The sequence below is a fragment of the Hymenobacter actinosclerus genome (assembly GCF_900111515.1).
Taxonomy (GTDB): domain Bacteria; phylum Bacteroidota; class Bacteroidia; order Cytophagales; family Hymenobacteraceae; genus Hymenobacter; species Hymenobacter actinosclerus.
Genome location: NZ_FOHS01000001.1, coordinates 1,107,980 through 1,165,650 on the forward strand (window position 1 = coordinate 1,107,980; position 57,671 = coordinate 1,165,650).

At 60.3% G+C, this 57,671-nt stretch carries 46 protein-coding genes and 1 tRNA gene (2 of these 47 running past the window's edge); 33 read left to right on the plus strand and 14 right to left on the minus strand.

Annotated elements, in window-relative coordinates:
• Positions 1-906, plus strand: partial view of a dipeptide epimerase gene (locus BMY67_RS04750; protein ID WP_177189689.1) — the 3' portion only. It extends 108 nt beyond the left edge of the window; 906 of the gene's 1,014 nt are visible here — the last part of the coding sequence; its start codon lies beyond the left edge, outside the window; the stop codon is at positions 904-906.
• 114 nt (positions 907-1,020) lie between these two features.
• On the opposite strand, the gene BMY67_RS04755 is transcribed toward BMY67_RS04750, so the two are convergent.
• Positions 1,021-1,593 carry a DUF6799 domain-containing protein gene (locus tag BMY67_RS04755; RefSeq protein ID WP_092768867.1) on the minus strand — a complete coding sequence of 191 codons (573 nt, stop codon included), beginning with the start codon at positions 1,591-1,593 and terminating at the stop codon, positions 1,021-1,023.
• Positions 1,594-1,762: 169 nt separating this feature from the next.
• Here BMY67_RS04755 and BMY67_RS04760 point away from each other — a divergent pair, with 169 nt between their 5' ends.
• Together BMY67_RS04760 and BMY67_RS04765 are read left to right on the plus strand one after the other, a co-directional pair.
• The gene (locus tag BMY67_RS04760; RefSeq protein ID WP_092768870.1) at positions 1,763-2,212 is read left to right on the plus strand and encodes a MarR family winged helix-turn-helix transcriptional regulator; all 450 of its coding nucleotides are present in this window, start codon (positions 1,763-1,765) and stop codon (positions 2,210-2,212) included.
• Positions 2,213-2,262: 50 nt separating this feature from the next.
• Positions 2,263-2,904 (plus strand): YceI family protein, encoded by a 642-nt coding sequence (locus BMY67_RS04765; protein WP_092768873.1) that lies wholly within the window; start codon positions 2,263-2,265, stop codon positions 2,902-2,904.
• A 91-nt stretch (positions 2,905-2,995) separates the two neighbouring features.
• Here the strand turns inward: BMY67_RS04765 and BMY67_RS04770 are convergent, their stop codons facing one another.
• Complete coding sequence (locus tag BMY67_RS04770) at positions 2,996-3,769, minus strand: hypothetical protein (RefSeq protein WP_092768876.1); 774 nt, start codon at positions 3,767-3,769, stop codon at positions 2,996-2,998.
• A 29-nt stretch (positions 3,770-3,798) separates the two neighbouring features.
• Positions 3,799-4,356, minus strand: a complete 558-nt coding sequence (locus BMY67_RS04775; protein WP_092769617.1) for a hypothetical protein — start codon at positions 4,354-4,356, stop codon at positions 3,799-3,801.
• A gap of 193 nt (positions 4,357-4,549) precedes the next feature.
• On the opposite strand from BMY67_RS04775, the gene BMY67_RS04780 reads away from it, so the two are divergent.
• From BMY67_RS04780 to BMY67_RS04800, 5 genes are all read left to right on the plus strand, one after another.
• The gene (locus BMY67_RS04780) at positions 4,550-4,831 is read left to right on the plus strand and encodes an ATP-dependent Clp protease adaptor ClpS (protein ID WP_092768879.1); all 282 of its coding nucleotides are present in this window, start codon (positions 4,550-4,552) and stop codon (positions 4,829-4,831) included.
• Between the two features lie 95 nt (positions 4,832-4,926).
• Positions 4,927-5,541, plus strand: a complete 615-nt coding sequence (recR, locus tag BMY67_RS04785; protein ID WP_092768882.1) for a recombination mediator RecR — start codon at positions 4,927-4,929, stop codon at positions 5,539-5,541.
• Between the two features lie 173 nt (positions 5,542-5,714).
• Positions 5,715-7,772, plus strand: coding sequence for a glycosyltransferase family 2 protein (locus tag BMY67_RS04790; protein WP_092768885.1), 2,058 nt, complete (start codon positions 5,715-5,717; stop codon positions 7,770-7,772).
• 203 nt (positions 7,773-7,975) lie between these two features.
• Positions 7,976-9,190 carry a pyridoxal phosphate-dependent aminotransferase gene (locus BMY67_RS04795; protein ID WP_092768888.1) on the plus strand — a complete coding sequence of 405 codons (1,215 nt, stop codon included), beginning with the start codon at positions 7,976-7,978 and terminating at the stop codon, positions 9,188-9,190.
• A 139-nt stretch (positions 9,191-9,329) separates the two neighbouring features.
• The gene (locus tag BMY67_RS04800; RefSeq protein ID WP_092768891.1) at positions 9,330-10,343 is read left to right on the plus strand and encodes a bifunctional heptose 7-phosphate kinase/heptose 1-phosphate adenyltransferase; all 1,014 of its coding nucleotides are present in this window, start codon (positions 9,330-9,332) and stop codon (positions 10,341-10,343) included.
• Positions 10,344-11,987: 1,644 nt separating this feature from the next.
• On the opposite strand, the gene hemE is transcribed toward BMY67_RS04800, so the two are convergent.
• Together hemE and BMY67_RS04815 are read right to left on the minus strand one after the other, a co-directional pair.
• Positions 11,988-13,022: a uroporphyrinogen decarboxylase gene (gene hemE / locus BMY67_RS04810; RefSeq protein WP_092769619.1), complete on the minus strand. Its 1,035-nt coding sequence runs from the start codon at positions 13,020-13,022 to the stop codon at positions 11,988-11,990.
• Between the two features lie 105 nt (positions 13,023-13,127).
• Positions 13,128-13,745 (minus strand): MarC family protein, encoded by a 618-nt coding sequence (locus BMY67_RS04815; RefSeq protein ID WP_092768896.1) that lies wholly within the window; start codon positions 13,743-13,745, stop codon positions 13,128-13,130.
• 146 nt (positions 13,746-13,891) lie between these two features.
• Here BMY67_RS04815 and BMY67_RS04820 point away from each other — a divergent pair, with 146 nt between their 5' ends.
• From BMY67_RS04820 to BMY67_RS04880, 13 genes are all read left to right on the plus strand, one after another.
• Positions 13,892-15,046, plus strand: coding sequence for an endonuclease/exonuclease/phosphatase family protein (locus BMY67_RS04820; protein WP_092768899.1), 1,155 nt, complete (start codon positions 13,892-13,894; stop codon positions 15,044-15,046).
• A 45-nt stretch (positions 15,047-15,091) separates the two neighbouring features.
• On the plus strand, positions 15,092-17,020 hold the full coding sequence (locus BMY67_RS04825) for a RecQ family ATP-dependent DNA helicase (RefSeq protein WP_092768902.1): 1,929 nt from the start codon (positions 15,092-15,094) through the stop codon (positions 17,018-17,020).
• A gap of 113 nt (positions 17,021-17,133) precedes the next feature.
• Positions 17,134-17,700, plus strand: a complete 567-nt coding sequence (locus tag BMY67_RS04830; protein WP_245744889.1) for a transposase — start codon at positions 17,134-17,136, stop codon at positions 17,698-17,700.
• An 86-nt stretch (positions 17,701-17,786) separates the two neighbouring features.
• Positions 17,787-18,626 carry a glutamate racemase gene (gene murI / locus BMY67_RS04835; protein ID WP_092768905.1) on the plus strand — a complete coding sequence of 280 codons (840 nt, stop codon included), beginning with the start codon at positions 17,787-17,789 and terminating at the stop codon, positions 18,624-18,626.
• Between the two features lie 136 nt (positions 18,627-18,762).
• Positions 18,763-19,353: a CsgE family curli-type amyloid fiber assembly protein gene (locus BMY67_RS04840; protein WP_092768908.1), complete on the plus strand. Its 591-nt coding sequence runs from the start codon at positions 18,763-18,765 to the stop codon at positions 19,351-19,353.
• A 50-nt stretch (positions 19,354-19,403) separates the two neighbouring features.
• A complete protein-coding gene (locus tag BMY67_RS04845) occupies positions 19,404-19,829 on the plus strand; it encodes a curli production assembly/transport component CsgF (protein WP_092768911.1) in 426 nt (141 codons plus the stop codon).
• 115 nt (positions 19,830-19,944) lie between these two features.
• Positions 19,945-21,363 (plus strand): CsgG/HfaB family protein, encoded by a 1,419-nt coding sequence (locus tag BMY67_RS04850; protein ID WP_092768914.1) that lies wholly within the window; start codon positions 19,945-19,947, stop codon positions 21,361-21,363.
• A 622-nt stretch (positions 21,364-21,985) separates the two neighbouring features.
• Entirely contained in the window at positions 21,986-22,753 is a 768-nt protein-coding gene (locus tag BMY67_RS18820; protein ID WP_143069699.1) for a hypothetical protein, read from the plus strand.
• Between the two features lie 137 nt (positions 22,754-22,890).
• Positions 22,891-23,490: a hypothetical protein gene (locus BMY67_RS04860; protein ID WP_092768920.1), complete on the plus strand. Its 600-nt coding sequence runs from the start codon at positions 22,891-22,893 to the stop codon at positions 23,488-23,490.
• 198 nt (positions 23,491-23,688) lie between these two features.
• Positions 23,689-24,072, plus strand: coding sequence for a curli-like amyloid fiber formation chaperone CsgH (gene csgH, locus BMY67_RS04865; RefSeq protein WP_143069700.1), 384 nt, complete (start codon positions 23,689-23,691; stop codon positions 24,070-24,072).
• Positions 24,073-24,156: 84 nt separating this feature from the next.
• Entirely contained in the window at positions 24,157-25,680 is a 1,524-nt protein-coding gene (locus BMY67_RS04870; protein ID WP_177189690.1) for a carboxypeptidase-like regulatory domain-containing protein, read from the plus strand.
• Between the two features lie 611 nt (positions 25,681-26,291).
• Complete coding sequence (locus BMY67_RS04875; protein WP_092768929.1) at positions 26,292-29,483, plus strand: T9SS type A sorting domain-containing protein; 3,192 nt, start codon at positions 26,292-26,294, stop codon at positions 29,481-29,483.
• Between the two features lie 169 nt (positions 29,484-29,652).
• The gene (locus BMY67_RS04880) at positions 29,653-32,523 is read left to right on the plus strand and encodes a T9SS type A sorting domain-containing protein (protein WP_092768932.1); all 2,871 of its coding nucleotides are present in this window, start codon (positions 29,653-29,655) and stop codon (positions 32,521-32,523) included.
• A 91-nt stretch (positions 32,524-32,614) separates the two neighbouring features.
• On the opposite strand, the gene BMY67_RS04885 is transcribed toward BMY67_RS04880, so the two are convergent.
• The 3 genes from BMY67_RS04885 to BMY67_RS04895 all read right to left on the minus strand — a co-directional run bounded on the left by BMY67_RS04885 (position 32,615) and on the right by BMY67_RS04895 (position 34,757).
• Positions 32,615-32,941 (minus strand): HesB/IscA family protein, encoded by a 327-nt coding sequence (locus BMY67_RS04885; RefSeq protein ID WP_019948353.1) that lies wholly within the window; start codon positions 32,939-32,941, stop codon positions 32,615-32,617.
• Positions 32,942-33,015: 74 nt separating this feature from the next.
• Entirely contained in the window at positions 33,016-33,432 is a 417-nt protein-coding gene (gene iscU / locus BMY67_RS04890; RefSeq protein ID WP_088464844.1) for a Fe-S cluster assembly scaffold IscU, read from the minus strand.
• 110 nt (positions 33,433-33,542) lie between these two features.
• Positions 33,543-34,757, minus strand: a complete 1,215-nt coding sequence (locus tag BMY67_RS04895) for an IscS subfamily cysteine desulfurase (RefSeq protein ID WP_092768935.1) — start codon at positions 34,755-34,757, stop codon at positions 33,543-33,545.
• Between the two features lie 159 nt (positions 34,758-34,916).
• Between BMY67_RS04895 and mce the strand changes: the two genes are divergently transcribed.
• The 4 genes from mce to BMY67_RS04915 all read left to right on the plus strand — a co-directional run bounded on the left by mce (position 34,917) and on the right by BMY67_RS04915 (position 38,096).
• Positions 34,917-35,321: a methylmalonyl-CoA epimerase gene (mce, locus tag BMY67_RS04900; RefSeq protein ID WP_092768938.1), complete on the plus strand. Its 405-nt coding sequence runs from the start codon at positions 34,917-34,919 to the stop codon at positions 35,319-35,321.
• 174 nt (positions 35,322-35,495) lie between these two features.
• Positions 35,496-36,077, plus strand: a complete 582-nt coding sequence (locus BMY67_RS04905; protein WP_092768941.1) for an L-threonylcarbamoyladenylate synthase — start codon at positions 35,496-35,498, stop codon at positions 36,075-36,077.
• A gap of 95 nt (positions 36,078-36,172) precedes the next feature.
• Positions 36,173-36,442 carry a hypothetical protein gene (locus BMY67_RS04910; RefSeq protein WP_092768944.1) on the plus strand — a complete coding sequence of 90 codons (270 nt, stop codon included), beginning with the start codon at positions 36,173-36,175 and terminating at the stop codon, positions 36,440-36,442.
• Between the two features lie 235 nt (positions 36,443-36,677).
• On the plus strand, positions 36,678-38,096 hold the full coding sequence (locus tag BMY67_RS04915) for a CCA tRNA nucleotidyltransferase (RefSeq protein WP_092768947.1): 1,419 nt from the start codon (positions 36,678-36,680) through the stop codon (positions 38,094-38,096).
• Positions 38,097-38,561: 465 nt separating this feature from the next.
• Here BMY67_RS04915 and BMY67_RS04920 read toward each other — a convergent pair whose 3' ends face one another.
• Both BMY67_RS04920 and BMY67_RS04925 read right to left on the minus strand, forming a co-directional pair.
• On the minus strand, positions 38,562-41,204 hold the full coding sequence (locus BMY67_RS04920) for a PspC domain-containing protein (RefSeq protein ID WP_092768950.1): 2,643 nt from the start codon (positions 41,202-41,204) through the stop codon (positions 38,562-38,564).
• A gap of 59 nt (positions 41,205-41,263) precedes the next feature.
• Positions 41,264-41,611: a PadR family transcriptional regulator gene (locus BMY67_RS04925; protein WP_092768953.1), complete on the minus strand. Its 348-nt coding sequence runs from the start codon at positions 41,609-41,611 to the stop codon at positions 41,264-41,266.
• A 276-nt stretch (positions 41,612-41,887) separates the two neighbouring features.
• Here BMY67_RS04925 and BMY67_RS04930 point away from each other — a divergent pair, with 276 nt between their 5' ends.
• Both BMY67_RS04930 and porU2 read left to right on the plus strand, forming a co-directional pair.
• On the plus strand, positions 41,888-42,985 hold the full coding sequence (locus BMY67_RS04930) for a putative type IX sorting system protein PorV2 (RefSeq protein ID WP_092769621.1): 1,098 nt from the start codon (positions 41,888-41,890) through the stop codon (positions 42,983-42,985).
• A gap of 143 nt (positions 42,986-43,128) precedes the next feature.
• A complete protein-coding gene (gene porU2 / locus BMY67_RS04935; RefSeq protein ID WP_092768956.1) occupies positions 43,129-47,649 on the plus strand; it encodes a putative type IX secretion system sortase PorU2 in 4,521 nt (1,506 codons plus the stop codon).
• 145 nt (positions 47,650-47,794) lie between these two features.
• On the opposite strand, the gene BMY67_RS04940 is transcribed toward porU2, so the two are convergent.
• From BMY67_RS04940 to BMY67_RS04950, 3 genes are all read right to left on the minus strand, one after another.
• Entirely contained in the window at positions 47,795-48,280 is a 486-nt protein-coding gene (locus BMY67_RS04940; protein WP_092768959.1) for a dihydrofolate reductase, read from the minus strand.
• 50 nt (positions 48,281-48,330) lie between these two features.
• The gene (fmt, locus tag BMY67_RS04945; protein ID WP_092768962.1) at positions 48,331-49,278 is read right to left on the minus strand and encodes a methionyl-tRNA formyltransferase; all 948 of its coding nucleotides are present in this window, start codon (positions 49,276-49,278) and stop codon (positions 48,331-48,333) included.
• 62 nt (positions 49,279-49,340) lie between these two features.
• Positions 49,341-50,591, minus strand: coding sequence for an exo-beta-N-acetylmuramidase NamZ family protein (locus BMY67_RS04950; protein WP_092768965.1), 1,251 nt, complete (start codon positions 50,589-50,591; stop codon positions 49,341-49,343).
• A gap of 44 nt (positions 50,592-50,635) precedes the next feature.
• Between BMY67_RS04950 and BMY67_RS04955 the strand changes: the two genes are divergently transcribed.
• Complete coding sequence (locus BMY67_RS04955) at positions 50,636-51,850, plus strand: ABC transporter permease (protein ID WP_092768968.1); 1,215 nt, start codon at positions 50,636-50,638, stop codon at positions 51,848-51,850.
• 122 nt (positions 51,851-51,972) lie between these two features.
• On the opposite strand, the gene BMY67_RS04960 is transcribed toward BMY67_RS04955, so the two are convergent.
• Positions 51,973-52,662, minus strand: a complete 690-nt coding sequence (locus BMY67_RS04960) for a peptidoglycan DD-metalloendopeptidase family protein (RefSeq protein ID WP_092768971.1) — start codon at positions 52,660-52,662, stop codon at positions 51,973-51,975.
• A gap of 231 nt (positions 52,663-52,893) precedes the next feature.
• Between BMY67_RS04960 and BMY67_RS04965 the strand changes: the two genes are divergently transcribed.
• The 5 genes from BMY67_RS04965 to BMY67_RS04985 all read left to right on the plus strand — a co-directional run.
• A complete protein-coding gene (locus BMY67_RS04965; protein ID WP_092768974.1) occupies positions 52,894-54,003 on the plus strand; it encodes a ferredoxin--NADP reductase in 1,110 nt (369 codons plus the stop codon).
• A gap of 164 nt (positions 54,004-54,167) precedes the next feature.
• Positions 54,168-55,907, plus strand: coding sequence for a M3 family oligoendopeptidase (locus tag BMY67_RS04970; protein WP_092768977.1), 1,740 nt, complete (start codon positions 54,168-54,170; stop codon positions 55,905-55,907).
• A 178-nt stretch (positions 55,908-56,085) separates the two neighbouring features.
• Positions 56,086-56,161 (plus strand) — tRNA-Lys (locus BMY67_RS04975).
• A gap of 76 nt (positions 56,162-56,237) precedes the next feature.
• Complete coding sequence (locus BMY67_RS04980) at positions 56,238-56,915, plus strand: response regulator transcription factor (RefSeq protein ID WP_092768980.1); 678 nt, start codon at positions 56,238-56,240, stop codon at positions 56,913-56,915.
• A gap of 91 nt (positions 56,916-57,006) precedes the next feature.
• Positions 57,007-57,671, plus strand: the beginning of a protein-coding gene (locus BMY67_RS04985) for a HAMP domain-containing sensor histidine kinase (RefSeq protein WP_092768983.1). Its footprint extends 742 nt past the window's final position; 665 of the gene's 1,407 nt are visible here — the first part of the coding sequence; its start codon is at positions 57,007-57,009; its stop codon lies off the right edge, out of view.

Here is a 57,671-nt window from a genome sequence, read left to right on the forward strand (position 1 = left end):
GGCGGCTTCTCCGGCCGCGGCGAGGCGGCCCCCAACATCCGCTACCACGAAACGCCTGAGGGCCTGCAGGAGCAGTTTGCGCAGCTTCAGGCTGCCGGCCTGGGCGCTTGCGAAACGCTGGCCGAGCTGACTGACTTCCTGACCCGGCACCCGCCCGCCGCCGCGCTGCGCTTCGCCCTCGAATCGGCCTTTGTGCACCGCGAGGCGGCCAGGCTGGGGCAAACGGTGCCCGACTATCTGGGGGTGTCTGCCCGGCCTCATCCAGTCCCCACCGCCGCCACGCTGCCCATTATGGAGCCGGGCGCCGTGGCCGCTTTCGTGCACGAGCAGGATCTGAGCCGCTTTCCGCTGCTGAAAATAAAGGTCAACCGCGAGGGCGGCCTCGACCTGCTGCGCGAAGTAACGCGCCTGCTGCCCGGCCACCCGCTTATCATCGACGGCAACGAGGCCTGGCCCGACGCCGACAGCCTGCGCCAGAGCTGGGAGCAAATCCAGGGCCTGCCCGGCCTGCGCGTGCGCCTGCTCGAACAGCCGCTGCCCGCCGCCTGCGCCGCCGACTACCGCGCCCTCAAAGGCCAGCTCGGCTGCCCGGTTTTTGCCGACGAATCGGTGACCGATGAGGCCGACTTCGCCGATATTTCCCGGCAGTTCGACGGCGTGAACATGAAGCTGATGAAGGCCGGCGGCTACCGCAATGGCCTGCGCATTCTGCGCCAAACCCGCATCCACGGTCTGCAAACCATGCTTGGCTGCATGGTCGAAACCTCGCTCGGCATCTGGTCGGCCCTGCAAATCAGCGCCCTGGCCGACGTGTGCGACCTCGACGGCTTCTGGGTGGTCCGCGACGAGCCGTTCGGTCTGGTGCGCGAACAGAACGGGTTGCTGACGGAAGGGACCAGGAACTGAGAATTTAGGACGTTAAAAGACGGCTGTCATTCTGCGCTTGCGCAGGATGACAGCCGTCTTTTCCGTCAGCGTCAATCAGTTCAATGTCTCAATACCTGATACCCCAACGCCAACCTACTTCAGCCTGGCGTCGATGGCCTGAATCTGGCTGTCCAGCGCCGAGGTGTCGGCGGCTTTGCCGCTGGTGCTGAGCAGGCTGATTTTCTGGTTGAGCAGGCCGATTTTCTGCGCCATAAGGCCGATTTTACCGTTCATCTCGTTCAGGCGCGCCTCCATGGCCGCGGCGTTGCCCGGCGCCGGCCGCGGGTCGGTGTAGTTGCTGAACTCGGTGGCAGTGGGCACCGAACTGTCGCCGCGGGCCTGGGCGGCGCTGGCCGGCGAGCCAAACACGATGTCGCCGTTGGGCCGCACGTAGTCGCCGGCCTTGAGGGTCGTGATTTTGCCGCCCGGCAGCTCCACGATGCCGTTTTTGTAGTTGATTTTGGTGCCGTTGCTCAGCAGCACGTTTTTGGTGAGGGGCATCGGGCGCCGGCCACGGACCTGCACCACTTGGCCGTCTTGCAGCATGAAGCGGTCGGTGGGCTGGGTTTCGACGGGGCCGGCCACTTCAGCGGCGGGCTTGGTCTGGGCGTGCAGGGCCGGGGCGGCGGCCAGGCCCAGCAGCAGGGCGCAGAGTATTTTTTTCATGGGAATAAAGTTAAGGCAGAGAATGCAGGTGCTTACGGTATTCGGCCCGCCGCGTTGGGCCACAGCGGCCTGGTTGTTGCCTGCCCTGACCGGCCGCTGGCGGAACTGTAGTGGATTATTAAATGTATGTACATATATTTGCAGCCAGTTCTGCCTTTTCCCACTGCCCATGAAGATTGAGGACGAAATCAAGCAGGCCGCTTTCCGCGACGACCACCAGAAGGCGCACGTCAACCTGATTTTTACGGCCAACTGGCTGCAGCAGCAGCAGAGCGCCTTTTTCAAGCCGTTTGGCCTCACGCTGCCCCAGTTCAATACTCTGCGCATTCTGCGGGGCCAGCACCCGCGGCCTGCCACCGTTAATCTGCTCATTGAGCGCATGCTCGATAAAACCAGCAACGCCTCGCGCATTGTCGACAAGCTCGAAGCCAAACAGCTGGTAACGCGCTGCGTGTGCCCCAGCAACCGCCGGGCCGTCGATATCCGCATCAGCCCCGACGGCCTGGAGCTGCTCGGCCGCCTCGATGTGGCCATGGCCAACGAGCATCTCGGGGTGCAGAACCTCACGTCTGCCGAAGCCGCCCAACTCAGCAATCTGCTCGACAAAATCCGCGACTAGCGGCACTTTCTCCATTTAACATTACTCTTTTCACCTCCTTGTTTTTTGTTATGAACAAATTCTTCCTGCCGGCCCTGCTGGCTGCCTCGCTGTTGGCTGCTGCCCCCGCTTCGGCCCAGAAAAAAGCCAAAGCCGCCCCGGCTTCCACCGTTGCCGCGGCTGGCTACCAGCTTCAGCCCCAACTCAGCACCTTGGGCTGGGAAGGTAAAAAAGTAACCGGCGCCCACAACGGCACTATGCAGTTCCAGAGCGGCAACATTGCCGTGCGCGGCAACCAGGTAGTGGGCGGCAAGTTCGTGGTCGATATGAATTCGCTGAAAGTAGACGACCTGAAGGACGCCGAATCCAACGGCAAGCTGGTGGGCCACCTGCGCTCCGACGATTTCTTCAGCATCGATAAGAACGCCACCTCCACGTTCACCATCACCAGCATCACGCCGTTGCGCGGCGACGCCAAAGGCAACAACTCCACCGTTACCGGCGACCTCACCATCAAGGGCATCACCCAGCGCATCAGCTTCCCGGCCAAAACCGGCGTGAAGAACGGCGTAGCCTCGGCTACCGGCGTAGCTACCGTCGACCGCACCAAGTTCGACATCAAGTACGGCTCGAAGTCGTTCTTCGAAAGCATCGGCGACAAAGCCATCATGGACGAGTTCATGCTCAGCTTCAACGTAATTGCCAAGAAGTAAGCAACCATTTCGCTGCTAGCGTTTAGCCTGAATACAGGACAGAGGCCCCGCAACAAGTGTTGCGGGGCCTCTTCTTTTGCTAAAGAGCAGCTTATTTCAGGCGACTCTGGCGGTGGAGCATCTGCTGTTGCAGGGCCTCGGCGAGGGCCAAACTGGGCAGCCTGACCGGCGGAGTGCGGAGGTTGCGCAAATCAAAGCGTAGCCAGTAGGGGCCGTCGGCGTGGGTGAACCTGCCGTCGCGGTCAGTGTCGGGCCGCACCTCAACCAGCAGCAGGCTGGTGCGGGGCAGAATGAGACGCGAGCCCAGCTGAGTGCCGTCGGGCGTGAGCTGGCGCAGTTGCTGGCCGCTGCGGTCGGAAATAAACAGCGCGCTGGCGTCGTCCGCGCCCTGCTCCCCGTCGCGGTTCGTGTCGGCTTTGATGAAGGAGTAGAACAGGTAGGGCCAGCGGCTGTCGGGCTTGTGGTCGGTGTCTATTTCCGCTAGCACAAAGCGCCCGTGGGGCAACAGGGGCCGTTGCTGGCCGGTTTCTTTGTCGAAGAAAAGCACATTATAGCAGGTGCCTTCAATGCTGCCGGATTGCTCCCCGTAACCCTCGTAGGAGCCACTGGAAAACATCTTACTCCGGCCCGCCTGCTCCTGCGCCACCACCGAAACGGGCACGTAGTAGAACCCGGTACTGTCGAGGTCGACGGGTGAATTGTAATGAACCCGAAACTTTTGTGCTGCCTGCCGCAGGGCTACGGTATCGGGTGGGGCCCCGGCCGCTACCGGGTTGGCGGCCGCCGGGCGGCCGGGGCCATCGGGCGAGCAGGCGGCCAGAGCTGCCAGGGCGAGCAGGGCGAATAGAGTGTAAGAACGAGGCATAAAGCGGCTATTTCTCCGCAAGAAAACCGTTAATCCGGCAACTCCAATTCCCGGGGCAGCTCGAACTTGAGGCTGCGGCTCTTGCTGCGGGCGTGCAGCTGCTGTAGGAAATCGTCGAGGTCAGCCTTGTATTCAATCCACAGGTCTTCGTGCAGGTTTTTCCGGACCAGCTGCGTGGTGCGGGCTGCCAGCCGGGCCGTGGCCGTGTAAAAGCCCGCGTAAGGACTCTCGAACTGGCCGGTATAGTTCTCGAAGATATGGCGCAGCGCGTACAGGTTCAGGTCGATTTCCAGGCGCTTGTCCTTGGTAATGCGGCGGGCACGGGCCACTTCCTTCACCGTTTTGCTCAGGGCCTTGGTGAGGCTGCGGTTGAGCAGCCGCCCGGTGGCACCCACCGCAAACAGTTCATGAATCTGGTCGGAGGCCTGCTCGTACACCGTGGCCGCATCCACGTCGGGCAGCAGCTCGAAGCAGAGCGTGTCGTAGAGCTCGGCGTCGCGGCGGGCTGCCCGCAGCAGCAGGGTTTCCTTTTCTTTCTCGGAAAGCTGTTTGAGGGCGCGCTTGAAGTCGGCGGACGGAACGGGCATTTTTTTCAATTAAAAATTAAAAGTGAAGAATTATAAGTTGCCGTGCCCAGTGCCGGGGTCGCAAAACCCCTGCGCCGGCTCGTTCAAAACTCTTTTACGAAGCTCGGAAACGAATCGTCGCGCCGCCCTGTTATACCCGGCTGCCAGGGGCGTAGCAGCCAGTTTTCTGGCCGGTTTTTCGTATTTTTGTACCATGAATAGCAACCCGCAAATCGAGTACGACGAGGACGTTCTGCTCCTGGAAGAGACGATTGATGTGCGCGACCTTATTGTGTACAACGATGACCACAACACCTTCGACCACGTGATAAAAACGCTCGTTGATGTGTGCGGCCACCAGCCCGAGCAGGCCGAGCAATGCACGCTGCTCATCCACTATAAGGGCCAGTGCACCGTCAAGCACGGCAGCTACGACGAGCTGGCCGGCATGTGCACCGCCATCCACGACCGCGGCATTTCGGCCGACGTCCTGTAATATCAGTTGCCAGTTTTCAGTTGCCAGTTGTCAGGCCGTTCTACTACTGCCCGAAAACTGACAACTGAAAACTGGCAACTGGCAACTCAACTTAAATGGAGTTTCCTTCCAAGCTAATTGAAAACGCCGTCGGGGAGCTCTCGAAGCTGCCCGGCGTGGGTAAGAAAACCGCCCTGCGGCTGGCTCTGCACCTGCTCAAGGCCGAAACCGACACCACGGCTTCGCTGGCCGAGGCGCTGGCCAAAATGCGCTTCGAGATTCGCTACTGCGACACCTGCCACAATATTTCCGACACGCCCGAGTGCGCCATCTGCGCCAACCACCTGCGCGACCAGAGCACGGTGTGCGTGGTGTCGGACATCCGCGACGTTATTGCCATCGAAAACACGGCCCAGTACCAGGGCATGTACCACGTGCTGGGGGGCGTCATCTCGCCCATTGAAGGCATCGGCCCCGGCGACCTGACCATCGATTCGCTGCTGGAGCGCGTCACGCGCGAGGGCTCCGAAATCCGGGAGGTTATCCTGGCCATCAGCCCCACCATGGAGGGCGATACCACGGCTTTCTACCTCTCGCGCAAGCTGCGCGACCAGCCCGAGCTGCACGTGAGCAGCATTGCCCGCGGCATCCCGATGGGCGGCGAGCTGGAGTACGCCGACGAAATCACCCTCGGCCGCAGCATCGTCGATAGGCAGCGCCAGGCGCTTTAATTCGGTAAGGGAAGGATAAGGGATAAAAGGATGAGGGATGAAGGACTGCTTGTAGAGTCTTTCATCCCTTATCTTTTTATCCTTTATCCCATACTCATCCCTCATCCTTTTATCCCTTATCCAAAATCCCTTCTGCGTAACTTTCGCGGCCCTAACCGCCGACGCTCCGCCCCGTGCCGCCCGAAGAAGTTGCCCTGTCCGTTATTATCGTCAACTACAACGTCTGCTACTTTCTGGAGCAGGCGCTGCTGTCGGTGCGGCGGGCGGGCGAGAAGCTGGGCCGGCCGCTGGAAGTATTCGTGGTCGACAACAACTCGGTCGATGGCTCGGTGGCCATGGTGCGGGCCCGGTTTCCGGAGGTCATCCTGATGGCCAACCACGACAACCCCGGCTTCTCGAAGGCCAACAACCAGGCTATGCGCGTAGCCAAGGGCCAGTACGTGCTGCTGCTCAACCCCGATACGGTGGTGGAGGAAGACACTTTCCGGCTGTGCTGCGAGTTCATGGATGCGCACCCGCGCTGCGGCGGGCTGGGCGTGAAAATGCTCGACGGCCAGGGCAAGTTCCTGCCCGAAAGCAAGCGCGGCCTGCCCACGCCGGCAGTGGCGTTCTACAAGATATTCGGGCTGGCGCGGCTGTTTCCGAAGTCGCGACGCTTCGGGCGCTACCATCTGGGCTTCCTCAGCCCCGACGAAACCCACGAGATTGAGGTGCTCAGCGGCGCCTTTATGCTCATGCGAAGCGCCGCGCTGGCCGAGGTGGGGCTGCTCGATGAGGACTACTTCATGTACGGCGAGGACATCGACCTCTCGTACCGGCTCACGCAGGGCGGCTGGCAGAATTTCTACTACCCCGGCACCCGCATCATCCATTACAAGGGCGAAAGCACCAAGCGCACGAGCGTGAATTACGTGTTCGTGTTCTACCGGGCGATGGTCATTTTCGCCCGCAAGCACTTTGCCCCCGAGCGGGCGGGTACGTTTTCGGTACTCATAAACGCGGCCATCTGGCTGCGGGCGGGCGCGGCGGTGGCCCAGCGGCTGCTGCTGCGCGCCGCCCCGGTGCTGCTCGATGCCGGCCTGATTTACGCGGGCATGTACGTGCTCAAAACCTACTGGGAGCACAACCACAAGTACGTGCGCGAGCCTTATCCCGCGCAGTACATGCTGGTGGCGGTGCCCGCCTACATTGCCGTGTGGCTGGTTTCGGCGTTTTTGAGCGGGGGCTACGACCGGCCGTTTCGGGCCGGGCGGCTGGTGCGCGGCATTGTGGTGGGCACGCTGTTGATTTCGGCCCTGAGCAACTTCCTCGATGCCTGGCGCTTCTCGAAGGCCCTGATTCTGCTGGGCGGCATTTGGGCGGTGGCGGCGCTGCTGCTGCGCCGGGCGGCGGGCAATTTCGTGCGCTACCGCCGCTTTGGCCTCAGCGAGAACCAGCAGCGCAACGTGGGCATCGTGGGCTCGGCCGAGGAAAGCCACCGGGTGCGCCAGCTACTGGAGCAGGCCGCCGTACCGGCCCGCGTTATCGGCTACATCGAGCCAGCCAGTAACGTTGGCGGGGCCGAAGGGGCCGTAGTAGCCGGGGTAGTAGCCGGGCCTGCTGCGGCTGGTGCGGCTGGCAAAACCGCCGCGCCGCCGCCCGACGATTTGCTGGGGGAAGTGCGTCAGCTGGAAGATATTATCCGCATCTACGGGCTCGACGAGCTGGTTTTCTGCGGCCGCGACCTGCCCGCCAGCCAGATTATCGGGCTGATGGCCGGCCTGCCCCAGCACCCGCCGGTGGCCTTCAAAATCCTGCCCCCCGGCAGCCAGTACATTATCGGCAGCTCGGGCAAAGATTCGCCCGGCGACTACTACGCCCTCGACATCACGCTCAACCTGTTCCGCCCCGAGCAGGTGCGCAACAAGCGCCTGCTCGATATTGTGAGCAGCCTGCTGCTGCTGGTGCTGAGTCCGGTATTGGTGTGGTTTGAGGCCGACAGAGCGGGTTTTCTGCGCAACTGCCTGCGGGTGCTGGCCGGCGCGCGCACCTGGGTCGGCCTGCGCCACGCCGCTGCCCCCCAAACCGCCACCCGCGCCATCCTCTCGCCCGCCGACGCCGTACCCGCCACTACGCCACTCGACGAAGCCACCCGCCGCCGCCTGGAGTTGCTCTACGCCAAGGACTATCACCCCGCCACCGACTGGCGCGTTATGGCCCAGTGCTTTAGGCAGCTGGGTCGGGAGGAGTGAGGAATGAGGAGTGAGGAGTGAGAAAGAACGTCATTCAGAGCGGAGCGAAGAATCTCGCGTGCCATGCTAACTCCCAACGTCAGGTTTTACTTTGGCACGCGAGATTCTTCGCTCCGCTCTGAATGACGTTCTTTCTCACTTCTCACGCCTAGCTTCTAATTTCTCCGTTCTACATTTACCATCCCACCCAACCCCACCCGATTATGTCCGTTACTGCCGCCCCGCTTGTTCTTTCCGACCGCATCAACGCCATGCAGGAGTCGCAAACCATTGCCATGGCCAAGAAGGCCCGGGCGCTGGCGGCCGAGGGCATCGATGTCATCAGCCTGAGCTTTGGCGAGCCCGATTTTCAGACGCCCCAGTACATCAAGGACGCCGCCAAGCAGGCCCTGGATGAGGGCTACACGTTTTACACGCCGGTACCCGGCTACCTGGAGCTGCGGCAGGCTATCTGCGACAAGTTCCGGCGCGACAACCAGCTGGAGTACCTGCCCGAAAACATTGTGGTGAGCACCGGCGCCAAGCAGGCGCTGGCCAACGCCGTGCTCAGCCTGATAAACCCCGGCGACGAGGTGCTGGTGTTTTCGCCCTACTGGGTGAGCTACGAGGAGATGGTGCGGCTGGCCGAGGGTGTGAGCATCCCGCTGATGGGCACGCTGGAAAACGACTATAAGGTGACGGCCGCCCAGGTGGAAGCCGCCATCACGCCCCGCACCCGGCTCATCATGTACTCCTCGCCCTGCAACCCCACCGGGGCCGTTTTCAGCCGCGACGAGCTGGCCGCACTGGCCGCCGTAGTGGCCCGCCACCCCCACATCCATGTGGTGGCCGACGAGATTTATGAGTACATCAACTTCGTGGGCGAGCACGTGAGCCTGGCGCAGTTCGACGAGGTGAAAGACCAGGTTATTACCGTCAATGGCTTCTCGAAGGGCTATGCCATGACCGGCTGGCGGGTGGGCTACCTGGCCGCCCGGCGCGAAATTGCCGCCGCCTGCGAGAAAATCCAGAGCCAGATTACCTCCGGTACCTGCTCGATTGCCCAGCGCGCCAGCATTGCGGCCCTGGAAGGTGGCCGCGCCTCGGCCGACGAAATGGTGGCCGCCTACCGCCGCCGCCGCGACCTGGTGCTGGCGTTGGTGCAGGATATTCCCGGCTTCCGCACCAACGTGCCCAGCGGTGCCTTCTACCTGTTTCCCGACGTGAGCGGCCTGTTCGGTCGTACCACCGCCACCGGCGAAACCATTGCCACGGCCGCCGACCTGGCCATGTACCTGCTCAACGACGCCCACGTAGCCGCCGTCGACGGCGCCGCCTTCGGAGCCCCCGACTGCCTGCGCTTCAGCACCGCTGCCGCCGACGATAAGCTCCGCGAGGCCTTCGCGCGCATCAAGACTTCGCTGGCCAAGCTGAAATAGTATTGAGTAGTTGGTATTGAGTAGTGAGACTTTATTGGTTTACTTGAAGATGACAGAGCATCACCTCACTACTCGATACAAGCTACTCAATACTGCCGCAAGGCCTACCTTTGCGGCTTCTTACCCGAATCAACCTTAAATGCCCGTTACCCCGCCGCCCACCTCGCTGCCCGACCTGTTTGCCGCTTTCAACCAGCTCACCGTGCTTATTGTGGGCGATGTGATGCTCGATGCCTACGTGTGGGGCCGTTCGGTGCGCCTCTCGCCCGAGGCGCCGGTGCCGGTCGTGAACGTGAGCCGTACCGAGCAGCGGCTGGGCGGGGCCGCCAACGTGGCCCTGAACGTGCAGGCCCTGGGGGCCACCCCGCTGCTGTGCGCCGTAATCGGTGAGGATGCGGGCGGCGACCAACTGCTGGAGCGGCTGGAAATAAACGGGCTGTCGGCCGAGGGTATCGTACGCTCCGGCGCCCGGCCCACCACGGTAAAGCAGCGCATCCTGGCCCAGGGGCAGCAGTTGCTGCGCATCGATTCGGAAGTGGAAACCGACCTCGACGCTACCGAAAATGCAGCTCTCACGGCCCGCTTTGAGGCGCTGCTGGCCCGGGCCGACGTGGTGATTTTCGAGGATTACGATAAGGGCGTGCTCACCGAAAGCAACATCCGCCATTTCATCAGTCTGGCCCGCGAACGGGGCGTACCCACGGTGGTCGACCCCAAGAAAAAGAACTTCCTAGCTTACGAATACTGCACCCTGTTCAAACCCAACCTAAAGGAACTGCGCGAGGGCCTCAAGCTGGAATTCGGCGACCCTGGCACCGACCGGCCCGGGTTCGAGGCGGCCGTAGCCCGGCTGCGCGAGCTGCTACAGCCCGATACGGTGCTCGTTACGCTGTCGGAGCACGGCGTGTTTGCCCAGCAGGCTGATCAGAAAACCTACCTGCCGGCCCACCTGCGCACCATTTCCGATGTATCGGGTGCCGGTGATACCGTCATCAGCATCGCCGCTTTGTGCGTAGCCCTGGGCCTGCCGGTTCCGGCCACCGCCGCGCTGGCTAACCTAGGCGGTGGCCTCGTCTGCGAGCAGGTTGGCGTTGTGCCGATTGAGAAAAACCTGCTGCTATTGGAAGCCGAGGAAGTCGCGCTTCGCTGGTAGTGTTCTGAGGGGCAGCTAATCAGGGTTTGTAGGCCAGATACTGCGGGTCGTTTCCAGAAAAGCTGCCAGAAATAATGCGCGTCACTTATGGAATAGCCCCAACCCGTACGGAATCGAGGCCGAACCAGGTTGCCAGCCGGGTGTTAATGCCGTAGTCCGGACTTTCCGCCAAACCCAGAGGTGGCAAAACTATCTGGCGGTTGATGAGCACTGGCTGCGGTTGCAGAGTAAGTTCGCTATGCGGTGTACGCCCGGCCTGCTTTAGGGCTGCGAAACGGTTCTGCCATTGGGTGGCAAATGCCGGTGCTTCGTGCCTTAAGTCCAGATAAGCGTGGCCGCTGGCCATAAGTACCACTACTGCCAAGGCCACACCCAGCAGCCCTCGGGCGGCAGTTGGTACGGGGGCGACAGCAGCAGGATCAACTGGCAGACTGGCCCAGCCGGCCATCAGCCACCCCAGCAGCCACCACCAAAGCAGTATGTTCGCGGCCCGCGGGACAAGTGGTACTCGCGCCCAGGTCAAGGCGTAAGGCAGAGTTCCCACGATTAAACCCAACACCAGTACAGCCGCACTTAGCAGCAGCGGTATTCGCAGGCCCGGGGGGCGAGCGGACGCTACTTGGGCCGCTATCGGACGCAATAGCAGAACGAAGGCCGGAACTACAAGGAACGCAGGACTGGTAAGCAGCTGGCGTAACAGGGAAAACAGGCGGACCAGAACTTCCTGAATGGAAGCAGTAGGCCGTAGGGAGCTATCCAAAGTCATGCGGGCGGTGTTACCGGGGGCTAATAAGGCTACTGTGCTAGCTACAACTAATAGGGCACCTAGTCCCACCCACACCCGGGCGCTTTGCCACTGACGGCGCCATAAGCTCACTCCAGCGCCTAAAAGCATTACCACCGACAATAGCACTATAGTAAGCTCGGTAGAACCAGCTATGGCTATGGTGCCGGCCGCGGCCAACAGGCTCCAAACCCACCGCGCACCGCGGCGCGGCGCCCGTTGTAGTCGGTCAATGGCGAGTGGTACGAGTAGCAGCAGCCATGCCGGAACCTGATACACTGCTAGGTCAGTGAAATAGTAAAGCGCCGAAAACGCAGAGGGAGCCAAGCTGCTATAGACCAGTGCCAGACTCGTTGCTAGAAGGCCGGCGTCCCGGCGACGTATTTGGTCCCCAGTTATCAGGCGTACTGCAGCATATAGCACAGCAATGCGCACCAACTGGCCGACAATGGCAGTCAGTTGTACTCCTTCTAGCCAACGATAATTCAGGGGGTTGCCAACCAGTAGGAGCGCATTGGTAAAATAACGGCCCGACCAGTTAGCGAAGAGGTGTTTTTGGGCAATCCAGAATCCGTAGGTTTCAACGTCGGGAGTGAAGGAGAAATCGTCGGAGTAGGGTTGATTGTAACAACTCAGCAGCAGTAGCGGCAGCAAACCCAACGCCACACCAATAGCCAGTAAATGCCACCAGTGCCGTGCTACCCAGCGAGCCAAACGCCAATTCGAGAGCTGCACTCCAGGTATCAGGTAAATGTAAAAAAAGGGTGCCCGAAGTTGCCTGGCTTGCGGGTGGGCCGGGTTCAACCTCTTGTCAACCTGAAAAATAAATCAGTTGGCAGTCAGGCGACCGCTCAGCCAGACTACCCCCGCATCCGCGTGCTATGCTCCTTCACTGTTTCGATGAAGACCTTCACGTTATCGGGGTTGGTGTCGGGGTAGACGCCGTGGCCGAGGTTGGCGATGTGGCGCTGGGGGCCGAACTGGTCGAGCATGGCGCGGGTGGCCGCCTGCACCTGGGCGGGCGTGCCGTAGAGGGCGCAGGGGTCGAGGTTGCCCTGCAGGGTTTTGTCGCCTACCAGCGGGCGCACGGTGCGCGGGTCCTGGTTCCAGTCGAGGCCGATGGTACGGCAGGGCAGGGCGGCGAAGTCCTCAATGGCCCAGAAGGCGCCTTTGGCAAACACCGTTACCGGTACATTGGGCAGGGCCGCGCAGATTTCGGCAATGTAGCGCTGGCTGAACTCCTTATAATGCGCGGGCGGCAGGATGCCGGCCCAGGAGTCGAACACCTGAATCAGGTCGGCGCCGGCCGTTACCTGGGCCTGCAGGTAGGCAATGGTCGTAGCCGTGATTTTGCGCAGCAGCTTGTGGGCCAGCTCCGGCTCCTGGTACAGCATCCGGCGGGCCTTGCTGAAGGTTTTCGAGCCGTGGCCCTCCACCATGTAGGCCAGAATAGTCCAGGGGGCGCCGGCAAAGCCGATGAGCGGCACCCGGCCGTTGAGCGCGCGCTTGGTCACGCGCAGGGCCTCCAGCACGTAGCCAAGATGCTCCTCGGGGTCGGCAATGCGCATGCGGGCCACGTCCTGGACCGTTTTAATGGTTTCGGGGAACAGTGGGCCTTTGGCCTCCACCATCTCATAGGTCAGGCCCATGGCCTCGGGCACTACCAGAATATCGGAGAAGATGATGGCCGCGTCTACGTCGAGCGCATCGACGGGCTGGATGGTGACCTCAGCGGCCAGCTCCGGCGTTTCCACCAGCTCCTTGAAGCCGCTCAGGCGGCCCCGCAGGGCGCGGTACTGGGGCAGAATGCGGCCCGCCTGGCGCATGAGCCACACGGGAGTACGTTCGGTTTCTTCGCCGCGGGCGGCACGCAAAAGCAGGTCGTTTTTGAGCACAGGTTTTTGGAGCTGCAAGCTGCAAGCTACAAGCCGCAAGCTATAAGTCCGACCATTCAGTTGTTAGGGGGTCAGGCTTGTAGCTTGCAGCTTGCAGCTTGCAGCTCAATTAATAAACAGGGCCTTAATGGCCGTCATGATGAAGTTTACGCCGATGGCCAGGGTGATGAAGCCCATGATGCGGGCCAGCGCCGCCAGCCCCGGCCGGCCCAGAAAGCGCGTGAGCCGCAGCGACGACATGAGGATAATGTACACGGCCAGCGCCACCAGCACGAAACCGATAAAAATCAGCCCCATATCGAAATACGTGAGCTTGCTGGTGTAGAGGCTGATGCACACGGCAATAGCGCCGGGGCCCGAGAGCATGGGCATAGCCAGCGGCGTGAAGCTGATATCGTCCTTCTCGCGGCTGGCCTCAATGGTTTCCTCCGATACTTTAGTGCGGTTGCCGCCGGGCGTGAGCAGGTCGAAAGCCGAGCGCATCAGCAAAATACCGCCCGCAATGCGCAGGTGATGGATGTTGATGCCGAAGAAGTTGAGCACGTACTGACCCGCGAAAAACGACACCGACAGCACCGCCAGTACCGACAGGCAGGCTTTCAGGCCGATGTTGGCCCGCTCGGCCGGCGTGTCGCTTTCAGTCAGCGACAGAAAGACCGGCATGGCCCCGAATGGATTGACCACCGAAAACAGCGTAGTGAACGTGGCGAGCAGAATATCCATAGGCGCGGGCAGGGTATGGCCGGCAAAGGTACGAGCCTTTGTGGCACCAACACGGGAGAAATCCTACTTTTAGCAAAAACAACCCCCGCATCGTAGCCGCGTAAAGGCTAGCCTTATCTGCCTCCCCACCCCAAACTTCCTGCTTAGTGTTCAACTCCTACGATTCTGGTTGGCTGCTGCTGGTACAGGGCCTCGTGCTGCTGCTGGCGGCCGCTGCCCTCGTGGCCACCCTGCTGCCGCTGGTCCGCCAGACGATCTGGTGGATTCGCATCTTCGATTTTCCGCGCCTGCAGATTGTGGGCGTACTGCTGGTGGTGCTGGTGGCCGGCTGGCTGCTGGGCTGGCACCAGCCTACGGAGGGCAGCTACTGGCTGCCGGCGCTGCTGGCGAGCCTGGGGCTGGCCGCCACCTACCAGGCCTACCGCATTATGCCCTACACGCACCTGGCCAGCAAGCAGGTGGGCGACAGCACCCCCGCCAGCAGCCGGGGCCACCTGAGCCTGGTGATGATGAATGTGCTGCAGTACAACAAGCAGAGCGACAAAGCCCTGCAGGTACTGCGCGAGGCGGATGCCGACATTATCATGGCCGTGGAAACCGATGAGTGGTGGCATCAGCAGCTGAAGCCGATGGAAGAAACCCATCCGCACACCTGCCACGAGCCGCTCGACAACACCTACGGGCTGCTGTTTTTCTCGCGCCTGCCCCTCGACGGCTGCGAAATCAAGTACCTCATCGACGACGACGTGCCCAGCCTGCATACCCGCGTGCAGCTGCCCGACGGAAAAACCTGGGTGCGCGTGTACGGCCTGCACCCCAAGCCCCCGGCACCCGCCGAGTCGGAAACCAGCACCCGCCGCGACGCTGAAATTCTGCTGGTGGGCCGCGAACTGGAAAAGCGCGACGAGCCCACTATCGTGTTCGGCGACATGAACGACGTGGCCTGGTCGCATACCTCCGAGCTGTTCCGGCGCATCAGTGGCCTGCTCGATCCGCGGGTGGGCCGCGGCCTGCTGCCCACTTTCCATGCCGAGTACCGGCTGCTGCGCTGGCCCCTCGACCACGTCTTCGTCTCGCCCCATTTCAAGGTCGATGATATGGAGCGGTTGCCCTACGTGGGCTCCGACCACTTTCCGATCTACATCAAGCTCAGCTTCGAGCCCCAGGACAAGGCCGAGCAGGAGGAAAACCTCGAAGAGGCGGATGCGGCGGATGAGCAGGAGGCCGTAGAAAAAATTCGGGAGGGCCGGCAGGAAGAACGCGAGGAAGAAGCCAAGGAGGCCGTTCAGGCACAGCGCTAGAAGCAGGGCATTCGCACTGCGACCCGGCGGCCGTACCTTTGCCCCATGCCCGAGCAAGCTGCCACCGACGACATTCTGCACGTGCTGCGCCAAACCTGGGGCCACACCCGGTTCCGGCCGCTGCAGGAAGACATCATCCGGTCGGTGCTGGCGGGCCAGGATACGCTGGCGCTGCTGCCCACCGGCGGCGGCAAAAGCATCTGCTTCCAGGTGCCCGCACTGGCCCGTCCGGGGCTGTGCCTGGTGGTGTCGCCGCTGATTGCGCTGATGAAGGACCAAGTGGAAAACCTGCGCCAGCGCGGCGTGAAGGCCGAAGCCGTGTACGCCGGCATGAGCCACCAGGAAATCGATCAGACCCTCGATAACTGCGTGTACGGGCCGGTGAAGTTCCTGTACGTAAGCCCCGAACGGCTGCTAACCGACCTGTTCCGGGTGCGGGTAGCCAAGATGAAGGTGAGTTTGCTGGCCATTGATGAGGCCCACTGCGTGTCGCAGTGGGGCTACGATTTCCGGCCGCCCTACCTGCGCATTGCCGAGCTGCGCGAGCTGCTGCCGGGCGTGCCCTGCATTGCCCTCACGGCCACCGCCACCGAGCAGGTGCGGGAGGATATTGTGGAAAAACTGGTGTTTGGGGCCAGCCACCGCGTATTTCAGCAGAGCTTCGCCCGGCCCAACCTTTCGTACTCGGTGCTCGAAACCGAGGACAAGTTCCGGCGCATGCTGGAGGTGGTACGCGGGGTAGGAGCCGATAAAACGAGCATTGTATACGCCCGCACCCGTCGCCAGACCGAGGACGCCGCCGCCTACCTGCAGCAGCAGCGCCTGTCGGCCGCCGCCTACCACGCCGGCCTGCCCGCCGACCAGCGCACGAAAGTGCAGCAGGACTGGATGCAGAACAAAACCCGCTGCATCGTGGCCACCAATGCCTTCGGCATGGGCATCGATAAGCCCGATGTGCGGCTGGTGCTGCACCTGGAGGCCCCCGACAACCTCGAAGCCTACTACCAGGAGGCGGGCCGTGCGGGCCGCGACGAGAAGTACGCCTTTGCCGTGCTGCTGCGCGGCCCCGCCGATGCCGATGAGCTGCGCCGCCGCACCCGCCTAAGCTACCCGCCCCTCGATACGGTGCGCCGCGTGTACCAGGCGCTGGCCAACTTTTCGCGCACCGCGGTGGGCGGCGGCGAGTTAGTGGCCTTCGATTTCGACCTGCAGCAGTTTGCCGAAACCTACCGCATCAAGGCCCTCGACGCCCACAACAGCCTGCGCACCCTGGCCCGCGAGGGGTTTGTGCAGCTCAACGAGGCCGTGAACAACCCCGCCCGCGTCCATATTCCCATCGACCACACCGACCTCTACCGCTTCCAAGTGGCCAACGTGCAGCACGACCAGCTCATCAAAAGCCTGTTGCGCCTGCACGGGGGCGAGCTGTTTGCCGGCTTTCAGCGGATTTCGGAGAACAGCCTGGCCCAGTACCTGCGCCTGAGCGTGGTGGAGCTGCGCAAAATGCTGCTGTTTCTGCACCGCTCGGGCATCATCCAGTTTCAGCCCCGCCACGAGTCGCCCCAGGCCCTGTTCACCACCCCCCGCCACGACGCCGACAAGCTCCCGCTGGACCAGAAGCGCCTGACCAGGCAGCGCGACCTGGCCACCCACAAAACCGATTCAGTTATCCGTTATGCCGCCGGGGGGCGCTGCCGCCAGCAGCTACTACTGGAGTACTTCGGCGAGTTGGAGGCGCCTGCCTGCGGCGTCTGCGACTTCTGCCTGGCCCGCAAAAAGGCCCGCCAGGAATCTGTCCCGATGCCCGAGCTGCGCGCCCAATTGCTGGAGCTGGTCAAAGCTACGCCCCAGACGCCCCGCGAGGTGCTTGCCCGCTACGCCCCCGGCCAGGCGTCCGCCGTCACGGCTTTGTTGCGCGACCTAGTGGAATTGGGGGAGTTGCGCTATGCCACGGATGGGCGGCTGAGTGGGTAGGGGCGGGGCCACGTAGTGGTGCCTGGGTGTGGTGCCACGACTTTTTCAGTCGTGGTACCACTATCGTTGCGCCGATTGTATATATTGTCGTAGCCTCATATAACCAGCCATTTATGCACCTGGAGCCCGGCCACTGCTACCACATTTACAACCGAGGCAACAACCGGGAGCTGATTTTCTACAGTAAGGAGAATTACATCTACTTTCTCTACAAAATCAGAAAGCATCTGCTGCCTCAAATGCGAATTTTAGCATGGTGTCTGATGCCCAATCATTTCCATTTGCTTGTGCAAGTGCGTGAAGAGGTCACCGCTGCCAAGTGCGGCAGCGCTTTTCGGGTGCTGCTAAGCTCCTACACCCGCGCTATTCAGAAACAGGAAAACCGAACGGGCTCTTTGTTTCAGCAACAGACTCTTGCCAAAGACATGCGCGACGGAACAGCGGATTATAGCTTGGTGTGCTTCTGCTACATCCATCAGAACCCGGTACGGGCTCAGTTAACAGCAACGCCTGAAAAATGGCCCTGGTCGTCGTATGCTGATTATCTGGGTGTGCGCCAGGGTACGCTTTGCGACCAAGAAATGGCGAGGATGCTGCTGAATTTGCCAGCTGAAGCGGCAGAGCTAGCTCAACTGACGGACGATATAGTACCAGCAGACAAAATCGAACGTTTGTTGTAACGCAGTTGGGCAACGATAGTGGTACCACGACTGAAAAAGTCGTGGCACCACACCCGGTAGTACCCCTGCCTCGTACCTTCGCCCTCATGAACCCCACGACTCCCACCGCTCCCGACCTCAGCACCCGCCCCATCGGCGTATTCGACAGCGGCATTGGCGGCCTGACGGTGGCGCGGGCCGTGGCCCGGGTGCTGCCCCACGAGCGGCTGGTGTACTTCGGCGACACCGCCCACCTGCCCTACGGCGACAAAAGTACGGCTGCTATTCAGGCCTACGCCGTAAAAATCTGCGACTTGCTGCTGCGTCAGCAGTGCAAGGTTATCCTTATTGCCTGCAACTCGGCCTCGGCCGCCGCCTACGAGCTGGTGCGCGAGTACGTGGGCTCCAAGGCCCAAGTGCTAAACGTTATCGACCCCATCGTGGCGCACGTGGGGCAGCAGTACGCTGGCCGCGTGGTGGGCCTGATTGGCACCAAGCAGACGGTCAACAGCAATGTCTATAAGAAGAAGGTCGACGACCTGGATGCCGGGGTAGACCTGCGCAGTCTGGCCACCCCGCTACTAGCTCCTATGATTGAGGAAGGCTTTTTCAACGATACCATTGCCGGCAACGTCATCGAAACCTACCTTTCCAACCCGGCCCTGGAGGGCGTGGAGGCCCTGGTACTGGCCTGCACCCACTACCCACTCATCAAGGACCAGATTGCTGAGTTCTACCAGGGCCGCACCGAAGTGCTTGATGCCTCCGACGTAGTGGCTCAGCACGTGCGGCAGTACCTCGAAAGTCGGCAGCTATTAGCAGCTGCCGCACCTACTCCGCCCCGTCACCATTTCTACGTGTCCGATTTCACCCGCTCATTCGAGGAAAGCACGCGCATCTTCTTCGGTCAGGAAGTGAATCTGGAGCATTATCCGCTCTGGGAATAGGAATTTATAGTGTACATCCAGGCTTGAAACAAAATTAGTTATATTCATATAGTAAATACTTACATTTAGGCACCGAAAGGATTGGCCCTCCCTGGTCTGACCTTTCCGTTTGTTGCTCTTAGGCTTCGGCGGTGCTATGATGAATCTGCTTGCTTTCTGGCGTAAATGTGGCTGGTGGCTATTGCCGGGCCTGTTGCTGCTTGCTCCGGCCGCTTTGGCCCAGGGCGTGCGGCAGCCTCCGGCCCGCGTGAAACAGCAGGGGGGCACGGCTCCGGCGCAGGCTCCCACCAACGAAAACAAGGCCTCGCCCCTCACCCCCAAGCAAGTGGAGGAAGCCCTTCGGCTGCTGCTGCAGGTAACGGCCGACTCGACCAATACCGGAAAAATCCAGCGCGGCCTTGAAATTGATGGCCTCGTCGTCGATCAAACCATCAGCAAGCTGGGACGCGACTTTTATAGCCTGTTTTTCAGCTCTTTCGAGGCCCCGGCGGGTTCGGGCGACTATGTGGTTACCATAACCGAGAAACCTGCCCGGGGCACCAGCATCCTGGTCACGGTGGCTGTCAACAATACCGACTTGCTCGAAATGCCGCTTCAGCCAAACGAAGAATATATCGAAGCGGCTTCCAATGATGCCGTTGCCACGGTAACTCAGTACCTGATCGAAAATAACCGCCTGGGCAACGAACTCGAACAAGGCAACAGCCAGCCTCTGGAAGTTTACTGATTGTCCCTGCCTTTACCTCATACCTGTTTCCGCCCCCAACCCACTTCGCCATGAAATACCTCTACTATCCTGTCTTCGCCCTACTGCTGGCCCTGTGGTCTGCGCCCGCTGCCACCGCCCAGGATTTTGTGTACGAGCCTATCAACCCCAATTTCGGAGGCAACACCTTCAACTACTCGTCGTTGCTGAGCGCGGCTACTGCCCAGGACACTTACAAGGACCCCAACGCTGCCCGCGCCCAAACCGCCGAGGACCCACTCACTTCCTTCGCCACCAACCTCAACCGGCAGATTCTGAGCCAGCTCACCGACCGCTTTATCAGCGACCAGTTCGGCAAGGGTACCGTGAAGGCCGGCACTTACTCGGTTGGCGGGTACCAGATACAGGTAACGCCCGGCGCCAACGGGGTCGTCATCGTCATCGGCGACCCCGCCACCGGCAACCAGACCACCGTCACCATTCCTAACCTGCCCTAACGGCCGGTTGTAGGTCCGGCACGGGCGCTGCCGCCCGTCGGTTTTGGCTGCTTCCTGCACTGTGCAGCACAGCTTTTATCCCTCTTCCCCTCGACAATAGTCGCTGTTTCTTCCTATGAATACTGCTACTGCGCGCTCCTATACCTACCTGTTGTGCTTGCTGGCCGGAGTACTGCTGGCCGCCTGCAGCCCCTACTTTCATCAACCCTTTGGCCCCGAGCGGGCCCGGCTGGGGGCTGAGGTGAATGGCAACGCCGACATGCAGCGGCTGCCCGTGCCTAAGACGCGCACGGTGGTAGCTGTTTATAAATTCCGGGACCAGACCGGCCAGTACAAGCCCCAGATTAATGGCTCGAGCTTCTCGACGGCCATTACCCAGGGCACGACTACCATTCTGTTGCGGGCGCTCGAAGAGTCGGGCTGGTTTGACCCCATCGAGCGCGAAAACCTGGGCAACCTGCTTAACGAGCGTAAAATCATCCGCTCTACCCGCGCCGAGTTCACCGAGCAGACCGGTGTAAAGCAGCCCGTACTGCCGCCGCTGTTGTTTGCGGGCGTGATGCTGGAAGGCGGCATTATTTCCTACGATGCCAATATGCTCACCGGCGGGGCCGGCCTGCGCTACTTCGGTACCGGCGCTTCGGGCCAGTACCGCCAGGACCGCGTAACGGTGTACCTGCGGGCCATCAGCACCAGCAACGGCAGGATTCTGCGCACCGTGTATACCTCCAAAACCATTTTGTCGCAGCAGATTCAGGGCAGCCTGTTCCGGTTCGTTAGTTTCAAGCGCCTTATGGAAGCCGAAACCGGCTTCACTTACAACGAGCCCAGCGAAATGGCGATTAAGGAAGCCATCGAAAAAGCTGTGCAGGCCCTTATATACGAAGGCATTCAGGACGGACTGTGGCTGCCCAAGGATTCGACGGAGGCTACCGGCCCCAAAATGCTGCAGTACGTAAGCGAGCGGGAATACGGGAAGTACTACGACGTGCTGGGCCGACAGGTGCTCAACCGCGAGCGGGGCCTGCTGGCTACAGTTTCGGGCGGGGGCCAGCGGTATGCCGGTGATTTCGCCTCGCCCCGTACCACGGCCATCACCCAGCTGCAAGTCGCCTACCAGCCCGCTGGTGGATTTCTGAACCCTTACGTAGCTATTGGGCAGAGCCGTCTGGCTGCTCGCCGGTACTTCGACCAGAAGTTTTACTTCACCGAAGCCGGCCTGATGATGCGTATACTACCGACTGACCGCTTTACGCCCTACCTACAACTGGGCGCAGGTGTTACGACCAGTGGCAACAGCTTATCTACTGTGGGCGCATCCGGGCGGTTCACGCCGCATGTATCAGCCGGTGCTGGCCTCGAGTACCGGTTCAGTGTCCACTGGAGCATGCTGGGCGGAGTGGATAGCCGCCTGTTTCTGCGCGATGACATTGATGGCGCTGACGTTGGGCGCTACAACGACAACACCATTGGAGCCCGGTTAGGCCTTACTTACCAGCTCAGCGCGCGCCGTAAAAAAGCAGCAGCCAAATAGGAGCGTAGCCGCTTCGGGGCCGGGCTAGCTACAGCAAGCCTATTTACAGCCTTTATAAGCTTGTAAGTATACTGAGACTATACCCGCTTTAAATATCGGGTAACCACCGTCCCACCATAGCAGCCCTTTCCTGGCTGTTATGGTGGGACGGTGGCTTATGTGGCGTCTGGACTAATAGCTTCTCTGATAGATTAAGGGGCTTATGCGTGCCCTGTAGCTATTCAGGGCATTGCAGATGGCTCTTGATATTGCCCGATGAGTTGATATCATATTGATTTATAAAGTGATAAGCCCATCTCTGTGAGTTGCAGATCGGTCTTGGCTGCTTAAATAGCTAAGCAAAATAATATGATTAAAAAAATAAAAATTTATATTTAATTCATTTTTCACTGGTAATGAGAGACATAAGTAAGCTAGCAACAGTAAGAAGCTTGGATTTATGATATAATCATTAAAAAGTATAACAAAAAAACGCTTGCCTCCTATTGCTTGTTGATTATTCTAATTTATATTTGTCTCAATCAAAGGGCAAGGATAATTAAAAGAGAGAATAGTTTCTTTTGCCTAGCTGCCCTGACTGACCTAAATTTTTCCTCATTTTTCACCCTTTTCCCCTACCACCATGAAAAAAGTACAACTCCTAGCCGCCGCTGCCGTCCTGTTCGCCAGCTCCGCTTACGCCCAGTCGGGCACCCGCGATACCTTCCGCGCAATAAACGCCTGCCAGGGCTGTGAGCCTGCCGCACCGTCTATCCGTGAGGCCAGCCAGACGAACCCTAACGGCACGCCCGCTCTTGCCGCTATCGACAACTGCTCGGTGGTAGTACAAGGTGGTGCGGGTGTTATTCTTGCTGGAAACGACAACCGGGCAGTAGTTGAACAGTCGGGTACTGGCAACCGTGCCGCACTCTATCAGCGTGAAGGCGACCGTAACTACGGGCTGCAGGTGCAGGTGGGTGCTTCTAACCAAGCCAATGCTAATGTATATGGTGACCGTAACACGACCCTGCAGTTCCAGACCGGCGACCGTAACAGAGCCGGTATCAACGTAGACCAGATTGATGGGACGCCGCTACCCCGGGGCACTGCAAACGGCAACCGCAACTGGGCTGAGCAGAACCAAAATGGTAACGACAACAATGCCGATATCAAAACCTACGGCAACGACAACTATGCCTCGCAGAACCAGGTTGGCAGCCGTAACAGCGCTGGTATCATGCAGCGTGTGAATGGCAGCGCCGCTACCCAGTCGCAGATTGGCAACGACAACACTGCCGTAACCATGCAGGGTGGCCTGAGCAACGTGGCTTCCACTATCAGCGGTCAGCGTAGCTGCATCGAGCAGGGTGGCAACAGCAACCAGGCGCTGGTAATGCAGAACCGCCGCTAGGCCCTCGGGTGTAGCAAAGTAAGCCTGCATAACAGGTAGTAACGGCCGGGCCCTTTTCTCGCCGGAGAAAAGGGCCCGGCCAATATCTGCTACCATCCGGCAGGCCATCTATCAAACTTTGCTTACTTTCCCTTCTTATGAAACAGCTCCGTTTTTTCGCATCTTTCGGCCTGCTGACCTGGCTGCTGAGTTGGGCCAGTGTGGCGCAGGCGCAGCAGGAGGGCCACAGCGAAGCCGGAAGCGTCTCGCAACGCCTGGTCGAGGATTTCGGCCTCTCCGCCAATGATCGGTTATTGGGGCCCTCAGCGGCCAACACCCGGAATCTGGCAGAGTTGGTGCAATTGGGTAATTCCAACAAAGCCAAGGCCAACCAAAACAACCCCGGTAGTGTAGCCAACCAAGCCTATATTACGCAGGTAGGTTCATTCAACGAGGCAACTCTAGCCCAGCGGGGCAGTGGCAATACCACTGTCATCAACCAACTGGGGCAAGACAACAAAGCCACAAGCAAGGTGAGTGGTGATAACAACAACACCAAGCTCAACCAGATTGGTAATCGCAACGAATTTGAGCGTGATGTAACTACCAACCAGACCGATTTCAAACTCACTCAGTTTGGGAATGGCAACAAGCTGCGGCAAACTGGTACCGAGTCGTTGGCTCCTCCGCGTTATGAAGTGGAGATGCGTGGTAACGGTATTCAGCTCTCTATTCAGAACGGCCGCATTGGCCAATAGCCTTGTGGCTGGTTGCTGCTCGCCGGTCAGCTCAACCACACAGACACCCGCCCTGCTGAAGTGGCGGGTGTCTGTGTGTTTAGGGTTCTGGCTAAGTGAAACAGGTAACTAAAGCATCCCTCTAAATAATTAAGCCTAAATGTTACACTGTTTCTGAAAAAAGGTATATTTGGCGTTCGTAAAAAACAATAAAAAACCATGCACACTGCCTTACTATTTCTGGTTGGCTGGGCCGCTTTGCTTGGAGCCAGCCAAGCTGCCTCGGGGCCGCCTTGCCGGGTCTGGTTACAGGCTACGCCTCGTGGCAACATGCTGGAGCTGGTCGGTAATTGTAGTAGTCTGACCGGAGCCGCTGGCCACTACCGCTACGAGATGAGCCTAGAGCGGCAGGCTTCCGGTGGCCGCTCGACCAGCCAGCAAGGCGGCGAGTTCGACTTAGCCGCTGGTCAGTCAGTGGTGCTGTCCAGCACGCAAGTAAACATCGATGGTCAAGCTACCTATGTTGGTCATTTACGCATCTTTGATGCGCACAATGTTTTGCTAGCGCAGGATTCCGTGCGCCATACGCCCGACAATAAGTAGCTTTAAGCGGACCGCCTCTGCCCAGCCGTACTGGGGCGCAGTAATACAGCCGCTTTTATTTTTCACTGCTCTATGCTTTCATCCATGTTGCTTCCCACCCGCTTCCGAATGCTGTGGCTGTTGTTCGGCTTCTGTACACTATGGCTCACAAGCTGCGAGGATACAGCCGTTGAGCCCTTACTGTACGGCAAAGTAACCGGCACCGTGCGCGATGCCCGCAACAACCAACCGCTGGCCAACGTCTCCATCACCTCAACGCCGGCTACCTCTTCGGTGGTAACCGATAACCAAGGCAACTTTGAGTTGACAGGCGTACCCACCGGCCGCTTAACCATTGTGGCAACTAAAGCCGACTACCGCTCCGTAACGGTAGCGGTAACGGTAGAGAACGAAGCCTCCGTGGCAGTAGCCGTTGTGCTAGAGCGAAACCTGTCGGGTACGCCGCCCAGCGCCCCGAACAGGCCCGCCCCGGCTGACCAGGCGACCGTACCTGGTCCTGATGTGAAGCTGGAGTGGCACCCCGTAGGGAATAGCCAGGGCGATTCGCTCCGCTACGATGTAGTGCTGTACCAGGGTACCAATGGCAGCGCCCGTAATCTGCTTACTAACAGTCGCGATACCACCGTGCGGGCTACGCAGCTAAGCTATAATACCGCATACTTCTGGCAGGTAACCGTGCGCAACACCAGCGGAGCATCGGCCCGCTCGCCGCTGTGGAGCTTCCGGACCGGACCGCAGCCCGACAACCGGTACCTGTTTGTGCGTACTGAAAATGGCAACACCGACATTTATTCGAGCAACGAAACAGGGTCCACGCTTACGCGCCTGACTACCTCGGCCTTCGTCGAAGCCAACCCCCAGCTTAGCCCCAACCGCGACCGGATTGCTTACACCTCCAACGCAACGGGGCAATTTCAGCTGTATACCATGAACCGCGACGGCTCCGATGCGCGGCAGGTAACGTTGCAACCCGTAGATGGCTACTTCAATCAGGGAATCGGCTACCGCTGGTCGCCCGATGGCGGACAGCTCATTTATAGCAGCTACAACAAGCTCTACCGCATCAACCGCGACGGTACCGGCCTAGTGCTTCTGGCCACCGCTCCGCCCGACCGCCACTTCCGCGAGATGGACTGGACGGGGCAGGGTAACCGCATTGTAGTCCAAACGGTAGGCGTAAGCATCTACGATTCGGAGTTCTACCTGCTCAATACCGACGGTTCGAACTTCACTCAGTTGATCGGCAACCTGCCTGGCCGCCTCGATTCCCCTTCCTTTAGTGTCGACGGACAGCGTATTGTGTATACCCGCGACGTAGATGCCTTTAACGACGGGGCTGGCCGCCAGTTGAACGCGCACATCTTCACGCAGAATCTCGACGGTAGCGGACAGATAGATGTTTCATCAGGCTCGGGTGGTACTGCTAATTCCACTAAGCCTCTCGGTTTCAACGACGTATTGCCGCATTACTCGCCTGATGGAGCCCGCATAATCTTCGTGCAGGTAAATAACGTGGCGCAATCAGTACCAGAAATTTTCACTGTTGATCTGAACGGTCGTAATCGGGTCAGGCTGTTCGAAAACGCTACGATGCCCGACTGGAAATAGCAGACCGAAAAACCAGCGTAAACCAGGACCGCCAGCAGCAATGCTGGCGGTCCTGGTGCGTTTATAGGTGCGCCATTAGTAGATATTGATAGCAGCGCAGTTCGTTTGCCATGTAGCGAACAAATAATGCTGTATATAAATCGTTATATAACAACTAGGACATTTTATCGTGATTATATGGGGAAAGGTGCCTAGCTTTGTGGCTGTTAGGAGTGGGGTAGAGCCGAATGAGATAAGCATTAAGCTTCATTTATATTGTGAAATTCTAATAAATATAATGTAATGTTTTGACTAATAGGCATTTGAATTGATTCTTTGCACTGCCCCTCTTCAAGTGATATGCCTGATGCGCTACTGGTCAGTGTAATGCTTCGGTGCTGTATTACTAAGATCGGGGCGAAATGCGGGTTTCGAGGATATAAAAAATGTATGACAAGAACAGGGATAAATCATAGTCCTGCACAACATTAAACTCGTATAAAGCGTTGGCCAGCTCTTAGTAGGGGCGTTCCATTATAAAAGATGGCACGTTCGTTGCGCAAAATGTCCTTCGCATTTCAACCTGCTCTGAAAACAACTTCCTTTTTGTAAACAATCCGTTCACCATACTCATGAAAAAGAAATACTTACGCAACGTCAAGCCTGGTGCAGCCAGTCGCTTGTGGGCCTTGCTGGCCCTGCTTTGGTTTGCTCCGTTGCTGGGGCAGGCACAGAGTCTTACTTTCACTGCTCAAGACCCCAATCTTAATCCAGGAGCAAACGGTTCTGCTAATCCGCAGTATTTTGGTCAAGTGGCTGTGGGCAACTCTTCGGCTTCTAAAGCTTACACAGTATCAGGTTCAGGCTTGGATGCTGGCGCCAAAGTAAGCATCATTATTCCTGGCGATTTTCAGGGTAGCACTAATAACAGCTCCTTTAGCACGAACACAATCATGTTTACTGCTGATGGTTCTGGCAACTTAAATGCTACAACCCTCTACCTGCGTTTCTCTCCTACTACGGGGGCTGGCACTACCATTAACCGCTCGGTATTTGCTCAGACTGTTTTTGATGGTGATCCTATAACCTCTTCACCTACCGTGAGACTACGTGGTGATGCTGTTGTCGGCACGCCGACTATAACAGTAGATCCAACATCACTTTCTTTCAGTAGCCAGCAGATCAATAGCACCTCGGGCCCAATGCCGGTAACTGTTAGTGCTACCTCACTGAAGGCTCCTGTTACTGTCACGGCTCCAACTGGTTTTCAGGTGAGCTACGACGGTAGCCCATATGGCACTACAGCCACAGTGCCGCAGGATGGAAACGGTGCGGTTACTAATGCGGTGGTAAATGTAGTATTTGCGCCAACTGCTGCTCAAAACTACGTGGGTAATGTCACGTTCGCCAGCACAGATGCTGCTACGCGCAATACCGGTGTTTCTGGCGTGGGCATATTGCCTCCCGCTTCCCTTTCTTCTACCCCCGCCTCGCTGAGCTTCCCAACGTTGCAGGCTGGTCAGATTTCGGAACCCCAAAACTTTACTGTTAATGGCAGCAATCTTACTTCTGTGGTAACCGTAACCGCCCCCGCGGGTTTCGAGATTCGGCTTGGTGCCAGCGGACCTTACTTCCAGTCGCTTACGCTGAATCCTAATAACAATCAACTCAACGCCAATCTGCAGGCTCGTTTCAAGCCTAACGCAGCGGGCAGCTACACCGGCAATATCACGGCCACTACTACCGGAAACGGTGGAGCTACCACCTCTGTGGCTGTGTCGGGTACTGGTACCCCCGTACCAACCGGGCCGTTTATCGTGGTCAGCCCAAATACCCTGGATTTTCAAACGGTTTCTGGTAGTGGCTCGGCTCAGACGCTAGCCTTCTCCATCAACGCTGCCAACCTGAAGGCTCCGCTTGTGCTAACGGCCTCTAACGGCAACATCGCATTTCGGGACGCCTCGGCTGGAGGGAGCTTTGTAAACGGGCCTCTCACTATTGCTCCTTCACCAGACGGCACAGTGTCATTGCGCGAGATTGAAGTGCGCCTTATTGCTCAGGTAGCTAGTGGTGTATTTAGCGGAACCATCACGGCATCAAGCGAAGATGCCACAGACCAGGTCGTAACAGTTTCGGCCAACAGCATCGGTGGTAACTCTACTATCAACGTTGACGGTGTATTGGAGCAGTTCTCCACGGTACCAGGGGTAGCTTCCGCTGTACAGTCGTACGTCGTAACCGGTACTAATCTGTTGGAAGGGTTGCGGGTAGCAGCACCAGCGTCTTTTCAAGTCTCGCTCAGCCCTACTTTCGCGGGTGTTACGGGTACCGGAAACTCGTTTGTTATTCCCCAGATGCCGAATGGCGATGTGCCCAGAACAACCGTATATGTGCGTTTTCTGCCCTCTTCGGCGCTCAGCATAACCTCAGTTATCCTTAACTCGAGCAGCCCTGCTATTTCGCAGGCCGTCTCGGTCAATGGTACCAGCGAGCCGAGCATCCAGATTGCTAATCCCTTCGTGGAGGTAACCAAGGTAGTGCTCAACACCAAGTCAGCCTCGCAAGCCCTCAACATTAAGGCCGACCGAGTGTTGCAACCGATTACCATTTCCAGTCTGCAAATAGAGAACCCGCTGAACGTCAACAACACGCCGCAGTTCCAACTCTCGCTCGATAACGTGACGTTCAACAGCTTCGTGGTTCTGATGCCTAATACCTCGACCTACAAGGTCGATCAGCCCTTGTACGTGCGTTATGCTCCGACTTATCTGGGTACCGGTCAGGCAACGCTGCAATACCAAAGCAACGATTTCGCCGATAAGTCGACGCGGTCGATTGGAGCCAATGACCTGTTGTCGGGCAAGTCGATTGATGTGGAGCCTACCTTGCGTAGTAATGCTGTGGTAACGCGCAGTGGAGCCACGGCTACCGTTACGTTCAATCTGCCAGCCAACTATGCTGCGCTGGGCTACGGCGAGGGCCGCCTGATTGTGGCCAGTGAAGTGGCAAAACTTCCGGGCAACATTCGCCCTGAAGATGGTGTTCCGTACACAACGGGTAACCAGACCTATGGATCAGGACCAGAGCTTACTTCGGGTTTCTTCGTAGTGTATTCCGGTTCCAATAACTCGATCGTTATCGACGGGTTGAACCCGGCAGTTACTTACTACTTCTACACGTTCGAATTCAACAATATCCAGAATAACCTGAATACGGCTGTACCCGGTGCTGAGAACTACCTCTCGCCGCCAGTGCCAAATGAGATTCCGGGTATTGTTGCCCCTGGTGAGCCTCCACTGCCCGTAACCTTGGTGTCGTTCTCGGCCAAGACCAGCGGTTCGCAGGTAGCTATCCGTTGGGAAACCGCTTCCGAGCTCAACAACAAGCAATTTGAAGTAGAGCGCAGCCGCGACAGCCGCACGTTTGAAACCATTATCACTCGCGCCGGCCGAGGCACTACCAACGCTACTACCGTGTACAACGAAGTAGACCGCAAGCCCCTGAACGGTTTGTCGTACTACCGCCTCAAGCAGGTTGATTTGGATGGCAAAACCAGCTACAGCACTATTGTACCGGTAAGCTTCCTCAAAGCCGGTGAAGCCGTGATGTATCCTAACCCGGTTACCGATCAGCTCACTATCACGCTGGATGGTGGTACCGAAGGTGTAGCGGCTACTATCACCGACCTGTCGGGCCGTACCGTACGGACCCAGCAACTGCGCGCTGATGGCAAGCTGGATATGGCTAGCCTGCAGGCTGGCACCTATCTGGTAACCGTTGGTAACGGCAAAGCCAAGGTAACGCGCCGCATCGTGAAGCAATAGCCCTCAAGGCACGCCGATCGGCCAAAAAGAAAAGCGCTTCCCGAAACGGGAGGCGCTTTTTTGTTTTAAGCCATAATTTTTTTTGACTTTGTATGTAATAATAATATGAAAAATTAGTATAATTACCAAAGGAATAAGGGAGTTGGTCTTATATATTCACTGCATTGCTATGAAACTGTTCACTACTCTTCCTCTTGAACAAGTGCGCCGGAGAGTGCTACAGAAGGTGCTACAGGACTTACTACTCATCCTGTTGCTTCTATGCCCAGTAGTAGGATGGGCAGTGCCAGTGGATGCCGGTTGTACCAACACGCCAACTGGCAACGGCATGCGCCCCAATGCTGTAATAGAGGCTGTCATTGTGAGTAGCGTACACGAGGTGCTATGGTTTAAGGCCTCTCGGAATACCGAAAATCCGCCTAAGACGTTAGCACCACTTGCGGACTTAATGGAAGACTTTGAAGTAGGTACGAAGGCTGGGTACGCCCAGGGAAATGTGAGTCTTGCCAGCGGCGAATGGACCTTTGCAGAGGCGCTTATCGCCAATGTGGGCGGGACTGATAATGACTTGGGTAGTGGCAGCCGAACTTCGCGCATTCAAACAGGGGGATACCTAGCAATGAATTCCGATAAACCGAATGGTGCGGGCATAATTACTCTAAAAGCAGCAGCATTTAGCAGCGATGCAGTGGCTAATCGGATGGCCACTTTCTGGGTGGAAGTATTTGATAACGGAGCCACAGTTGGACCGCCTGCCTACAGGAGTAGCGTGATGACAGTAGGCAGCGGTTTGCAGACATACACGTTTACGGTCAATGTGAGCGGGAGCATCCGGGTGAAAATTACTAGCCAGGATAAAAGCAAAGACTTTCGATTCAATATCGATGATATTGCTATATCGTCTATTGGCAACCAAGCTGCCAACGCCTATACCTGGACGGGCCAGGGCAATGATGGCAGTTGGAGCAATTCTGCCAACTGGTCGCCTGCCCGCGCAGTCCCTGCGCCTACTGATGTTATAATATTTGACGGGACCGTTGCCAGTCCGGCAACTGTATCACTCGATTTCACTGCTCCCACTCAGCTTATTGGACAGTTGCAATTGCGCAACTTGGTTAGCGTAGTCTTTCTGAATTCTGGCACTGCCCGTGCGCTCAGCCTTGACGGGGGGGTATCCGGTGACGACCTTACTGTTGGAGCCGGATCGGTGCTGACACTACGTGGGGGCAGCGGAGCCGAGATAGTGCTCAACGTAACTGCCGGCGAAACAGCGCTTATTAACGGCCGGGTGGCTTCGGAAACAACTGGTACCGGGAGCGGCGCGGGCAACAGGCTAACGGGCCAGACTCCGGGGGCTATTGTGTTTGAAAAGAATTCCTTGTTTGAGGCCGAAGCAGGCGTTACCGGCAGTCCTTTCGGAAGCGTAGTTGCCAACCAGCAAGCAGTGTTATTCAAGGCCGGAGCAACCTTCCGGCAGGAAGGAGGGGGCAGTGCTTTTGGCTCAAATCAGACAAATCCCGCTGCTGTTTTTGAGATTGGCAGCACCTATCAGTTTGCTGCTTCCGGTAGTACGCCTTCTGTATCTGGACGGACCTACGGCACTCTCGAAATAAGCAATGGAAACACTACTCTGACAAACATGACTGGCTCTGCACCTCTGGTGATTCAAAATGATCTGAGGATTGGTACTAACGTGAAAGTGGGCCTGAATCTGACCGGCGGCATTCGTATTGGCGGCAACGTTGTGGTGGAGGCGGGGGGCACTTTGGACTTCGCCCCTACGAGCGTCAACACTATTACGCTCAATGGCATTCGGGAGCAACTACTTAATGCACCTAGCCCCATCCGGTTCGGCGCGCTGACTACACTTAGCCTCGATAATGCCGCCGGCGTTCGGCTCCAGGCCCCAATTGGGATAAGTGGAACGCTCAACCTGCAAAAAGGGGTATTAAACTCTTCGACCACGAACCTGCCCACGCTAGCGGCCACCACCACTGTGTCCGGTGGCAGCAGTAGTAGCTACGTGAGCGGGCCGGTAGCCCGGCAGTTGCCCGTTGGTACTACCACGGCGCAACTTTTCCCGATAGGCAAAGCCGGCAACTACCGCCCCGTTACCCTTCAGCCCATCCAGTCCGACCGCGAAACGCTGGTAACGGTAGAACAGCAGGAAGGGAAGGCAGCCCCCCTGGCTTTCAACGACGCCATTCAGCACGTGTCGCGGGTCCGGCGTTATGACATCAGTGCCTCACCGGCCCTGAATGCCACGCAGTTTATTGGTACTGTTACACTCAGTTTCACCTCCGACGATCAGGTAACCGACCCCACGGTGACTTCGTTGGTAGTAGCCCGCACCGATGGCACCGGTTGGAACAGCCTGGGGCACTCGGCCAGTAGTGGTACAGCCGGTATCCCAACCGGCACGTTTGTAGCCGGTACGCTTACCTCGGCATCGTTTATGGGGCTCGGAGATTTCCAGACCTATACCCTGGCCAGCACCGACCCCGATGCAACCGTTAACCCGCTGCCGGTACAATTGCTGAGTTTTGCCGCCGAACGTCAGGCCGCAACCGTCCGCATTCACTGGGCAACAGCAACAGAACTCAACAGCGCCAGCTTCGAAGTGCAGCGCTCGGCTACGGGGAAGGATTTTCGCACCATTGCTACCCTGGCAGCGCAGGGTAACAGCACCAGCCGCCACGAGTACGCTGCCCTCGACCGACAGCCGTTGCCCGGGCTCAGCTACTACCGCCTGTGGCAACTGGACCTCGATGGCAAAGAGGCTTACTCGGCGGTGGTAAGCGTGGCCGCGCCGGGGGAGGTGCGTGCGTACCCGAACCCCGTGAAATCGGCCCTGACGGTGGAGCTACCGACTGCGGGGGGGCGCTACCGCATTATCAGCCTGCTGGGAAGTGTACTTATGGCCGGAGAAATGCCCGCCAGCATGGCCGTACTTGATATGACCGGCCTACCGGCCGGCCTCTATCAACTGGAAATAACGACTCCGGCCGGGCGCGACATCCGCAAAATTATCAAGCAATAGATCTGACTGCCTATTGGCCCTAAGCCATGAAAAAAGGGTTCTACCAAGTGGTAGAACCCTTTTTGTATAGAGCAAAGCAGGCGTATGACCGCTATACCGAGAAACTCTCGCCGCAGCCGCAGGTGCGGGAAGCGTTGGGGTTATCGAAGTAGAAACCCTTGCCGTTGAGGCCGTCGGAGAAGTCGAGTTCGGTGCCGGCCAAGTAGAGGAAGCTTTTCATATCCACTACCACCTTCACGCCCTTGTCTTCAAACTCCTGGTCCATGGGCTTCACTTCGTTGTCGAAATCGAGCTTGTAGCTCAGGCCCGAGCAGCCGCCGCCGGCCACCGAGGCCCGCAGGCGGTAGGTTTCGTCGAGCTCGGCATCGTGCATGAGCTTCTCTACTTTCTCCTTGGCTTTATCCGAAACGGTAATCATGGCAGTAAGGCTTTAAAGCTGATGGTCGGGAAAGGCCAACCGCTGGTAGCTACAGGGCTGTCAGCCCGCAGTAGCTAGTGGTGCGACTTGGCCATTTCCAGCTCGGGCATCCCGTTTTTCACGCGGTAGTCGTTGATGGCCGACTTGATGGCGTCTTCGGCCAGCACCGAGCAGTGGATTTTAACGGGCGGCAGAGCCAGCTCCTCCACAATCTCCATGTTGTCGATGGCCAGGGCCTCGTCTACGGTCTTGCCCTTCAGCCACTCCGTTGCGAGCGACGAGGAGGCAATGGCCGAGCCGCAACCAAAGGTTTTGAATTTGGCATCGGTGATGGTATTGGTTGCCTCATCTACTTCGATTTGCAGACGCATGACGTCACCGCACTCGGGGGCGCCCACGAGGCCGGTGCCCACGCTTTTTTTGCTTTTGTCCAGCGTGCCCACGTTGCGGGGGTTGCTGTAGTGGTCGATTACTTTATCGGAATAAGCCATTTTTTTGTCAATTAAGAATGTTGAATTATGAATTATGAATTAAGCAATGAATTGTACGAACGGCTTCAACGGCCAATGCATAATTCATAATTCTTAATTCATAATTAACTCTAGTGTTCTGCCCACTCGATTTTGTCGAGGTCGATGCCGTCCTGGAACATCTCCCACAGGGGCGACATTTCGCGCAGCTTCGTGACGGCTTCTTTTACGTGGTTGATGGCGTAATCGATCTGCTCGTCGGTGGTGAAGCGGCTCAGGCCAAAACGCAGGGAGCTGTGCGCCAAGTCGTCGCTCAGGCCCAGGGCCTTGAGCACGTACGACGGCTCCAGCGAGGCCGAGGTGCAGGCCGAGCCCGACGATACGGCCAGGTCCTTCACGCCCATCATCAGGCCCTCGCCTTCTACGTACTTGAAGGAGATGTTGGCCACGTGCGGCAGGCGGTGTTCTACCGAGCCGTTTACGTAGCTTTCCTCCAGTGTCAGCAACTCTTTTTCGAGCCGGTCGCGCATGGCGCCGAGGCGCGCGGCATCGGCGGCCATTTCCTGCTTGGCCAGCTCGCAGGCCTTGCCCAGGCCCACAATGCCTGGTACATTGAGCGTACCCGAGCGCATGCCACGCTCGTGGCCGCCGCCGTCCATCTGGGCCGTTACCTTTACCCGGGGGTTCTTGCGGCGCACGTACAGGGCACCTACCCCCTTGGGGCCGTACATCTTGTGAGCCGTGAAAGCCATCAGGTCAATACCATCATCCTGCACATCCACCGGAATCTTGCCCACGGCCTGGGTGCCGTCGGTCATGAACAGGGCGCCGTGCTTGTGGGCAATGGCGGCAATTTCGCGGATGGGCTGGATGGTGCCCGTCTCGTTGTTGCCGTACATGATGCTTACCAGAATCGTCTGAGGCGTCATGGCCGCCTCCAGTTCTTCGAGGTCGATGAGGCCCTCCGAGTTCACGGGCAGATAGGTCACCTTGCCGCCGATTTTCTCGATGTGCTTGCAGGTATCGAGTACCGCCTTGTGCTCGGTGGTGGTGGTGATGATGTGGTTGCCCTTCTGGGCGTACATCTCGAAGATGCCCTTGATGGCCAGGTTATCCGACTCAGTGGCGCCCGAGGTGAAGATAATCTCCTTGGGGTCGCAGTTGATGAGGCCGGCAATCTGGTCGCGGGCGTAGTCAACGGCTTCCTCGGCGGCCCAGCCGAAGGGGTGGTTGCGCGAGGCGGCGTTGCCGAATACCTCGGTCAGGTACGGCATCATGGCCTCCAGAACCCGCGGGTCGAGGGGCGTGGTGGCGTTGTTATCGAGGTAAATGGGTAATTTGAGCATAGCCCGGAGTTCTGGTTTTGTCAGCGGAGAATCATTCGTAGGTAGAACACGCAACCCGGCAAACAGGTTTAGTTTCGCCCTACATTCGTACTACAAAAGTAGAACAAATCCAAAGAAGCCGCGCTATGCCCTGGCGGCGCCCTTTCCCCTTTTTACGCCATGTTTACCAACCTCGAACACCTCGGCCTGGCCGTCAACGACCTCGAAGCGGCCACGGCCCTCTATACCACGCTGCTGGGCCAGCCGCCCTACAAGCGCGAACACGTGGCTTCTGAAGCCGTAGACACGGTTTTCTTTCAGGTCGGCGGCTCCAAAATCGAGCTGCTGGCCGGCACCTCGCCCGACAGCGCCATCACCAGGTTTCTGGCCAAAAAGCCCGAGGGCATTCATCACGTGGCCTTCGAAGTGCCCGATATTCGGGCCGAGATGGCGCGGCTGCGGGCGGCCGGCTTCACCTTACTTAATGAGGAGCCCAAGCGCGGCGCCGATAATAAGCTGGTTTGCTTTGTCCACCCCAAGTCGGCCGCCGGCGTGCTGGTCGAGCTGTGCCAGTCGGTAGCGTAGGGGCCGGGCAACTACTTGTCATCCTGCGCTTGCGAAGGACCTGCTCAGAAGCCAACTCTGATAGACTCCCGCTGGATAGGTCCTTCGTCCTTGCTCCAAGCACAACATGCTCAGGATGACAGTACCTCTTCCAGCCTCTTGCCATCACCCAACTTCCTTGCTAACCCCCAAGCTATGACGCCCAAATTCCTGCGTTCCGAGGCCGATGCGGCCGTGGACGCGCTACTGCTGCAACAGGTGATACTGTATCCGACCGACACGGTGTGGGGGCTGGGCTGCGACGCCGAGCTGCCCCGGGCCGTGGAGCAAGTATATAAGCTCAAGAACCGGCCGGCCGAAAAAGCCTGCATTGTGCTGGTCGCCGATGAGGCGATGTTTGCCCGCTACGCCGAAGTGGTGCCGGGCAACCTGCCCGCGCTGCTGGCCGCCCAAACCCGTCCTACCACCTACATTGTGCCTGGCAGCCGCCACCTGGCGCCCAACCTGCTGGCCCCCGACGGCACCATAGGCCTGCGCGTGGCGCTCGGCGACGAGTTCTGCCGGCTGGTGCTGCGGCGGCTGGGCCACGGGTTGGTCTCTACCTCCGCCAATATTAGCGGGCAGCCCACCCCGGCCGTGTTCAGCGAAGTGGCGCCCGAGCTGGTTCGCAAAGTCGATTACGTGGTGAACTGGCGGCAGGACGACGCCACCCGGGCCGCGCCCTCGCGGGTGGTGCGGGTGCTGCCCGACGGCACACTGGCAACGGTGCGGGAGTAGCCGGCCAGAAAAAAAACAAGCTCGACAGCGGGTTACGTTTGGTGGGTGAGTGGTATGAAACCCAAATCATACCATCACCTTTCTACTAATTGACCATGAAATTCTCGTTCAAATCCCTGCTCGTACTGGCCGCTTTCGCTCCTTTCGCTCTGGCTTCGTGCTCGGAGAAAACCCAGGAAAACGCTGAGGCTACCGCCGATAGCGCCGCCAACGATGCTGCCAACGCCACCGACGCTGCCGGCAACGCCATCGAAAACACCGCCGACAAGGCTGCCGCTGACATGGCTCCTGAGCCCGGCGATACGGCTGTAGTACGCAACGTACCGGCCGACAAGCTGGTAGAGGAAGTTCCTGCCAAGCAGTAATTGCCCGGCCGCTAACGGCCCCGCAAGAGCGCCTTCGGATTGTTCCGGAGGCGCTTTTTTGTGCGCGGTCCGCCCGTGTCGTTTACGCTGCCGCTGAAAACCGGCGTTTTGCACCGGGCTATAAATGTGCGTGTCTGACTGCCTACAGAAGTAGTTGGATGCAGGTTAGGGCTGAGCTGAAGGGGGGGGAAGGCTGATTGCTGGCGGCTAATGGCTCAAAACTTACCTTTGCCCTATGCACACGCCGCAACTCCCCGACCTGCCCCTGTTCCAGACCATTGCCGCCGCCGCCGCCGCCCAGGGCTCGCCGGCCTACGTAATTGGCGGCTTCGTGCGCGACCTGGCCCTGAACCGGCCCAGCAAGGACGTGGACGTGGTGTGCGTGGGCGATGGTATCGCGCTGGCCCAGGAGGTGAGCCGGCGCCTGCCCGGCAAGCCCCGCGTGACGGTGTTCAGGAATTTCGGCACCGCCATGCTGCCTACGCCCGACATTGAAGTGGAATTTGTGGGTGCCCGCCGGGAAAGCTACCGCGCCGAAAGCCGCAAGCCCGAAGTGGAGGCTGGTACGCTCGAAGAGGACCTAGCCCGCCGCGACTTCACCATTAATGCCCTGGGCCTGAGCTTGAACGGGGCCGACTTCGGCGCCTTGGTGGACCGCTACGACGGTATGGGCGATTTGGCCCGCAAGCTCATCCGCACCCCGCTCGACCCCGATATTACCTTTTCCGATGACCCCTTGCGCATGCTACGGGCCGTGCGGTTTGCGGCCCAGCTCAACTTCGATATCGAGCCCGATACGTTCGATGCGCTGGCCCGCAACAAGGAGCGCATTAAGATTGTGTCGCAGGAGCGGATTACGACCGAAATCAATAAGATGCTGCTGGTACCCAAGCCCAGCTACGGTTTCAAGCTGCTGTTCAGCAGCGGGCTGCTGACCCTCATCTTCCCGCGTATGGCCCAGTTGCAGGGCGTGGAGAAAGTGGGCCAGCACGCGCACAAAGACAACTTCTACCACACCCTACAGGTGCTCGACAACGTGGCCGCGGCTGGCGGCGACCTGTGGCTGCGCTGGGCCGCCGTGCTGCACGATATTGCCAAGCCCGCCACCAAGCGCTACGACAAGCGCGTGGGCTGGACGTTTCATGGCCACGAGGACAAGGGCGCGCGCTGGGTGCCGGGCATTTTCACCGATTTCAAGCTGCCGCTGGGCGAGGAGATGCGCCAGGTGCAGAAGCTCGTGCGCCTGCATCTGCGGCCCATTGCGCTGGTAAAGGAAGTGGTAACCGACTCGGCCGTGCGCCGGCTGCTGTTCGAGGCCGGCGACGACATCGACCGGTTGATGCTGCTGTGCCGGGCCGATATTACCAGCAAGGACCACAGCCGCGTGGCCCGCTACCTGCGCAACTTCGATGTGGTGGAGCAGAAGCTGAAGGAAGTGGAGGAAAAGGATAGCCTGCGCAACTTCAAGCCCGTCATCACCGGCGAAATTATCATGGAAACCTTCGGCCTGAAGCCCAGCCGCGCCGTGGGCGAACTGAAAGAAGCCCTGCTCGAAGCCATCCTAGAAGGCCGCGTACGCAACGAGTACGACGAGGCCTACGCGCTGCTGCTGGAGCTGGGTGCAGCCAATGGGCTGGCCCCGGTAGCGGGGTAGCGGCCGGGGTGCGGGTGTGGGCAACGCCTGCTGCTGCAAAACTTATTTCGCTGCCCGCCAACTCAGGCCCCAGCACCGCGCACCGGGCTTGTCATTCAGCTTTAAAGCCAACGGCCGACCCCACATTGGGGTCGGCTGTTGGCTTTAAAACTGAATGGTGGGCTAAAAAAGAAAGCCCCGACCCTCCTGTTGCAGCAGGGTAGCAGGTCTGGGCTTTCTTGGGGTCGCACTTTTTCACTCACATACGGACCCTTATCCATCGCGCCGCGGGGCGCTGTATTAAGCAGATGTAAAAACCGGGCCAATAGTTGTATGCCCGGCTGCAAGCTTGTTGTTTCGGATATAGAACGGCTGAAAGGCCAGCGGGTTACAGTAAATCGGGCGGGGCAGCTACAAGCGGCCTGTCGGGCCTGCCAGCCGCTTGTAGCTGCCCCGGCCAGGTGGGCTGGCCTTCGCCACAACCGCCTACTCGCGCACTGCCCGCACGCTGGAGGCACCCACGGCGCTGCGGCGCACGTTGGTAGGCGAGCCGCTGTACTCGATTACGCTGGCGCCGGTGGCGCTGGCCCGCAGGTCGCCGGTTACGTTTAGGCGAACTTTGCTGGCGCCCACCACATCGATGTTGGCGTTGCGGGCGGTGAAGCGCGGGGCGGTGACCTCGCAGGCTCCGGCCCCGTCAATTTTCAGCTCGCTGGCTGAGCCGCGCAAGGCGGCCCGGCAGCCGCCGGCCAGGTCCATGCTCAGCTCGTTGAACTTGCCGTCGAGCAGCAGCTGCGCGCCGCCGGCCTGCTCCACCTGCAGGTCGCCGGTACCGAAGCCACCCACCTGGGCGCGGGACCCGCCCACCAGCTCCAGCTTGTTAAGCTCGGGCAGCTCTATGGTGATCAGCACGCGGGCGTTGTCCGACGAAAAGTCGCCCAGCCGGAACAGGCTGCGGTTGCGGGGCTTGATAACCAGCTCGCTGCCGTCGCGCTCCACTACCAGCTGGCGCAGGGCGTTATCGGAGCCGGCGGCCCTGATGGAGTAGCTGTTGCCGGGGCGCACCACCAGCCGGTAGGGGCCGGCCACCGATACGTGGTCGAAGTCCGACTCGGAGTAGCTGCGCCGGCCGGCGCCGTAACCGTTTTCGGAGGTATCGAAGCTGTCTACGCCGCCGAAATCGAGGCTGATGTTGGCATCGGCGCGGCCCTCGTTATAATCGGAGCTTTCCTCGATGTCGGCATCATCGGTACGGCCGCCGCGCAGGTCGGCATCGGTACAGTTGAGGCACTGCAGCCGGTTACCCACCATCCGGTACACGAAGTTTTCGGGCTTGTAGGGCTGACGGTCGCTCACGTAGTCATCAGCATCAAGCCAGCTGGCAAAATCCTCGGTCATGCGGAAGGTGCGGTTGCGGGGCATAAGCAGGCGCAGGCGCATCTGCTGATCGCGCAGGCGGGCGCTGGGCTGGAAGGTGAAGTGGTCGTCGATGCTCAGGGTTGAGTCGTTGAGGATGCGCAGCTGGTGGGTGGTGGAGGTGGCGGCGGTACGGCGGGCCACCGAATCGGAGGAGCCTTTGGCCGAGATGATACGCTCAAAACGCGGGGCCTGCGCACTGTCAATGGCAATCAGGTCCAGGCCGACCCACTGGTCGTTGTCGAGCTGGCGGCGCTCCAGCAGCAGCCGGGGGCTGGTCAGGCCGTTCAGGGCCACCGTTTGCGTTACTTCCGACTCGCGCTGAAACTCGCGGCCCACCCGGATGCCGGCCACCGAACTGCCCACGATGCCCAGCAGCCACAGGCCCAGCAGCGTGAGGTTGGCGGCCCGCGACAGTACCGGACGGCGGAGCATCAGGCTCAGGCCGGTAAGTAACAGGCCCAGGGCGGGAATGCCAATGAGCAGGAAGAAGGACAGCACGGCCCAGACCGAAATGTCGTTGAAGAGCAGGAAGGGCTGCAGGGGGCCGAAATCAACCCAGTTGGGCGAGGAAGTCAGCCCCAGGCCCACGCCCAGCCCCAGAATAATCGGCAGCAGCAGGCTGAAACCAGTCAGGATGAGGATGCCGCCCACTATGGCCCGGATGATGCCACCCAGTCCGTTCAGGACCGGCCGGATGTTGCTGAACGAATCTTCCAGAAACGTGCCGACGGGCCGGTTGTTGGGCACGCTGGCGTCCGAGCCGGCCGCGTAGGGGTTGTCGCGCAGGTTGCTGTCGAGGGCCGAGAGGGTCACGGCCGAGCCCCGCATGCGGAGCCGGTCGGAGGCCGTTTTGGCCTCGGGCAGCAGCACCCACAGCGCGATGTAGAGCGGGAAGGCGAAGCCGCCGGCAAACAGGCCGACTAGGAACAGAATCCGCACCAGCACTACATCAACCTTGAAATAAGCGGCCAGGCCGGCCGAAACGCCGCCTACTTTGCCGTTGTCGGTGTCGCGGTAAAGCTTCTTGAAGGCCGGGTCCTCATCGGCCGGCGTGGCGTCGTAGCGCTTGGGCAGGGCAATCCAGAGTACCACGTAAGCGAGCACCGCGAAGCCACCCAGGCTGAAGCCCTCGAACCGGTAGAACCGGTCGTCGAAGTCGAACACGCCCCGGATGATGGGCTTGATGAGGGCCAGGGCCAGGAAACCCAGCCGGATCCAGAGCGGATTGACGGCGAAGTAGCGGGCAATGCCGGCGGCCACGCCCGCCACTTTGCGGTTGGCCATGTCGCGGTACAGGCGCTTGGGGCCGGCCTCGGTTTCGTCCGGAGCGGCGGCGGCCGGCCCGTCGGTGGTGGCGCTGCCGCCCGTGGGGCCCGAGTAGGTGCCGTAGGCCGAGCCGTTGGCTACGGCGGCGGCCAGCAACTGCTCGTCGTCGTCGGCCTCATCGGCGGGCTGGAAGTCGCTCACCCGGCCCATTTTGGCCGTCATGCTCTCCACGTCTTCCAGGGTGATGACCTGCTTGAGCGGGGAGAGGCGGGCGGCGAAGAGCTCGGCAATGCGGCCTTCGATGTCGGCCACGATTTCCTCGTGCCCGCGGTAGCCGCTGAAATGGGCTTTCACCTCGGTCAGGTAGCGGCTGAGCACTTCGTAGCCGTCTTCCTCAATGTGGAAGATCATGCCCTGGAGGTTGATGCTGATGTTCTTTTTCATCGTAGTTGCTGCAACAAGTCAACAATAGGAAAGGGGAGGAGCGGGAGAGGGGGCGGCGCCTAGAGCGCGGCCACGGCGCCGGGCTTCAGGCGGATGATGCGCACCGACTCCTGGACTTCTTCCCAGGTCAGGCGCAGCTGGTGCAGAAACTCCTGCCCGGCTTCGGTGAGCGTGTAGTACTTGCGGGGCGGCCCACTCATGGATTCCTTCCAGGTGTAGTCCAGCAGGCCCGCGTTTTTGAGGCGCGTGAGCAACGGGTAGAGCGTCCCTTCCACGACCAGCATGCGGGCCGCCGTCAGCTCCTCGAGCATGTCGGAGGCGTAAACCTCGCCGCGGGCAATGATTTCGAGGATGCAGAACTCCAGAATGCCCTTCCGCATCTGCACTTGAGTGTTCTCGACTTTCATAAGTGAAGGCAGATTGGGGGTGAAGAATGAGTCAAAGGTAGCAAAAGGTACTATGTAACACAAGGTACTGTTGAATTATATTTTTGGTTGCCTGAATTTTCCGGCTGCCCGGCCCTGGCGGGCCGGCAGCTAAGCCGCAGGGTCGTATCTTTGAGGAGCCGTTTTTGGCTATTTTCCGCAACGCGCAATCCACGACGCACTATAAGTAAGTATCTTGCGTTGCTGCCGGACCGCGCTTTTTTTCTTCTGCTAGCTTTTTATTTGGCCCACTCTTCTATGCCCCACTTCTCCTCTTACAAGGCTCTGCTGCTGGGTGCGGGCCTGAGCCTGGCGGCCCTGGCGCCGGCACTGGCCCAGACCAAAACGCCCAAATACAGCAACGAATTTCTGAACGTGGGCGTGGGCGGCCGGGCCCTGGGCATGGGCAAAGTGCAGGTCAGCCTGGCCGACGACGCCACGGCCGGCTACTGGAACCCGGCCGGGCTGGTCAACCAGAAAAACAAGTACGACGGCGTGCTGATGCACTCGGAGCTGTTCTCGGGCATCGTGAAAAACGACTACGCCGGCTTCGGCATGAAGCTCGACGACAAGAGCGCGCTGGGCGTGAGTTTGATCCGGCTGGGCGTGGACGACATTGCCGACACCCGCAACCTGGTGAACGAGTACGGCTACATCGACTACAACAACATCCGGTATTTCTCGGTGGCCGATTACGCGCTGCTGCTCTCTTATGCCCGCCAGATCGGCTCTGTTGAAGGCCTGCAGGTGGGCGCCAACGCCAAAGTCATCTACCGCAACATCGGCTCGTTTGCCGATGCCGTAGGTTTTGGCATTGATGCCGGGGTGCAGTACCGCCGCAACGGCTGGCAGCTGGGCCTGATGGCCCGCGACATCACCACCACCTACAACGCCTGGACCATTCACCGCGACCAGTTCGAGGGGCCGGCCAACGCCCTGGACCAGATTCCGGAAAACAGCACCGAAATCACGCTGCCGCTCTTCGTGTTCGGCGGCAGCCGGCGCTTTCAGCTGCCCGGCGAGTTTACGGCCCTGGCCGCCCTCGATATGGAGCTGAGCACCGACGGGCAGCGCAACACGCTGGTATCGAGCAAAGCCGTGAACCTCGACCCACGGGCCGGCCTGGAACTGGGCTACAAAAACCTGGTGTACCTGCGCGGCGGCGTGGGCAACGCCCAGCAGGTGCAGTCGTTCACGGGCTCCGAAGCCTGGAAAGTGCAGCCCAGCCTGGGCCTGGGCGTTGCCCTGAGCGGCCTGCGCCTCGATATGGCCCTCACCCGGCTAGCCGTCGAAAAACTCGGCCAACGCTCGCAGCCCACTTCCATTATTATCTCGCTGGGCTACGGCCTTAAATGAGCTGTTAGCTGGGAGCTATTAGCTATTAGCTTTTTCGCTAACGGGCTGCTGCCAAAAACTATAACCCACTGCTCAGCCAGCCGCTTTGGTATGGCTGGCTGAATTCCAGAACGAAAGCTAATAGCTATCAGCTTAAAAGAAGTATGAAACAACATTACCTGAAAACCGCGTGGCTGGTGCTGCTGCTGAGCCTGCTGGGCGCAGCCTCGGCCCAGGCCCAGTCGGGGCCCTACGGCAACGAGTGGCTGGTGCCGGGCCAGCAGTACTACAAGATTAAAGTAGCCCGCGACGGTATTTACCGGCTTGACTACGCTTACCTGCAACGTGCCGGGCTAAGTGGTGCCAACCCGCAGCGGTTGCAACTCTGGCGCCGCGGCAAGGAAGTAGCTATTCATGTAGGCGGCAATGCCACGGCGCTGGAGGCCGGCTCGTTCGTAGAGTTCTTCGGCCAGCGCAACGACGGCCAGCTCGACCGGGGCATGTACAAAGACCCGGCCGCCCAGGTGCACAGCCTTTACAGCCTCTACACCGATACGGCCGCTTACTTCCTTACCGTTTCGCCTACTGCCCCGGGCAAGCGCATGGCCCAGCCCCAGGCTACGGCCGGCACGGCGCACGCCAACTGGCTCAAGCAGGATACCCAGCTTCAAACTGCTACCTGGTCGAGTATCAGTGAAGACTTGCTGATATACCAGCCCTGGATGGAGTCGGGGGAAGGCTTCTTTTCGACAAATATTGGGTACCGCGACCAACGCCTGGTGGGCGAGGGTAATTATGTGCTTGACTCACTGTTTGCTGTGGTTGGCACCCCTTCCTTGGAGTTGGTGGTAACGGGAACCAGAACCGTTACCCGTACCATTATCGTGTCGGTGGTGTCGGGCAGCAACCCCCGCCAGGTAGGTAGTTTTCCTTTGGTTGACTATGGCAAAAAAACGTTCCGGACTACTCTGCAAGCTTCCGACATTGGGGCCGATGGTAAACTACAGGTAAAAGTAACCGCCCCGCAGGTACCCGGTTACACCAAGGACAATTTCGTGCGCGTAGGTTATGTGCGCGTTACGTATCCGCAGGCCCGCCGCTGGGTGGCAGGCCAGGCAGGGGTAGCTTTTCTGGCCGATTCGACGCTCAGCAAGCCGATTACATATCAGTTCAATAATTTGCCCGCTACCGTAGTAGGCTACGACGTAACTGACCCCGCCGCCGTCGTGCGCGTTTTGCCCCAGACCGGAGGCAGCACCTCGGTATTCGTATTTCCGGCGGCCGCCACCCGCTCCCCACTATTGCGCCTGCACGATTTGGCCCGTGCCCTGGTGCCGCCGCTGCCAGCACAGCCGGTGCGCTTTCAGACCCTGCCCATCACGGCCAATTTCCTGATAGTGAGTGCCCGGGGACTTATGAGCCCTTCCGGCGACGGCACCACAGGCAATGCCGTGCGCAGCTACGCCAGCTACCGGGCTTCGGCGGCGGGTGGCAAGTACGATACGCTGGTAGTCAGCACCGAGCAGCTCTACGACCAGTTTCACTACGGCGAGAAGTCGGCCCTGGCTATCCGGCAGTTTGCGCAATGGATGCTGGCGAAAAACCCCGCCTTGAAGCGCAACCTGCTGCTGCTGGGCAAGGGCTATGAAACCGGTACGCGTGTCAATGGGCTGTTTCATCGCCAGGCTACGCCCACCCAGTTCGGCGGCACGCCCGACTACGTGCCCACCAGCTCGCGCGGCGCCTCCGACATCTTCTTTACCGCCGATTGGCAGAATGGAGACTATGTGAGCCGCATGGCTACCGGACGCGTAGCGGCCAACACGCCTACCCAGATCATGAACTACCTGGGCAAGCTGCGCGAGCATGAGGCTCTGGGGCTGGAGCCCTGGCGGCGCAATGTGTTGCTTATGGCCGGCGGTGAAAATCCCGGTGAGCCGGAGGAGTTTAAAGGCTATCTGGAGGATTACGGCCGCATTATGCAGAAACCCTTCTTCGGAGGACGCATCGTGCGCTTTATCGACCGAATCGGCCGGTTAGGTTATGAGCCGGTAATTGTAGACATCGCACCCCAGGTCAACGAAGGCGTATCCATTATCAGCTATTTCGGCCACGGCGGCCTGCGCGACTTCAACCTGACACCCACCAATATTCTGGCTCCGGCCAGCGGCTACGCCAACAAGGGCCGGTATCCAGTGATTTTTATGAGCGGCTGCGTGGCGGGCAATGCCTTCACTGGCGAAGGCTCGATGGGTGAAGACTGGATGCTGGCCGCCAACAAGGGGAGCATTGGCTTCATGGGTAACTCCTCGCTCGATGTGGCGCCCAACATCGACCAGGTAGATAAGCTGACGTACCGGCTGCTACTCAACGACCCGCAGTGGTATGGTAAGCCTGTGGTGGAAGCGCAGGCCGAAGCATTTCGGCGGCTGCAGACCAAGCTGTTGGCGGAGAGCCAATTCGCAGTGCCCTCGCTGATGAGCACCATCTGGCAGGGCGACCCGGCTCTGCGCCTGTTCTCGCCCGAGCGGCCCGACTTTCAGACTGCCGACAGCCGCCTGCAACTCGCGGCCGCCGTGGTGCAGCCTACACCGGGCGCCACGTTCGAGCTGAAACTGGGCGTGAGCAACCCCGGCAAAATCACCGTTGGCCAGCTCCCGATTCGCGTAACCCGCACGGTAGGCAGCAATACCAGTACCTTCGATTTTGTGGTGCCCCAGGCCCGCCAGGATACCACCTACACGCTGGCTCTGGTTAACCCGGCTACGGGCAGCGTAGCCGGCCAGAATACGTTTCAGGTAGATATTGACCCCGATAACGTCATTCCCGAGCTCGACGAAACAAACAACCGTGCGACGCTCAACTACACCTTCCTGACGGGCGGGGTTACGCCGCTCAGCCCACCCGAATTTGCCATTGTAGGCTCTAACGACGTCCGGCTGGTGGCCCAGAGCAATTTGCCTACCACCGTCAGCCGCGAATACGACCTGGAGCTTGACACCACCCAAGCCTTTACCCGCCCGTTGCGGCAGGTGCGGCTGAGCGCTGTAATGGTGCCCGAGTGGACGCCCGGGCTGCCTACGCTGCCTGGCCAGCCCGATAGCGTAGTGTGGTACTGGCGCGTGCGCCTGCACGCCCCCCAGGGCGACGAAAGCCCCGACTGGGCCACCAGCTCGTTCCGTGTTATTAAGGGCCGCAGCCAGGGTGGCTGGTCGCAGAGCCACCCCGGCCAGTTCCGTCGCGATGAGCGAAGCGGGGTGGAGGTAGCCGTGCCCGGGGGGCAATGGAGTTTCGACGAGAATACGCGGCAGGCCACTATCACCTCTACCCGAATCGGTCCGGCCCGGCAGTGGGAAACCCTGTACCACACCATCCGCACCGACGCGGCCACTGGCTACACGCTGAAGTTGCTGGGTATCGACAGCCTGGGGAGCACCACTGTGCTCGACCCCAACGTTACGAGCCGGGCGCTGGCGCTGAATAACGTGTCAGCCAAGCTATACCGCTACCTGCAGTTGCAGGCCACTTTCACTGCCGACCAGGCCGGCCAGACTCCGCAGCTGCGGCAATGGTTGGTTACCTACCAGGGAGTTCCCGAAGGAGTGGTGCGGCCCAGTGTCACGCCCCTCACGGCCGCGCAACTGACGGAGCAGGCTCAGAAAACCGGCTCGGTTACGGTGCCGGTAGATTTTCAGAACGTGTCGGATTTCGATTTCAAGGCGCCGCTGGTGGGCTACATTGTGCTACGCTCGGGTACGGCCGGCGCCCCGCGCGAGCGGTATTATGCGCTCAGCGGTCCGGCCCTGCTGGCTCATACCCAGCAAACCTATAACGTTACCGTTGACGCCCGGGGACTCTACGGTCCGCTCTCGGGCCAGGTGGTGCTCAACCCGCGCCGCCAGCCCGAGCTGCAGTACTTCAACAACGAGCTGTCTCTGGCGCCCTTCGAGGTGGTGAACAACGACACCCCACCGGTGCTGGATGTGGCCTTCGACGGTCGCCACCTGCTCAACGGCGAAATCGTGTCGTCGCGGCCCAGCATTAGTGTGCAGCTGCGCGACCTTGATAAGCTGCGTCCGGTTACCAGCCGGGGCAACTTCCTGCTCGTGCTCACCCGCCCTGGTGGGTCCGGGCAGGCCGTAGATTTGAACGGAGCCAGCATCACGTCCTTCCAGGCCGACTCGGCCCAGGGAGTAACCCGGCTGGTGTTCGAGCCGGGTAAAAGCCAGCCGCTTGCCGATGGCATTTACACGCTGGAAGTGCAGGGCAAGGACGGCAGCGGCAACCCGGCCGGCACCGAGCCTTACCGCATCACGTTCGAGGTTATTTCCAGCGCCGGCATCACCAATGTTTTCCCGTATCCGAACCCGGTAACGAGCAAAACCCGCTTCGTCTTCACCCTGACCGGGACCACGCCGCCACGCAACATGAAGATTCAGATTGTGAGCCTGACGGGCCGGGTGGTGAAGGAGATTATGATGGAGGAAATGGGGCCGCTGCGCATCGGCAACAACATCACCGAGCAGTACTGGGACGGCACCGACACCTACGGCGACCGGCTGGCCAATGGCACCTACCTCTACCGCGTGGTGCTCGACGACCCCACGGGCGAGTTCAAACAGCGCGCCACTGCCGCCGATAAAGCCTTTAAAAAGGATTGGGGCAAGCTGGTATTGCTCCGGTAGGCTGCTACCTGTTTCACGACTAAAAAAGTCCCTGACGCCAGTATAGGCGTCAGGGACTTTTTCTAGCTAATGCTTTAAAAAGGCTGAATAACCTCGACCAGGCTTCGGATTGACAGCATAGTTGCTGAGTACGGAAGCTGGCAGCTCATCGCCGCCGCAGTGTAACGAAGCTGAAGGCGTACTCATGGGTGGTGTCCGGCTCGTGCCGTTCGCGGCTTTCCTCGCGCCATTCGCCGGGGTGTAGCTCAGGGAAGGTGACGTCGCCCTCGAAGGCGTGGTGTACCTCGGTCAGGTACACGGTGTCGGCGGCGGGCAGGGCCTGCTGGTAGATTTCGCCGCCCCCGATGACGAAGATGTCCTCATCGGTGGTGCGGGCCATTTCCAGCGCTTGCAGCACCGATGCGGCCGTTTCGCAGCCCTCCACCTGCCAGTCGGCCTGGCGCGTGACTACAATGTTGCGCCGCTTCGGCAAGGCCTTCCCGATGCTCTCGTAGGTGCGCCGGCCCATGATGATGGGGTGGCCCAGCGTGAGCTGTTTAAAGTGCTTGAGATCCAGCGGCAGGTGCCAGAGCAGGCGGTTTTCGCCCCCGATAACGCCGTTATCGGCCACGGCTACAACGAGTGCGGTCATGTAGGTGAGGTGGTGAGTTGTGAAATGGCAAGTTGCCGTGCGGTGGGCAATCAGGCGAGCAGCTTTACGTCGAAGCCACGCAGAAAATCCTGGATGGGCAGGCGCTTCTTGCCTTCGAGCTGCACGTCGAGCAGGTCGAGCAGGCCATCGGTGGTTTGCAGGCGCAGGTAGTTACGGCCGTCGGTGTGCCACTGGCCGGCGCCGCCCATGTCGGGGCCGCTGGCTTCTTCGTCGCTGAAGGGCTGGGCGCGGAAAACCTTGAGGGTACGGCCGTCGGGGAGCTGGAGGAAGGCGGTGGGGAAGGGGGCGAGGCCGCGCACAAGGTTGGTCAGTGCCGGCGCCGAATGCCGGGTGGGGTCGAGGCGGCCGGTTTCCTTCGTGAGCTTGGGAGCGGGCCGCAGCTCCGGCAGCTCGGGCTGCGGAATGCTGGGGGCCTCGCCGGCCGCAATGGCCTGCACCGAGCGCAATGCCAGCTTCGCGCCGGCAGCCTGCAGTTTCTCGTAGAGCGAGCCAAAGTCGTCTTCCGGCGCAATATCCACGGCATCCTGGTAAATCAGGTTGCCGGTGTCGATTTCGTGGCGCAGGAAAAAGCTCGTCACGCCCGTTTGGGTGTCGCCGTGGATGAGGGCCCAGTTGATGGGCGCCGCACCCCGGTACTGGGGCAGCAGCGAGGCATGCACGTTGATGGAGCCCAGCGGCGGCATGTTCCAGACCGCCTCGGGCAGCATCCGGAAGGCCACCACCACCTGCAAATCGGCTCCGTAGCCCTTCAGTTCGGCCTGAAACTCGGGGTCCTTGAGGTTGGTGGGCTGGAGAACCGGCAAACCGTGAGCCTCGGCGGCCGCCTTCACGGCCGAGCCCTGCAGCTGGCGGCCGCGCCCGGCTGGCTTATCGGGTGCCGTAACTACGGCTACAACCTGGCAACCGTCCCAGTTTAGGAGGGCTTCCAGCGTCGGCACCGCGAATTCGGGCGTGCCCATGAAGATGATGTTCAGCATTGATAAGGAGTGAATGAGTGACTCGGTGACTGAGTGAATGACAGACGCACTCACTCACCGGCTCAGTTGAAATCCGGGTACAGCAGATACTTCTTCCGCAGCACCTTATACGCACCCAGCGCCGGCTCCCAGGAGGCCCGGATTTCGGCTTCCGACTTGCCGGCAATGATTTGCTGGCGGGTGGTGGCCGTGCCCATCAGGCGCTCGAAGCCGGCAGTGAAGAACTTGTCTTTGGCCGTGCTCTGGTTGTAGTAGTCGATCAGGTAGGAGAGCGTAAAGCCGATTTCGCCGATGCCTTTCAGGTCCTGGCCGTAGCAGCGCTTGCCGTTCTGGGGTGGGGCCGTGGAGCCGGGGTTGGGCGTGGGCACGAAGCTGAACGGGCGGCTGGCGGGCTGGGTAGGCGCCCCGATAACTTCGAAGGGCCGCTCGGTGCCGCGGCCCACGCTCACGTCGGTGCCCTCAAACAGGCACAGGCTGGGGTACAAATCCACGCTGTGGGCGGTGGGCAGGTTGGGGGAGGGGCGCACCGGCAGCTCGTAGCGCGTGTCGTGGGTGTAGCCTTCCACCGGAATCACCGTCAGGCGGCACTGCTTGCCGCCGGCCAGCCATTTTTCGCCGTTTATCATCCGGGCCAGCTCGCCCACCGTCAGGCCGTGCACCACCGGAATGGGGTGCATGCCCACGAAGGTTTTGTACTTGGGCTCCAGCACCGGCCCGTCTACGTACCAGCCGTTGGGGTTGGGCCTATCGAGGATGATGACCTCCTTGCCCTGCTCGGCGGCGGCCTCCATCACGTAGTGCATCGTGCTGATGAAGGTGTAGAAGCGCGCGCCCACGTCCTGAATATCGAACACCAGCACGTCGATGTCGCGCAACATCTCGGGCGTGGGCTTTTTGGTAGCCCCGTACAAACTCAGGGCCGGCAGGCCGCTGCGGGCGTCGCGGCCGTCTTTAATGGTGGCCCCGTCGGCCGCCTCGCCCCGGAAACCGTGCTCGGGCCCAAAAATCACTTTCACGTTCACGCCCTTGGTCAGCAGCGTATCCACCAGAAACGCCTGGCCCACGCGGGCCGTCTGGTTCACTACCAGCCCCACGCGCTTGCCTTTCAGCAGCGGCAGGTAGCGGCCAAACTGTGCGGCCCCCACCTGCAGCGGCGCGGCGGCGGGCAGCACCACCTGCGGCGGGGCCGCTACCGCCTGGGCAGCGGGGGCGGCGGGCGTGGTGGCAGTGGCCGAAGCAGCCTGGGGCGGGCGGGTGCAGTCGGTGAGCAGCAGCGCGAGGCTGAGCAGACCCTGGGGCAGGAAAGAAGGCATGGGGCGGGGCGGAAAACTAGCGGGATTCATCTAGCTTTACGCCAGTGAACGTTTCGCAGTACATATCTCACAAGATTGACGGGGCCGACGCCGGGTCGTTTACCTCGTCGGTGACAAAGATAGCCATCATCAGCATTGCCATGGGATTGGCCGTGATGGTGGTCTCGTTTGCTATTCTGGAGGGTTTCCGCAACGAAATCCAGAACAAAATCTTCTCCTTCGGCTCGCACCTGCAAATCAGCAAGTACGACACCAACAACTCGCTCGAAGCCGAGCCCATCGGCCAGCCCCGGCTGCTGCGCGAGCTGCGCGACAACCCCCAGGTAGCCACCATCCAGCCGTTTGCCCGCAAAACGGCCATCATCAAAACCAAGGATGAGGTGCTGGGCGTGGTAATTAAGGGCATCGACGAGAAAACCAGCCCTTCCTCGATGCGCCAGAACCTGGCCGCCGGCAAGTTCATCACCTTCTCCGACTCGGCCGCCAGCAACGACGTGCTGCTCTCGCGCAAGGTGGCCGATAAGCTGCGGCTCAAGGTCGGCGACAAGGCCCTGTTCTACTTCATCCAGAACCCGCCCCGGGTGCGGCAGTTCGTGGTCAGCGGCATCTACCAGACCGGCCTCGACGAATTCGACGAGGCTTTCGTTATCGGCGACATCCGCCAGATCCGCGACCTGAACGCCTGGCCCGATACGCTGGTAGGCGGGCTGGAAGTGACGCTCAAAAACTTCAACCGCCTCGACCCGGTAGCCGACAACCTCTACGAAAACCTGCGCTACGACCTCAAGCTCGACAAGATTACCGAGCAGTACGTGCAGCTGTTCGAGTGGCTGAAGCTGCTTAACCGCAACGTGGTTATCTTCCTGGTGCTAATTATTTTCGTGGCGACGTTCAACATGGTAGCCACCATTTTTATCATGATTCTGGAGCGCACCAACATGATTGGCGTGCTCAAGGCCATCGGGGCCACCGACAACCAGATCCGGAGCATGTTCTTCTTCCGGGGGCTGAGCCTGACGGTGCGCGGTATTTTCTGGGGCAACCTGATCGGGCTGGGTTTCTGCGCGGTGCAGTACTTTTTCCATCCCATCCCGCTCGACCCCGAGAACTACTACATGGACCGCGTGCCCATTCACTGGGACTGGTCCATCATCCTGCTGCTCAACGTTGCCACGTTCCTCACGTCGCTGCTGGCCGTCCTTATCCCCACCTACCTGATTGCCCGCATCAAGCCCGTAGCCGCCATCAAGTTCGATTAGCGGGCTCCAAGTAGTTTTCCCGCAGAGGCGCGCTGAGGAAAACCGCGGAGGTCCGCAGAGTCGTTCTCGAACAGCTCTGCGGACCTCCGCGATTTACCTCTGCGCGCCTCTGCGGGAACCCGCTACAACCACTTACTCTGTAAGATTAAGTTCGGGTCGGGGCAGAGGGCGGCCCAGGTTTCGCGCTCCGATACCAGCCCGACGCCCGGAAAGTCGCCCGTGCGGCCCTGCAAATCGGCTAGTACCTGGAAATGCAGGTGCGGCGGCCAGTCGCCGTTTTCGGGCGCGGGGCCCACTTCGGCGAAGGTGTCGCCCTTATCGATTACCAGGCCGGGGCGGAGCAGGGCGGTTTCGCGGCGCGTGAGGTGGCCGTAGAGCGTGTAGAAAACCGTTCCTTCCAGCTCGTGCTCCAGAATGACGGTGGGACCGTAGTTGCCGTGGCCTTCGTTGTCGGCGAGGCTGTGCACGGTGGCCGGCAGCGGGGCCAGTACCGGTGTGCCGGCGCGCAGCCACACATCAACGCCCAGATGCAGCGAGCGGGCGGGAGCCGCGGGGTCGGCGTCGAACAAGCCGGGGCTGCGGCGGTAGATAACCCGGTCTTCGAGGTAGCCGCCCACGCCAATCAGCGCGTTTTTATCGGCCAGCAGCCGGGCTACCAGCTGGTCGAAAGTGGCCGTGTCGTGCAGGTTGGCCGCCGTGAGCAGCGGGTTGGCAGCCGTGAAATCGAGGCGGGCCACATCGGGCGAGCTGAGGTCGACGGGCAGCACGGGGCCAAAATCGGCCTGGTGGCGGAGCAGGAGGTCGGAGAGCATTGGGATTCTGGTGGGTGGAAAGGACGGTGTCATGCGGAGCGCAGTCGAAGCATCTCTACTGCAATGCTAACCAAACGTCAGGATTACTACTGCGGTAGAGATGCGTCGGCTGCGCTCCGTTGCGCTCCGCGTGGCACGTTCTACTTCCCCGGGATTACGTTCTACGCGGGAAACAAATATCGAATTACGAACTTTGTGTTCATACCCACCCCGTAAGTTGTCATTGCCCTTATGAGTAGCCCCTACCTGACGCTGAATGTTGTTGAGCTGACCCAGGAAACCCCCGACGCTGTTACCATCCACTTCGAGCGGGCCGACCGCCAGCCCGTGGCCTGCCAGCCCGGCCAGTTCCTGACCCTGATTCTGCCCTGCGGGCCGGGCGGCAAAAAGGAGCGCCGGGCCTATTCGCTCAGCAGTACCCCCGGCGAGGCCCCGCGCCTGGCCGTTACGGTGAAGCGCGTAACCGGCGGACTGGTGAGCAACTACCTGCTCGATACGGTGCAGGTGGGCCAGCAGCTGGAAGTAATGGCCCCGCTGGGCAACTTCACGCTGCCCACCCAGCCTCAGGCGGCCCGCTCCATCGTGCTGGTGGGCGCCGGCTCGGGCATCACCCCGCTCATGAGCATGCTCAAGGCCATTCTGCGCGAAGAACCCAAAAGCCACGTGCTGCTCGTGTACGGCAACCGCAATGAGGATTCGGTGATTTTTGCCTCCCAGCTACGGCAGCTGGAGCAGCAGTACGCCGGCCGCTTCCAGATTGAGCACGTGTTCACGCAGCCGCTACGGCCCTCGGCCGAGCACAAGCACACCGGCCGCCTCAACCGCACCACGCTGCTGCGCATTCTGGAGCAGCGCCACCAGTTTCCGGCGGCCCAGGCCGAGTATTTCCTCTGCGGCCCCGATGGCATGATGGTGGAGGCGCAGTCGGCCCTGGAGCTGCTGGGCGTGCCGGCTGCCCGCGTGCGCCGCGAGAGTTTCGTGGCCGCCGCCGAGTCGGCCGAGGCCGCGGCCGCTCAGCCCAACGGCCACGGCGACGTATCGGCTGCGGCTGATGACGACCAGAGCGGCAGCCGCAACGTCACCATTCACTACGAGGGCGCCGAGTACCAGTTCGAGGTCAGCCCCGAGCAGACGATTCTGGAAGCCGCCCTCGACCAGGACATCGACCTGCCCTACAGCTGCCAGGCAGGCCTGTGTACCGCCTGCCGCGGCAAGTGCCTGTCGGGCAAAGTCCACCTCGACGAGCGCGAGGGCCTCTCAGACTCCGAAATGAACCAGGGTTACGTGCTTACCTGCGTCGGCCACCCGCTCACGAGCGACGTGGTGATTGAGATTGGGTAAGTCTTTGTGAAGAAGCTGGAATCGTTTGTTATTCTGAGCGCAGCGAAGATTCTCGCGTGCTCATGTTGCGGCATGTTTGTTCAACGACTTCAGCCAGTATGCTTCTCTGCGCTCAGAATGACCAATAACTCCAGCTTCCTTATACCATCTTCTAGCTGCCAATAATGTCCTTTTCCACTCCCGCCGCCGACCTCGCTACCGATACCCAACGCCCGGCCCGCCAGTATTTGCCCGAGTCGTTTACCGTAACCGACTGGGCCGCCATCGAGCCTTATTTCGTGGGATTGCGCGACCGGCTGCTGTGCTCGGCGGCGGAGCTGGAGCGCTGGCTGCTGAACCGCTCGGAGCTGGAAGCGGCCCTGAGCGAGGACCTGGCCTGGCGCTACATCCGCATGACCTGCGACACCCAGGACCCGGCCCGCACCGAGGCCTTCCAGTTCTTCGTGAACGAGGTGGAACCCCACGTGGCACCCTTCGACCACGCGCTCAACGAGAAGATGCTGGCTTCGGAATTTCTCTCTCAGCTCGATGAAAACCGCTACCGGGTGTTTATCCGCTCGGTGCGGCAGGCGCTGGAAATCTACCGGCCCGAGAACGTGCCGCTTAAAACCGAAATCAGCACCCAGCAGCAGCAGTACGCCGCCCTGGCCGGAGCCATGACCGTAACGCTCGACGGCGAGGAGCTGACGCTGCCCCGCGCCGCCGACCGCCTCAAAAGTCCCGACCGGCAGGTGCGCGAAACCGCGTGGCGGGCCATTCAGGAGCGCCGCCTCCAGGACGCCAAGCCGCTCGACGAGCTGTTTACCCGCCTGATTGGCCTGCGCCACCAGGTAGCTTTGAACGCCGGTTTCGCTAACTTCCGCGACTACATGTTTGCCGCGCTGGGCCGCTTCGACTACACGCCCCAGGATACGCTGGATTTCCACCGCGCCATCCGCGAAACCGTGGTGCCGCTCATCGACAACCTCGACCTGGAGCGCCGCCAGGACCTGGCGCTGGCCGAGCTGCGCCCCTGGGACCTCGACGTGGACGTGTCGGGCCAGGCGCCGCTGCGGCCGTTTGAAACGGGGGAGGAGCTGCTGGCCAAAACCACCACCGTTTTCGACCGCCTCGACCCGTTTTTGGGCCAGTGCCTGCGCACCATGGGCCAGATGGGCAACCTCGACCTGGAAAGCCGCAAGGGCAAGGCCCCCGGCGGCTACAACTACCCGCTCGACGAAACGGGCGTGCCCTTTATCTTCATGAACGCCACCAGCAGCCTGCGCGACGTGGTGACCATGCTGCACGAGGGCGGCCACGCCGTGCACAGCTTCCTCACGCGCCGCCTGCCGCTGAGCGCCGACAAGCACCCGCCCTCCGAAGTAGCCGAGCTGGCCTCCATGAGCATGGAGCTGCTCAGCCTCGACCACTGGGACGTGTTTTTCCAGGACCCCGAGGAGCTGCGGCGGGCAAAGCGCACCCACCTCGAAAGCGTGCTCGAAACCTTCCCGTGGGTAGCTACCATCGACAAGTTTCAGCACTGGGTGTACGAGCACCCCACGCACACCGAGGCCGAGCGCCACGCCCGCTGGGTCGGGCTGTTCGACGAGTTCAACCAGCGCACCGTGAGCTGGCAGGGCCTGGAGCACATCAAGCCCTACCTGTGGCAGAAGCAGCTGCACCTCTACGAAGTGCCCTTCTACTACATCGAGTACGCCATGGCCCAGCTCGGCGCCATTGCCGTGTGGCGCAACTACCGCCAGAACCCCCAGCAGGCCCTGGCCGGCTACCAGCGGGCCCTGGCCCTGGGCTACACGGCCCCGATTGGCGAAATCTACGCCGCGGCTGGCATTCGCTTCGATTTCAGCACCGGGTACCTGCGCACCCTGGCCGACTTCGTGCAGGACGAAATGGCCAAAATCTAACGGCGGTACTTTCAAAAGATAGCGTAACGGTTGTAAATAATTCGATTGAAAGTCAGGGTATTGGCCGATAAGCGGGGCGCGTGGTCGGGGAAATTGCCCGGTTCGCTTGCACCGCCCGAATAACCCTGCTACTTTTGCACTCCCTTCTGAAAAGGCTTTGGCCCTTGCGAAGTGGACTGATTCTGTAGCTCAGCTGGTAGAGCAATACACTTTTAATGTATGGGTCCTGGGTTCGAATCCCAGCGGGATCACCAAAACCCTTCCTACGCTTCGTAGGGAGGGTTTTTTCGTTTCCGGGGTGGTAGGCGGCCGGTCGCGTATCTTGCGGCCATGAAAATTCTGCTGGTTGAAGACGAGCCCAAGGTTGCCGCGTTTCTGCATCAGGGCCTGAGCGAGCAACACCACCACGTGGATCTGGCCGCCGACGGCCTGCTGGGTTTGCGCCTGGCCCGCCAGGGCGGCTACGACCTGCTCATCCTCGACACGCTGCTGCCGGGCCTGAGTGGGTTGGAAGTCTGCCGGCAGGTGCGGGCCCAGAACACTGGCGTGCCCATCCTCATGCTCACGGCCCTGGGTGAAACCGACGATAAAATCCGGGGCCTCGACGCCGGCGCCGACGATTATCTGGTGAAGCCCTTCGCGTTTCAGGAGCTGCTGGCCCGCATCCGGGCTCTCACGCGCCGCCGCCACGATGCGCCCCCGGCCGGCAGCGTCCTGCAACTGGCCGACCTCACGCTCGATCCGGCCAGCAAAATGGTGCACCGCGCCGGCCAGCCCATCCAGCTCACGGCCCGCGAATTTGCCCTGCTCGAATACCTGCTGCGCAACCAGAACCGGGTGGTGTCCAGGGTCGATATTCTGGAGCAGGTCTGGGACACGAGCTTCGACACCGGCTCCAACGTCATCGACGTGTACATCAACTTCCTGCGCAAAAAACTCGACAAGGACTTCACCCCCAAGCTCATCCACACCCTCGTCGGCATGGGCTACGTGATGAAGGAAGAGTAAGTGAGTTGTTAGTTGTCGGTTGTTAGTTGTTCATCCGTTCGCCGCCAACCACCAAGCCAACTAACAACTGACAACTAACAACTAACAACCAATGACGATTCGCGCGCGGCTTACGGTGCAGTTTGCGGCCATTCTGGTAGTGACGCTGCTGCTGTTCGCGGCCGTGATTTACTTCTTCACCTACCAGTCGCGGCGCGAGGCGTTTACCGAGAGCCTGTTTGCGCGGGCGCGGGTGGTGGCGCACGTGTACCTCGATGGCACCCGCCGCGGCGACGAGCGGAGCCGGGCCTCGTACCGGCGCTACCTGCGGCAGTTCTACCGCACGCTGCCGGCCGAGGAAGTACACGTGTTTGATGCCCGCAACCAGGTGGTGTTCCGCGAGGGCCGCGAGGGACGGGCCGTGCCGGCTGCGCTGCTGGGCCAGGTGCGCCGAACCGGCCGCGAGGTGCGCTTCGTGAGCCGCTTCCGCCAGACGGTGGGCCTGCTCTACCAGGAACCCGGCCGGGGCGACTTCGTGGTGGTAGCCTCGTCGGTGGATGATGACAGCCGCGAGAAGCTGGACAACCTGCTGACGGTGCTCCTGTTCGGGCTGCTGGGCTCGTTTGTGGTGGTAGGCATCGGGGGGCTGATTTTCGCCGGCCAGGCCCTCAAGCCCATGAAGCGCATCATCCGCGAAGTCGACAGCATTACGGCTTCCGACCTGCACCAGCGCCTGAGCCCGGGCCAGGGCCGCGACGAAGTGTCGCTGCTGGCCCA

What these genes read in the sequence shown, in the direction of transcription:
- BMY67_RS04755 (WP_092768867.1), bottom strand. Translation starts at nt 1,593, where the DNA reads ATGAAAAAAATACTCTGCGCCCTGCTGCTGGGCCTGGCCGCCGCCCCG.
- BMY67_RS04760 (WP_092768870.1), top strand. Translation starts at nt 1,763, where the DNA reads ATGAAGATTGAGGACGAAATCAAGCAGGCCGCTTTCCGCGACGACCAC.
- BMY67_RS04765 (WP_092768873.1), top strand. Translation starts at nt 2,263, where the DNA reads ATGAACAAATTCTTCCTGCCGGCCCTGCTGGCTGCCTCGCTGTTGGCT.
- BMY67_RS04770 (WP_092768876.1), bottom strand. Translation starts at nt 3,769, where the DNA reads ATGCCTCGTTCTTACACTCTATTCGCCCTGCTCGCCCTGGCAGCTCTG.
- BMY67_RS04775 (WP_092769617.1), bottom strand. Translation starts at nt 4,356, where the DNA reads ATGCCCGTTCCGTCCGCCGACTTCAAGCGCGCCCTCAAACAGCTTTCC.
- BMY67_RS04780 (WP_092768879.1), top strand. Translation starts at nt 4,550, where the DNA reads ATGAATAGCAACCCGCAAATCGAGTACGACGAGGACGTTCTGCTCCTG.
- recR (WP_092768882.1), top strand. Translation starts at nt 4,927, where the DNA reads ATGGAGTTTCCTTCCAAGCTAATTGAAAACGCCGTCGGGGAGCTCTCG.
- BMY67_RS04795 (WP_092768888.1), top strand. Translation starts at nt 7,976, where the DNA reads ATGTCCGTTACTGCCGCCCCGCTTGTTCTTTCCGACCGCATCAACGCC.
- BMY67_RS04800 (WP_092768891.1), top strand. Translation starts at nt 9,330, where the DNA reads ATGCCCGTTACCCCGCCGCCCACCTCGCTGCCCGACCTGTTTGCCGCT.
- BMY67_RS04815 (WP_092768896.1), bottom strand. Translation starts at nt 13,745, where the DNA reads ATGGATATTCTGCTCGCCACGTTCACTACGCTGTTTTCGGTGGTCAAT.
- BMY67_RS04825 (WP_092768902.1), top strand. Translation starts at nt 15,092, where the DNA reads ATGCCCGAGCAAGCTGCCACCGACGACATTCTGCACGTGCTGCGCCAA.
- BMY67_RS04830 (WP_245744889.1), top strand. Translation starts at nt 17,134, where the DNA reads ATGCACCTGGAGCCCGGCCACTGCTACCACATTTACAACCGAGGCAAC.
- murI (WP_092768905.1), top strand. Translation starts at nt 17,787, where the DNA reads ATGAACCCCACGACTCCCACCGCTCCCGACCTCAGCACCCGCCCCATC.
- BMY67_RS04840 (WP_092768908.1), top strand. Translation starts at nt 18,763, where the DNA reads ATGATGAATCTGCTTGCTTTCTGGCGTAAATGTGGCTGGTGGCTATTG.
- BMY67_RS04845 (WP_092768911.1), top strand. Translation starts at nt 19,404, where the DNA reads ATGAAATACCTCTACTATCCTGTCTTCGCCCTACTGCTGGCCCTGTGG.
- BMY67_RS04850 (WP_092768914.1), top strand. Translation starts at nt 19,945, where the DNA reads ATGAATACTGCTACTGCGCGCTCCTATACCTACCTGTTGTGCTTGCTG.
- BMY67_RS18820 (WP_143069699.1), top strand. Translation starts at nt 21,986, where the DNA reads ATGAAAAAAGTACAACTCCTAGCCGCCGCTGCCGTCCTGTTCGCCAGC.
- BMY67_RS04860 (WP_092768920.1), top strand. Translation starts at nt 22,891, where the DNA reads ATGAAACAGCTCCGTTTTTTCGCATCTTTCGGCCTGCTGACCTGGCTG.
- csgH (WP_143069700.1), top strand. Translation starts at nt 23,689, where the DNA reads ATGCACACTGCCTTACTATTTCTGGTTGGCTGGGCCGCTTTGCTTGGA.
- BMY67_RS04870 (WP_177189690.1), top strand. Translation starts at nt 24,157, where the DNA reads ATGTTGCTTCCCACCCGCTTCCGAATGCTGTGGCTGTTGTTCGGCTTC.
- BMY67_RS04875 (WP_092768929.1), top strand. Translation starts at nt 26,292, where the DNA reads ATGAAAAAGAAATACTTACGCAACGTCAAGCCTGGTGCAGCCAGTCGC.
- BMY67_RS04880 (WP_092768932.1), top strand. Translation starts at nt 29,653, where the DNA reads ATGAAACTGTTCACTACTCTTCCTCTTGAACAAGTGCGCCGGAGAGTG.
- BMY67_RS04885 (WP_019948353.1), bottom strand. Translation starts at nt 32,941, where the DNA reads ATGATTACCGTTTCGGATAAAGCCAAGGAGAAAGTAGAGAAGCTCATG.
- iscU (WP_088464844.1), bottom strand. Translation starts at nt 33,432, where the DNA reads ATGGCTTATTCCGATAAAGTAATCGACCACTACAGCAACCCCCGCAAC.
- BMY67_RS04895 (WP_092768935.1), bottom strand. Translation starts at nt 34,757, where the DNA reads ATGCTCAAATTACCCATTTACCTCGATAACAACGCCACCACGCCCCTC.
- mce (WP_092768938.1), top strand. Translation starts at nt 34,917, where the DNA reads ATGTTTACCAACCTCGAACACCTCGGCCTGGCCGTCAACGACCTCGAA.
- BMY67_RS04905 (WP_092768941.1), top strand. Translation starts at nt 35,496, where the DNA reads ATGACGCCCAAATTCCTGCGTTCCGAGGCCGATGCGGCCGTGGACGCG.
- BMY67_RS04910 (WP_092768944.1), top strand. Translation starts at nt 36,173, where the DNA reads ATGAAATTCTCGTTCAAATCCCTGCTCGTACTGGCCGCTTTCGCTCCT.
- BMY67_RS04915 (WP_092768947.1), top strand. Translation starts at nt 36,678, where the DNA reads ATGCACACGCCGCAACTCCCCGACCTGCCCCTGTTCCAGACCATTGCC.
- BMY67_RS04920 (WP_092768950.1), bottom strand. Translation starts at nt 41,204, where the DNA reads ATGAAAAAGAACATCAGCATCAACCTCCAGGGCATGATCTTCCACATT.
- BMY67_RS04925 (WP_092768953.1), bottom strand. Translation starts at nt 41,611, where the DNA reads ATGAAAGTCGAGAACACTCAAGTGCAGATGCGGAAGGGCATTCTGGAG.
- BMY67_RS04930 (WP_092769621.1), top strand. Translation starts at nt 41,888, where the DNA reads ATGCCCCACTTCTCCTCTTACAAGGCTCTGCTGCTGGGTGCGGGCCTG.
- porU2 (WP_092768956.1), top strand. Translation starts at nt 43,129, where the DNA reads ATGAAACAACATTACCTGAAAACCGCGTGGCTGGTGCTGCTGCTGAGC.
- BMY67_RS04940 (WP_092768959.1), bottom strand. Translation starts at nt 48,280, where the DNA reads ATGACCGCACTCGTTGTAGCCGTGGCCGATAACGGCGTTATCGGGGGC.
- fmt (WP_092768962.1), bottom strand. Translation starts at nt 49,278, where the DNA reads ATGCTGAACATCATCTTCATGGGCACGCCCGAATTCGCGGTGCCGACG.
- BMY67_RS04950 (WP_092768965.1), bottom strand. Translation starts at nt 50,591, where the DNA reads ATGCCTTCTTTCCTGCCCCAGGGTCTGCTCAGCCTCGCGCTGCTGCTC.
- BMY67_RS04960 (WP_092768971.1), bottom strand. Translation starts at nt 52,662, where the DNA reads ATGCTCTCCGACCTCCTGCTCCGCCACCAGGCCGATTTTGGCCCCGTG.
- BMY67_RS04965 (WP_092768974.1), top strand. Translation starts at nt 52,894, where the DNA reads ATGAGTAGCCCCTACCTGACGCTGAATGTTGTTGAGCTGACCCAGGAA.
- BMY67_RS04970 (WP_092768977.1), top strand. Translation starts at nt 54,168, where the DNA reads ATGTCCTTTTCCACTCCCGCCGCCGACCTCGCTACCGATACCCAACGC.
- BMY67_RS04980 (WP_092768980.1), top strand. Translation starts at nt 56,238, where the DNA reads ATGAAAATTCTGCTGGTTGAAGACGAGCCCAAGGTTGCCGCGTTTCTG.